This is a genomic window from Chelatococcus caeni, from assembly GCF_014196925.1.
Taxonomy (GTDB): Bacteria; Pseudomonadota; Alphaproteobacteria; order Rhizobiales; family Beijerinckiaceae; genus Chelatococcus_A; species Chelatococcus_A caeni.
Map to the genome: position 1 here is coordinate 1 of NZ_JACIEN010000006.1, position 55,241 is coordinate 55,241.

General features: G+C 69.8%; 55 protein-coding genes (1 of these 55 running past the window's edge). 23 read left to right on the top strand and 32 right to left on the bottom strand.

The window, feature by feature from the left end:
• Window positions 1–82: 82 nt before the first annotated feature.
• Window positions 83–328, bottom strand: a complete 246-nt coding sequence (locus GGR16_RS20130; RefSeq protein WP_425486587.1) for a helix-turn-helix domain-containing protein — start codon at window positions 326–328, stop codon at window positions 83–85.
• A gap of 83 nt (window positions 329–411) precedes the next feature.
• Between GGR16_RS20130 and GGR16_RS20135 the strand changes: the two genes are divergently transcribed.
• Window positions 412–1,875, top strand: coding sequence for an MFS transporter (locus tag GGR16_RS20135; RefSeq protein WP_246373215.1), 1,464 nt, complete (start codon window positions 412–414; stop codon window positions 1,873–1,875).
• A 159-nt stretch (window positions 1,876–2,034) separates the two neighbouring features.
• Here GGR16_RS20135 and GGR16_RS20140 read toward each other — a convergent pair whose 3' ends face one another.
• Window positions 2,035–2,481, bottom strand: coding sequence for a group III truncated hemoglobin (locus GGR16_RS20140; RefSeq protein ID WP_183317793.1), 447 nt, complete (start codon window positions 2,479–2,481; stop codon window positions 2,035–2,037).
• Window positions 2,482–3,191: 710 nt separating this feature from the next.
• On the opposite strand from GGR16_RS20140, the gene GGR16_RS20145 reads away from it, so the two are divergent.
• Window positions 3,192–3,611, top strand: a complete 420-nt coding sequence (locus tag GGR16_RS20145) for a DUF3830 family protein (RefSeq protein ID WP_040404561.1) — start codon at window positions 3,192–3,194, stop codon at window positions 3,609–3,611.
• Between the two features lie 5 nt (window positions 3,612–3,616).
• Here GGR16_RS20145 and GGR16_RS20150 read toward each other — a convergent pair whose 3' ends face one another.
• The 7 genes from GGR16_RS20150 to GGR16_RS20180 all read right to left on the bottom strand — a co-directional run bounded on the left by GGR16_RS20150 (window position 3,617) and on the right by GGR16_RS20180 (window position 10,283).
• Window positions 3,617–4,330: an ABC transporter ATP-binding protein gene (locus tag GGR16_RS20150; RefSeq protein ID WP_019402515.1), complete on the bottom strand. Its 714-nt coding sequence runs from the start codon at window positions 4,328–4,330 to the stop codon at window positions 3,617–3,619.
• The gene (locus tag GGR16_RS20155; protein ID WP_019402514.1) at window positions 4,327–5,085 is read right to left on the bottom strand and encodes an ABC transporter ATP-binding protein; all 759 of its coding nucleotides are present in this window, start codon (window positions 5,083–5,085) and stop codon (window positions 4,327–4,329) included. The genes GGR16_RS20150 and GGR16_RS20155 overlap by 4 nt, the downstream gene beginning before the upstream one ends.
• Window positions 5,082–5,969, bottom strand: a complete 888-nt coding sequence (locus GGR16_RS20160; protein ID WP_019402513.1) for a branched-chain amino acid ABC transporter permease — start codon at window positions 5,967–5,969, stop codon at window positions 5,082–5,084. Before GGR16_RS20160 ends, GGR16_RS20155 begins: the two co-directional genes overlap by 4 nt.
• A complete protein-coding gene (locus GGR16_RS20165) occupies window positions 5,969–6,832 on the bottom strand; it encodes a branched-chain amino acid ABC transporter permease (protein ID WP_019402512.1) in 864 nt (287 codons plus the stop codon). Before GGR16_RS20165 ends, GGR16_RS20160 begins: the two co-directional genes overlap by 1 nt.
• A 203-nt stretch (window positions 6,833–7,035) precedes the next feature.
• Entirely contained in the window at window positions 7,036–8,256 is a 1,221-nt protein-coding gene (locus GGR16_RS20170; RefSeq protein ID WP_019402511.1) for an ABC transporter substrate-binding protein, read from the bottom strand.
• A gap of 46 nt (window positions 8,257–8,302) precedes the next feature.
• Window positions 8,303–9,541 carry a metal-dependent hydrolase family protein gene (locus tag GGR16_RS20175; protein ID WP_019402510.1) on the bottom strand — a complete coding sequence of 413 codons (1,239 nt, stop codon included), beginning with the start codon at window positions 9,539–9,541 and terminating at the stop codon, window positions 8,303–8,305.
• Between the two features lie 58 nt (window positions 9,542–9,599).
• On the bottom strand, window positions 9,600–10,283 hold the full coding sequence (locus tag GGR16_RS20180) for a TetR/AcrR family transcriptional regulator (protein WP_050996624.1): 684 nt from the start codon (window positions 10,281–10,283) through the stop codon (window positions 9,600–9,602).
• A gap of 211 nt (window positions 10,284–10,494) precedes the next feature.
• Between GGR16_RS20180 and GGR16_RS20185 the strand changes: the two genes are divergently transcribed.
• Window positions 10,495–10,995, top strand: coding sequence for a peptide deformylase (locus tag GGR16_RS20185; protein ID WP_183317794.1), 501 nt, complete (start codon window positions 10,495–10,497; stop codon window positions 10,993–10,995).
• Window positions 10,996–11,007: 12 nt separating this feature from the next.
• Here the strand turns inward: GGR16_RS20185 and GGR16_RS20190 are convergent, their stop codons facing one another.
• Entirely contained in the window at window positions 11,008–11,316 is a 309-nt protein-coding gene (locus GGR16_RS20190; RefSeq protein WP_019402507.1) for a hypothetical protein, read from the bottom strand.
• A gap of 246 nt (window positions 11,317–11,562) precedes the next feature.
• On the opposite strand from GGR16_RS20190, the gene GGR16_RS20195 reads away from it, so the two are divergent.
• Genes GGR16_RS20195 through GGR16_RS20205 form a run of 3 tightly spaced genes read left to right on the top strand, consistent with a single transcriptional unit; the run spans window position 11,563 to window position 15,159 of the window.
• Window positions 11,563–12,783, top strand: a complete 1,221-nt coding sequence (locus tag GGR16_RS20195; RefSeq protein WP_183317795.1) for an ABC transporter substrate-binding protein — start codon at window positions 11,563–11,565, stop codon at window positions 12,781–12,783.
• 7 nt (window positions 12,784–12,790) lie between these two features.
• On the top strand, window positions 12,791–14,470 hold the full coding sequence (locus GGR16_RS20200; protein WP_183317796.1) for an ABC transporter permease: 1,680 nt from the start codon (window positions 12,791–12,793) through the stop codon (window positions 14,468–14,470).
• Window positions 14,467–15,159, top strand: coding sequence for an ATP-binding cassette domain-containing protein (locus GGR16_RS20205; RefSeq protein WP_183317797.1), 693 nt, complete (start codon window positions 14,467–14,469; stop codon window positions 15,157–15,159). Before GGR16_RS20200 ends, GGR16_RS20205 begins: the two co-directional genes overlap by 4 nt.
• Here the strand turns inward: GGR16_RS20205 and GGR16_RS20210 are convergent.
• The 3 genes from GGR16_RS20210 to GGR16_RS20220 form a co-directional block, all read right to left on the bottom strand.
• On the bottom strand, window positions 15,140–16,033 hold the full coding sequence (locus GGR16_RS20210; protein ID WP_425486588.1) for a dihydrodipicolinate synthase family protein: 894 nt from the start codon (window positions 16,031–16,033) through the stop codon (window positions 15,140–15,142). The two genes, GGR16_RS20205 and GGR16_RS20210, sit on opposite strands and share 20 nt — an antisense overlap.
• A 143-nt stretch (window positions 16,034–16,176) precedes the next feature.
• Complete coding sequence (locus GGR16_RS20215) at window positions 16,177–16,491, bottom strand: NIPSNAP family protein (RefSeq protein ID WP_183317798.1); 315 nt, start codon at window positions 16,489–16,491, stop codon at window positions 16,177–16,179.
• 41 nt (window positions 16,492–16,532) lie between these two features.
• Entirely contained in the window at window positions 16,533–17,780 is a 1,248-nt protein-coding gene (locus tag GGR16_RS20220; protein WP_183317799.1) for an MFS transporter, read from the bottom strand.
• Window positions 17,781–17,925: 145 nt separating this feature from the next.
• On the opposite strand from GGR16_RS20220, the gene GGR16_RS20225 reads away from it, so the two are divergent.
• Complete coding sequence (locus GGR16_RS20225) at window positions 17,926–18,630, top strand: ArsR/SmtB family transcription factor (protein WP_183317800.1); 705 nt, start codon at window positions 17,926–17,928, stop codon at window positions 18,628–18,630.
• Here GGR16_RS20225 and GGR16_RS20230 read toward each other — a convergent pair.
• Entirely contained in the window at window positions 18,623–18,943 is a 321-nt protein-coding gene (locus GGR16_RS20230) for a DUF1330 domain-containing protein (protein WP_019402499.1), read from the bottom strand. The two genes, GGR16_RS20225 and GGR16_RS20230, sit on opposite strands and share 8 nt — an antisense overlap.
• Window positions 18,944–18,971: 28 nt before the next feature.
• Window positions 18,972–19,376 (bottom strand): hypothetical protein, encoded by a 405-nt coding sequence (locus GGR16_RS20235; RefSeq protein WP_183317801.1) that lies wholly within the window; start codon window positions 19,374–19,376, stop codon window positions 18,972–18,974.
• 116 nt (window positions 19,377–19,492) lie between these two features.
• Between GGR16_RS20235 and GGR16_RS20240 the strand changes: the two genes are divergently transcribed.
• Complete coding sequence (locus GGR16_RS20240) at window positions 19,493–20,311, top strand: helix-turn-helix domain-containing protein (protein WP_183317802.1); 819 nt, start codon at window positions 19,493–19,495, stop codon at window positions 20,309–20,311.
• Here GGR16_RS20240 and modC read toward each other — a convergent pair.
• Genes modC through modA form a run of 3 tightly spaced genes read right to left on the bottom strand, consistent with a single transcriptional unit; the run spans window position 20,274 to window position 22,808 of the window.
• The gene (gene modC / locus GGR16_RS20245) at window positions 20,274–21,371 is read right to left on the bottom strand and encodes a molybdenum ABC transporter ATP-binding protein (RefSeq protein WP_183317803.1); all 1,098 of its coding nucleotides are present in this window, start codon (window positions 21,369–21,371) and stop codon (window positions 20,274–20,276) included. The two genes, GGR16_RS20240 and modC, sit on opposite strands and share 38 nt — an antisense overlap.
• On the bottom strand, window positions 21,368–22,045 hold the full coding sequence (modB, locus tag GGR16_RS20250; RefSeq protein ID WP_183317804.1) for a molybdate ABC transporter permease subunit: 678 nt from the start codon (window positions 22,043–22,045) through the stop codon (window positions 21,368–21,370). The genes modC and modB overlap by 4 nt, the downstream gene beginning before the upstream one ends.
• A gap of 7 nt (window positions 22,046–22,052) precedes the next feature.
• Window positions 22,053–22,808 (bottom strand): molybdate ABC transporter substrate-binding protein, encoded by a 756-nt coding sequence (modA, locus tag GGR16_RS20255; RefSeq protein ID WP_183317805.1) that lies wholly within the window; start codon window positions 22,806–22,808, stop codon window positions 22,053–22,055.
• A gap of 190 nt (window positions 22,809–22,998) precedes the next feature.
• Between modA and GGR16_RS20260 the strand changes: the two genes are divergently transcribed.
• Window positions 22,999–23,805 carry a DUF72 domain-containing protein gene (locus GGR16_RS20260; RefSeq protein ID WP_183317806.1) on the top strand — a complete coding sequence of 269 codons (807 nt, stop codon included), beginning with the start codon at window positions 22,999–23,001 and terminating at the stop codon, window positions 23,803–23,805.
• Here the strand turns inward: GGR16_RS20260 and GGR16_RS20265 are convergent.
• From GGR16_RS20265 to GGR16_RS20275, 3 genes are read right to left on the bottom strand one after another with little or no spacing between them, the layout of a single operon-like run.
• A complete protein-coding gene (locus GGR16_RS20265; RefSeq protein WP_183317807.1) occupies window positions 23,786–24,511 on the bottom strand; it encodes an ABC transporter ATP-binding protein in 726 nt (241 codons plus the stop codon). The genes GGR16_RS20260 and GGR16_RS20265 overlap by 20 nt on opposite strands.
• On the bottom strand, window positions 24,508–25,755 hold the full coding sequence (locus tag GGR16_RS20270; RefSeq protein WP_019402491.1) for an ABC transporter permease: 1,248 nt from the start codon (window positions 25,753–25,755) through the stop codon (window positions 24,508–24,510). Before GGR16_RS20270 ends, GGR16_RS20265 begins: the two co-directional genes overlap by 4 nt.
• Before the next feature lie 11 nt (window positions 25,756–25,766).
• Window positions 25,767–26,765 (bottom strand): efflux RND transporter periplasmic adaptor subunit, encoded by a 999-nt coding sequence (locus GGR16_RS20275; RefSeq protein ID WP_019402490.1) that lies wholly within the window; start codon window positions 26,763–26,765, stop codon window positions 25,767–25,769.
• A 214-nt stretch (window positions 26,766–26,979) separates the two neighbouring features.
• Between GGR16_RS20275 and GGR16_RS20280 the strand changes: the two genes are divergently transcribed.
• The 6 genes from GGR16_RS20280 to GGR16_RS20305 all read left to right on the top strand — a co-directional run bounded on the left by GGR16_RS20280 (window position 26,980) and on the right by GGR16_RS20305 (window position 35,745).
• Window positions 26,980–27,669: a TetR/AcrR family transcriptional regulator gene (locus tag GGR16_RS20280; RefSeq protein WP_183317808.1), complete on the top strand. Its 690-nt coding sequence runs from the start codon at window positions 26,980–26,982 to the stop codon at window positions 27,667–27,669.
• A gap of 540 nt (window positions 27,670–28,209) precedes the next feature.
• Window positions 28,210–31,821: an autotransporter domain-containing protein gene (locus GGR16_RS20285; RefSeq protein WP_183317809.1), complete on the top strand. Its 3,612-nt coding sequence runs from the start codon at window positions 28,210–28,212 to the stop codon at window positions 31,819–31,821.
• A gap of 231 nt (window positions 31,822–32,052) precedes the next feature.
• Window positions 32,053–32,967 (top strand): DMT family transporter, encoded by a 915-nt coding sequence (locus GGR16_RS20290; protein WP_019402487.1) that lies wholly within the window; start codon window positions 32,053–32,055, stop codon window positions 32,965–32,967.
• Window positions 32,968–33,071: 104 nt separating this feature from the next.
• Window positions 33,072–33,854: an LOG family protein gene (locus GGR16_RS20295; protein WP_050996626.1), complete on the top strand. Its 783-nt coding sequence runs from the start codon at window positions 33,072–33,074 to the stop codon at window positions 33,852–33,854.
• A 32-nt stretch (window positions 33,855–33,886) separates the two neighbouring features.
• Complete coding sequence (locus GGR16_RS20300; RefSeq protein ID WP_019402485.1) at window positions 33,887–34,675, top strand: DeoR/GlpR family DNA-binding transcription regulator; 789 nt, start codon at window positions 33,887–33,889, stop codon at window positions 34,673–34,675.
• Window positions 34,676–34,791: 116 nt separating this feature from the next.
• Complete coding sequence (locus GGR16_RS20305; RefSeq protein WP_183317810.1) at window positions 34,792–35,745, top strand: homocysteine S-methyltransferase family protein; 954 nt, start codon at window positions 34,792–34,794, stop codon at window positions 35,743–35,745.
• A 6-nt stretch (window positions 35,746–35,751) separates the two neighbouring features.
• Here the strand turns inward: GGR16_RS20305 and GGR16_RS20310 are convergent, their stop codons facing one another.
• Window positions 35,752–35,955 carry a heavy-metal-associated domain-containing protein gene (locus tag GGR16_RS20310; RefSeq protein WP_183317811.1) on the bottom strand — a complete coding sequence of 68 codons (204 nt, stop codon included), beginning with the start codon at window positions 35,953–35,955 and terminating at the stop codon, window positions 35,752–35,754.
• A 173-nt stretch (window positions 35,956–36,128) separates the two neighbouring features.
• Here GGR16_RS20310 and GGR16_RS20315 point away from each other — a divergent pair, with 173 nt between their 5' ends.
• Together GGR16_RS20315 and cueR are read left to right on the top strand one after the other, a co-directional pair.
• Window positions 36,129–38,645, top strand: coding sequence for a heavy metal translocating P-type ATPase (locus GGR16_RS20315; protein WP_281380645.1), 2,517 nt, complete (start codon window positions 36,129–36,131; stop codon window positions 38,643–38,645).
• A gap of 11 nt (window positions 38,646–38,656) precedes the next feature.
• A complete protein-coding gene (gene cueR, locus GGR16_RS20320) occupies window positions 38,657–39,097 on the top strand; it encodes a Cu(I)-responsive transcriptional regulator (RefSeq protein ID WP_183317812.1) in 441 nt (146 codons plus the stop codon).
• Between the two features lie 11 nt (window positions 39,098–39,108).
• On the opposite strand, the gene GGR16_RS20325 is transcribed toward cueR, so the two are convergent.
• Together GGR16_RS20325 and GGR16_RS20330 are read right to left on the bottom strand one after the other, a co-directional pair.
• On the bottom strand, window positions 39,109–39,825 hold the full coding sequence (locus GGR16_RS20325) for a hypothetical protein (protein ID WP_183317813.1): 717 nt from the start codon (window positions 39,823–39,825) through the stop codon (window positions 39,109–39,111).
• Between the two features lie 31 nt (window positions 39,826–39,856).
• Window positions 39,857–40,594: a P-loop NTPase family protein gene (locus GGR16_RS20330; RefSeq protein WP_019402479.1), complete on the bottom strand. Its 738-nt coding sequence runs from the start codon at window positions 40,592–40,594 to the stop codon at window positions 39,857–39,859.
• 203 nt (window positions 40,595–40,797) lie between these two features.
• Here GGR16_RS20330 and GGR16_RS20335 point away from each other — a divergent pair, with 203 nt between their 5' ends.
• Entirely contained in the window at window positions 40,798–41,562 is a 765-nt protein-coding gene (locus GGR16_RS20335) for a CPBP family glutamic-type intramembrane protease (RefSeq protein ID WP_183317814.1), read from the top strand.
• A 37-nt stretch (window positions 41,563–41,599) separates the two neighbouring features.
• Here GGR16_RS20335 and GGR16_RS20340 read toward each other — a convergent pair whose 3' ends face one another.
• The 6 genes from GGR16_RS20340 to putA all read right to left on the bottom strand — a co-directional run bounded on the left by GGR16_RS20340 (window position 41,600) and on the right by putA (window position 49,075).
• Entirely contained in the window at window positions 41,600–42,202 is a 603-nt protein-coding gene (locus GGR16_RS20340) for a class I SAM-dependent methyltransferase (RefSeq protein WP_183317815.1), read from the bottom strand.
• 80 nt (window positions 42,203–42,282) lie between these two features.
• A complete protein-coding gene (locus tag GGR16_RS20345; protein WP_183317816.1) occupies window positions 42,283–43,650 on the bottom strand; it encodes a sensor histidine kinase in 1,368 nt (455 codons plus the stop codon).
• Entirely contained in the window at window positions 43,647–44,333 is a 687-nt protein-coding gene (locus tag GGR16_RS20350; protein WP_019402475.1) for a response regulator transcription factor, read from the bottom strand. The genes GGR16_RS20345 and GGR16_RS20350 overlap by 4 nt, the downstream gene beginning before the upstream one ends.
• Window positions 44,334–44,473: 140 nt before the next feature.
• Complete coding sequence (gene ahpD, locus GGR16_RS20355) at window positions 44,474–45,010, bottom strand: alkylhydroperoxidase, AhpD family (RefSeq protein WP_183317817.1); 537 nt, start codon at window positions 45,008–45,010, stop codon at window positions 44,474–44,476.
• Between the two features lie 61 nt (window positions 45,011–45,071).
• Window positions 45,072–45,626 carry a peroxiredoxin gene (locus tag GGR16_RS20360; protein ID WP_019402473.1) on the bottom strand — a complete coding sequence of 185 codons (555 nt, stop codon included), beginning with the start codon at window positions 45,624–45,626 and terminating at the stop codon, window positions 45,072–45,074.
• A 332-nt stretch (window positions 45,627–45,958) separates the two neighbouring features.
• Window positions 45,959–49,075: a bifunctional proline dehydrogenase/L-glutamate gamma-semialdehyde dehydrogenase PutA gene (gene putA / locus GGR16_RS20365; RefSeq protein WP_183317818.1), complete on the bottom strand. Its 3,117-nt coding sequence runs from the start codon at window positions 49,073–49,075 to the stop codon at window positions 45,959–45,961.
• Window positions 49,076–49,198: 123 nt separating this feature from the next.
• On the opposite strand from putA, the gene GGR16_RS20370 reads away from it, so the two are divergent.
• From GGR16_RS20370 to GGR16_RS20390, 5 genes are all read left to right on the top strand, one after another.
• A complete protein-coding gene (locus GGR16_RS20370; protein WP_183317819.1) occupies window positions 49,199–49,657 on the top strand; it encodes an Lrp/AsnC ligand binding domain-containing protein in 459 nt (152 codons plus the stop codon).
• Between the two features lie 212 nt (window positions 49,658–49,869).
• Window positions 49,870–50,931, top strand: a complete 1,062-nt coding sequence (locus tag GGR16_RS20375) for an ABC transporter substrate-binding protein (protein WP_246373217.1) — start codon at window positions 49,870–49,872, stop codon at window positions 50,929–50,931.
• Window positions 50,932–51,010: 79 nt separating this feature from the next.
• Window positions 51,011–51,799 (top strand): ABC transporter ATP-binding protein, encoded by a 789-nt coding sequence (locus GGR16_RS20380; protein WP_183317821.1) that lies wholly within the window; start codon window positions 51,011–51,013, stop codon window positions 51,797–51,799.
• A 98-nt stretch (window positions 51,800–51,897) separates the two neighbouring features.
• Window positions 51,898–52,644, top strand: coding sequence for an ABC transporter permease (locus tag GGR16_RS20385; RefSeq protein ID WP_040404703.1), 747 nt, complete (start codon window positions 51,898–51,900; stop codon window positions 52,642–52,644).
• 79 nt (window positions 52,645–52,723) lie between these two features.
• Window positions 52,724–54,340, top strand: coding sequence for an acyl-CoA synthetase (locus tag GGR16_RS20390; RefSeq protein ID WP_183317823.1), 1,617 nt, complete (start codon window positions 52,724–52,726; stop codon window positions 54,338–54,340).
• Between the two features lie 67 nt (window positions 54,341–54,407).
• Here the strand turns inward: GGR16_RS20390 and GGR16_RS20395 are convergent, their stop codons facing one another.
• Complete coding sequence (locus GGR16_RS20395) at window positions 54,408–54,809, bottom strand: F0F1 ATP synthase subunit epsilon (protein WP_019402740.1); 402 nt, start codon at window positions 54,807–54,809, stop codon at window positions 54,408–54,410.
• A gap of 77 nt (window positions 54,810–54,886) precedes the next feature.
• Window positions 54,887–55,241, bottom strand: partial view of a F0F1 ATP synthase subunit beta gene (gene atpD, locus GGR16_RS20400; RefSeq protein ID WP_019402739.1) — the end only. Its footprint extends 1,097 nt past the window's final position; the window shows 355 of its 1,452 coding nt (coding positions 1,098–1,452); the start codon falls outside the window, past its right edge — the gene reads right to left on this strand; its stop codon occupies window positions 54,887–54,889.

Consider the following 55,241-nt stretch of genomic DNA (forward strand, 5'->3'; position numbering starts at 1 on the left):
GATCGCGGCCATCCGGCCTCGCGTCGCTCGTGTCCACATCCATAGTGTGAATCACGAACCGACCCACAGGGGAAGCCCTTTCTCAAACGGTCTCTGAAATGTTGTCGAGGAAAGCGGACGAGACGTTGATGCCGCGTCCCTGCTCCAGCCACGTGTACCAGGTCAGCCCGACGCCCGCGAGCGCCGCGACTTCCTCGCGCCGCAGGCCCGGGGTGCGGCGGCGTTTTCCAAGTGGCAGCCCGACGTCGAGCGGCGACAGGCTCTCCCGGCGCCGGCGCAGGAAATCGGCGAGCCCGGTGCGCGTGCGGTCGAGGCGATGGTCCAGCATGTCGGTCACAGCAACAGCATAACTTCTTCCATAGTAACAGCCTAAGCGCCGTGACATGCAGCTTCAAGAACCATGGAGCTGCCATGTCTGCTGACCCGTTCCTGCCCGCATCCGCCGCTTCGGGCGCGCAAATCTCCCGCCGTCCCTCACGCCTTGCCCTCGCCATCCTGATGCTCGGCGGTTTCATCACGGTCTTCGACCTGTTCGTGGTCAATGTCGCCATACCCTCGATGCAGGCCGACCTCGGCGCAGGCTTCGCGGAAATCGGCTTCGTCATCGCCGGCTATGAACTCGCCTTCGGCGTGCTGCTCGTCGCCGGGGGCCGACTCGGCGACCGGTACGGCCGCCGCCGGCTTTTCGTGCTCGGCATGCTCGGCTTCGCCGTGACCTCCTTCCTGTGTGGCGTGGCGCCGGACAGCACGAGCCTCATCGTCGCGCGCTTCCTGCAAGGGGCGACGGGCGCGATCCTGTTCCCGCAGGTCTATGCGCTGCTGCGCGTCCTCCACGACGACGCCGGCCGTCGCCGCGCCTTCGGCCTGCTCGGCATGACGCTGGGGCTCGCCGCCATCGCGGGGCAGGTGCTCGGCGGGCTGATCGTCGAGGGCGACCTCTTCGGCCTCGGCTGGCGCGTCGTGTTCCTCATCAACCTGCCCATCGGGCTGGCCGCGGCCCATCTGAGCAGGGCAATTCCCGAATCGCGCCTGCCCGAGGCGACCGCCGTCGACTGGGCCGGCATCGGCCTTGCGACGCTCGGCCTCACGCTCCTGCTCGTCCCCCTCCTGGAGGGACCGAACGCGGGCTGGCCGCTCTGGACCTGGGGCTGCCTTGCCGCTTCGGCCCTGACGCTCGCCGCCTTCCTGGTCTGGGAGCGGGACCTCGCCCGGCGCGGCGGCGGACCGGCCATCGATCTGGCGCTGTTCGCGAACCGCGGCTTCGCGGCCGGCGTGATCGTGGTGCTGGCCATCTACTCGACGGCGACATCTCTCTTTCTCTGTTTTGCGCTGCTCGTCCAGTCCGGGCTGGGGCTGTCGCCCTTCGCGGCGGGCTGCCTGTTCGCCCCGGCGAGCGTCGGCTTCGTCGCGGCGTCGCTGACCGCGCCGAAATGGGCGGCACGCTTCGGCGACGGCGCCATCGCCGGCGGCGCGCTGGTCTATGCGGCGGGTATCCTGTGGCTGATCGTGCAGGCCGGCGCGCTCACGGGGCCGGGGGACGCTCTCAGCCTCCTGCCGGCGCTCGTTCTGCTCGGCTTCGGACAGGGCCTCTCCATGACGCCGCTGCTCAACCTTGTCATCGGCTTCGTGGAGGAGCGCCACGCCGGCATGGCCGCGGGCATCGTCTCCACCATGCAGCAGGTCGGCGGCGCCTTCGGTGTCGCCGTCGTCGGCATCTTCTTCGTCGCCCTGCTCACAGACCACCCGGCAGGAGCCGGGCCGGATGCAGAGCGCTACGCGGCGGCGTTCGCGGGCGCCATGGTCTACAACCTCGCGGCTGTCGCCTTCGCGGCCGCGCTGGTCCTGTGGATTGCGCGCAGGAGGAAGCCCGCATGAGCACGGGCGGGGGACCGGCGCGCGAGCGATCCCCCGCAGCCGGTCACCAGACCCTCCCGACCGCCTGCCGTCGCACATCACCGCCCGTGGCTTTCCGCGACCATCTCGCCCAGGATGACGTCGCCGCGCTCGCGGCGGCCCCTTGCCGCAAGTGGCGGCTCAGCCGCCGGTGCCCATCCGGTAGCGCTCGCCGCGCATGAGGAGGCGGCCGTTGTGGGTCGCGATGCCGAGTTCGAGGCTCTCCGCGATCGTCTTCGCATGGGTCGTGAAGCGCGCGGCCGCGGCGGGCGGGCAAAGGTCGCGCGCCGTCTCCTCGAACAGCGCCAGCCAGCGGTCGAAGTGGCGCGCATCGACCGGCAGCGGCAGGTGCTTCGCCATCGGCCGGCCGCTGTAGCGCCCGCTCTTCAGCACCACCGAGGACCAGAAGGCACAGATCTGCGTAAGATGCGGCTCCCAGTCGACGATACGGGCGGCAAAGACGGGCCCGATAAGGTCGTCATTGCGGACCCTGGCATAGAAGGCCCGTACCAGCCGCTCGATCATCGCCTCGTCGATGCCGGTCTCGCCGGTGCTGTCGCCGCGCGTGCTCTGTTCGGGTTCCGTCATGATTGTTCCGCGCCCATGGTCGACGGGCGGCACCATATCAACGGCCGTCCTCCTGCAGAACCCTCGGCCCGCAACGGGTCATGGCGTCTCTTTGCCGCTGGTGTCCTTGCGGGGGCGTAGCTGCCCTTCCGCGTCGGGGCGCGGAAAATAGACGTGCCAGCCCGAAACGCGCGCGTCCGCGACGCCGGCATGAACGGGCCTGAAACACCAGGGGCAGCGCACGGCCGCGCGTGGCACGCTGCGGCTGCACGCATCACAGAACAATATCCGGGCACCAGTCGTCACGGCTCGACCTCCATGCGCGCCGATGCGCGCCACAACACAGCGATGGTTCGGTGTGCGGGGGTCCCGGAGCGGGTGCGGCGCTCGCCTTCTCGTCAGGCGTCAGCGCTCCCGGTCCGGGTGACGACATGCGTCAGCCGGAGGAAGCGAATCGAATGTCTGCGCGCGCCGTAGGTCATGAGCCCTGAGTGGACGACGATTGGGGCCATTTGGAGGATTTTGCCTGGCCCGCCCGGCCATTCGCGTGGCGGCTCAACCGCGCCCCTCCTTGTGCAAATCACGAGGCCCGGCGCCAATGCCGACGGAACGGGCTTGCCCGGGCCGCGGCGCCGGGCGAGAAACGGCGAGCCGTCGAACAGCGCGGCGAGAGATCGACCGGACGGTTGGCTGTGCGCGAGGGCGCCCGGCCGCCGTTTCAGGCAGGGAGCATGGGTGTGGAGAAACTCGTCATCACGCTGGCCGGCATCAGCTTCGACGCGCGGCTCGAAACCGAGAAGGCGCCGGCGACCTGCGCGGCCTTCCTGAAGCATCTGCCCTTCCGCAACAAGGCGATCCACGTGCGCTGGAGCGGCCAGGCGGTCTGGATCCCGCTCGGTGATCTCCAGTTCGGCGTCGGCTATGAGAACGCCACCTGCTATCCGGCGCCGGGCGAGGTCGTGCTCTATCCCGGCGGCGTGAGCGAGACGGAGATCCTGCTCGCCTACGGCCGCGTCGCCTTCGCCAGCATGGCCGGCCCCCTCGCCGGCAACCACTTCCTGACCATCACCAGCAACCTCGACAAGCTGCCCGAGCTCGGCACCAAGGTGCTGTGGGAGGGGGCGCAGGACATCTCCTTCGAGCGCGTCTGAAGGCGTCAGCCTTCCGTGCGGCCGCGGCCGAGGTAGAGCTCGGCCGCCCGCTCGTCGGCGAGCAGCGTCGTCGCCGCTCCTTCGAGCGCCACCTTGCCGCCGTCGAGGATGCAGCCGCGATCCGAGATGGCGAGCGCCTGGCGGGCGCGCTGCTCGACCATGAGCACGGTGACGCCGAGCGACGGCAGCCGCGCGATGAGCGAGAAGACGTCGGCCACGCGCGCCGGCGACAGCGCCGCCGTCGGCTCGTCGAGGATCATCAGCTTGGGCCGCGGCATCAGCGCCCGGGCGAAGGCGAGCTGCTGGCGCTCGCCGCCCGAGAGGCTGCCGGCCCGCGTGCGCCGCCGCTCCCCGAGCAAGGGAAACAGCGCGAACAGCTCCGCGATGCGCGCCTTATGGTCCTTAACGCCCTGCACCACCTGCAGGTTTTCCAGGATGCTGAGCGAGGGGAAGATGTTGGCGACCTGCGGCACGTAGCCGATGCCGAGGCCGATGCGGTCCTCCGCCGGCAGGCCGAGGATGTCGCGCCCGTCGATGCGCACGGCGCCCGAGACGCGCGGCAGGAGGCCGACGATCGCCTTGGCGAGGGTCGACTTGCCGGCGCCGTTGGTGCCGGCCACGGTCAGGATCTCGCCCTCGCTGAGGGAAAGATCGATGCCGTTGAGGATGTCGACCTCGGAATAGCCGCCCCTGAGGTTGTCGATGGCGAGGATGGTCACACTGCGCCTCCGAGATAGGCTTCGCGCACGCGCGCATCGGCGAGCACGGCGTCCGGCGCGCCCATGGTGAGAATGCGGCCCTGGTCCATGACGTAGAGCTGCGGGGCGAGCCGCGTCAGCGCCTCGAGGTCGTGCTCGATGACGAGGAAGCCGATGCCGCGGCCGTTGAGCTCGCGGATGCGTTCCATGATCTCGCCGATGAGCACGGGATTGACGCCGGCGAAGGGCTCGTCGAGGAGGATGAGCCGCGGCTCGACGAGGAGCGCCCGGCCGAGCTCGACGAGCTTCTTCTGCCCGCCCGAGAGCTTGCCCGCCGGCTCGTCGGCGACCCGCTCCAGCCGCAGGAAGCGGATGACCTCGCTGACCGCCTCGGCGAGCCTCTCCTCCTCCTCGCGCACCTTGCCGGGGCGGAAGAAGAGGCCGACGAGACTCTCGCCGGTCTGGCCGGGGGCGGCGGCCATCATGTTCTCGCGCACCGTGAGGTGGGCGAATTCGCGCGGCACCTGGAAGGTGCGCACGAGGCCGGTGCGGGCGCGCCCGGCGGGGTTCAGCCCGTCGAGGCTCCTGCCGTCGAACCCGATCGCGCCCTCATCCGGCGGCATGAAGCCGGAGATGACGGAAAAGAGCGTCGACTTGCCGGCGCCGTTCGGGCCGATGAGGCCGACGAGGGCGCCCATGGGCACCTCGAGCGAGACGCCCGAGAGCGCCTTGAAGCCGCCGAAGGCCTTGGAGATGTTGGTGACTTGGAGGCTCATCGCTTGGTGAAATCCCCCATGAGGCCCTGCGGGCGGTAGATGGTGAAGAGGACGAGGAGCAGCCCGACGACGCCGATGCGCAGCGAGGCCATCTCCACTTCCGAGACGCCCGGCACGATGTCGCGCAGGAAGCGCGAGCCTTCCAGGAAGAGCATCAGGAGGCCCGTGCCGACGATGGCGCCCGAGACGCGCCCGACGCCGCCGATGATGATGGCCATCCACACGTAGAAGGTGACGAGCGGGATGAACTGGTCCGGCACGATGTAGGTGATGTAGTGGGCGTAGAAGGCCCCGGCGATGCCCGCGAGCGCCGAGCCGAGGATCAGCACCTGGATCTTGAAGCCGGCCGGATCCTTGCCGAGCGCCTGAAGCGCCTCCTCGTTGTCGCGGATGGCCTCGATGACGCGGCCGAACGGGCTCGCGACGATGCGGCGCATGGCGTAGATCGCGACGAGCGTGACGGCGAGGATGACGCCCATGACGGCGAGCTGCGCGCCGATGCCCACCGAGATGGTCTCGAACAGGCGCGGAATGCCGGGGATGCCCTGCACGCCATTGGTGAGCCACTTCTCGCTGGTGATGACGAGCCGCACCGTCTCCGAGAAGCCGAGCGTGACGATGGCGAAATAATCGTCGCGCAGCCTGAGCGAGATGAGGCCGATGGGCCAGGCCGCGAGGCCCGCCGTCACCGCCGCGGCGGGGATGGTGAGCGCGAGCGGCAGGCCCTGCAGCGAGAGGAGGGCGGAAGTGTAGGCGCCGATGGCGAAGAAGCCGACATGGCCGAAGTTGATGAGGCCGGTGAGGCCGTACTGCAGGGTCAGCCCCAGCGACAGGAGCATGTAGATGAGGGCGATGATCGCGATCGCCGCGAGATAGGCGTCCATCAGCGCACTCCCTCGATGCGTCCGAAGAGGCCGCGCGGCCGCACCAGGAGCACGGCGAGCAGCACGACGAAGGACAAGGCGATCTTGTAGGTGAAGCCGACGAAGGGCGTCGACACCTCCTGCGCCACGCCGAGCACGAGCCCGGCGACGACCGCCCCCACCGGGCTGCCGATGCCGCCAAGGATGGTGGCGGCAAAGACCGGCAGCAGCATCTCCCAGCCGACCTCCGGCGAGACGATGGTCTTGATGCCGAGCATCATGCCGCCGACCGCCGAGACGCCGCCGGTGATGAGCCACATGGCCGTCATCACCCGCTCGGGGCGGATGCCGGAGACGCGGGCGAGGTCCCGGTTGTCCGCCACGGCGCGCATCTGCCGGCCGATGGGCGTGAGATAGAGGATGGCGAAGACGGCGGCGAGCGCGACCGCGGCGACCGCCGCCAGCTGCAGGTCGAGCGGGTTGATGGCGAGCCCGGCGACGCGGATCGGCCGCGACAGGGGCACGTTGAACACCTGCTGCTGGTGGCCGAAGGCGACGCCGAGCCCGGCCCGGATCATGAAGCCGATGCCGATGGAGGCGACGAGCAGCGACACGACCGAGCGCCCGGCGAGGCGCTTGAAGACGGTGAGATAGGCGAGCAGCGCCAGCACCGCCGCGCCACCGATGGCCGCGATGCTGCCGAGCGCCAGCGAGCCGCTGGCCTTGTGGACCGTGAGCGCCGCATAGGCGCCGAAGGTCATGGTGTCGCCCGTCGCCGCATTGGGAAAGCGCGCGATGCCGAAGACGAGGGTGAGCGCCAGGGCGCCGAGGCCGACCACGAGCCCCTGGACGAGGCCGTTGACGGCGAGTTGAGCGTAGAACAAGGGACCATCCCGCCCGGTTGAACGACGGCCCGGGCCGGCTGGTGCCGGTCCCTGCGCCGATGGCAAATCTCGTGCCCGCCTCCGCCGTCATGCCCGCGTCGCGGGCATCCACGCCTTGACAGTCGGGCAACGTCAAAGGCGTAGATGGCCGGGACAAGCCCGGCCATGACGCCGCTAAGGAGGCAGCGTCGCCGAGAGCCGCCTCAGATCTGGACGACGTAACGGCGGTTGAGCTTGCCGCCCTCGATGAAATAGGCGCCGAAATCGGGCGTGACGTCGCCGTGCTGGTCGAAGTCGAGCACCGAGGAGGCACCTTCGTAGTTGATCTTGCCGGCCTTGAGCGCCTCCTTGCCCTCGGCGAAGGTGGAGACCTGCTTGCCGTCCGGGTTGCCGACCTCGCGCAGCTTGGCGACGACGGCGGCCATGTCGGCCGTGCCGGCGGCCTCGATGGCGAGCGCCAGCACCGTCATCATGTCCCACGTCATCGCGGCATAGACGTTGTTGGTGCCGGCCTGGCTCATCGCCTTCTGGTAGGCCGCGTCGTAGGCCTTGAAGGCTTCGGCGCCCTCGTTGGAGACGGAATCGACCGAGATGATGCCCTCCGTCACCTCGGCGCCGAGCGCCTCGATGAGCTGCGGGTTCGCCGCCCAGCCGGGGATGACCCACTTGACCGGCTGGCCGGTCTGGAACCATTCGCGCAGGATGATGGTGGTGTCGGCGATGTAGGAGCCGGTGACGATGACGTCCGGGTTCGCCGCCAGCACCTTCATCAGCTCGGAGCGATAGCTCGCCTGGTTCGGCTCGTAGACGACGCTCTCGACCACCTCGCCGCCCTTGGCCTTCCACGCCTTGGTGAAGCCCTCGGTGTTGCCGATGCCGGAGGCATTGTTGAAGGCCATGGTGGCCGGGCGCTTGAAGCCTTCCTTCTCGCAGATCTCGGCGAAGGCGCGGCCGAAGCGGTCGTTGGTGGCCTGGAAGCGGAAGCCGAGGCCCTTGGCATTGGCCGGCGGCACGGAGAGGGCCGGCGCGCCCGAGCAGTGCATCAGCGGGATGCCGGCGTCGTTCGTCAGCGGGATGACGGCGAGCGACACGCCCGAGGACCAGGTGCCGAGGACGGCCTGCACCTTGTTGACCTCGATGAGCTTCTTGGCCGCGAGCACGGCGGCCTGCGGATTGGTCTGCGTGTCCTCGGAGACGATCTCGATCTTGCGCCCGCTGGCGCCGCCGGCGGCGTTCACCGCCTCGGCGGCGGCGACGATCATCTTCTGCATGCCGGAGCCGTAGGGCCCGCCGACGCCCGTGACCGGGCAGAGCGCGCCGATGCGGATCACGTCGGCGCCCTGCGCGCGGACGATGGAAGGAGCGGCGACAAGCGCCGCACCGGCGGCGATGGAGCCCAAAAATTCGCGTCTGGTCGTCTTCATGGCATGTCCTCTGGTTCTTCGGTTCTTCAGTTCTTGGCTTCTTGGGTTATGCGTCGAGCGTGTTCTTGACGAAGCGCCCTTCCTTCATGATGGCGGGCATCGACCGTCCCTGGCCCGTCAGCAGGGCAAGGTCGTCGAGCGGGTTGCCGTCGACGACGATGAGATCGGCATAGGCCCCCGGCGCGATGCAGCCGATCTTGCCCTCCATGCCGCAGAGCCGCGCCGCATCCACCGTGGCCGAGCGGATGACGTCCATCGCCGGCAGCACGCGGCCGCGGATGACGAATTCCTCGGACTGGTGGCGATGCATGGCGCCGAGCAGGTCGGAGCCGTAGGCCATGGTCACGCCGGCGGAATGGAGGATCTCGAGCGAGCGCAGGCCCGCGAGGCGCACGTCGTCGATCTTGGCCACCGAGCTCTCCGGCAGTCCGTAGTCGGCGCCCTCGTTCTTCAGCGCCTCGTAGGTGACGAGCGTCGGGCAGGCGACGGCGCCCTTTTCGGCCATCAGCTTCGCCGTCTCGGTCGTGACGAGGTTGGCGTGCTCGACGGAGTGCACGCCGCATTCGATGCCGCGGCGGATGGCCTCGTCCGTGTAGAGATGGGCCGAGACATAGGTCTGGGCGTTGCTCGCCTCCTCGACGATGGCCGTCACCTCCTCGCGCGAGAAGCCCATGAAGGCGATAGGGTCGGTGGGCGAGGCGACGCCGCCGTTGGCCATGATCTTGATGAACTGGGCGCCGGCCTTGATCTCCTCACGGGCGGCGAGGCGCACCTCGCTCACCCCATCGCAGATGCGGCCGAGGGAGCCGAGCTTGCGGTCGAAGGCGTGGCGGTCGCGCACGTCGTAGCGGCCGCGGAAATCGCAGTGGCCGCCGGTCTGCGACAGGGCCTTGCCGCAGATGACGAGGCGCGGCCCCTCGAAGAGCCCTTCCTCCACCGCCTGCTGCAGGCCGAAATCGGCCCCGCCGACGTCGCGCACGGTGGTGAAGCCGCGCATCAGCATGCCGCGCATGATGACGGAGGCATGGGCGGCGACGAGCGAGTCGGGCAGGAGCGCGTTGCGGCCGAGGTTCGCCTCGGAGGCGATGACGTGGACGTGACAGTCGATGAGGCCGGGCATCAGCACCTTGCCGGCGAGGTCGAGGACGCGGGCGTCCTTCGCCCGGAGCGGCGCGTCGGAGACCTCGCGGATGTGCCCGTCCTCCACCAGGACGTTGACGCCCTCGCGCGGCACGTCGCTCGTGCCGTCGACGATGCTGGCGTTCTGGAAGATGGTGATGCTCATGGTGCTCCCTGGGTTTCTTGCGGTTGCGCCCGCCGGACCCGGCGGCGCCATCTGATCCTCAACTCTTTCGGGCGGTCCCCGTGCGCGCTGGCGCGGCCGCGGCGACGCCTTCCGTGGCCTGGGCCGCCTCGTCTCCGGGGCGGAACTCGCGCTTGACCTGCTGCTTCCAGAAGGCGAGCAGTTCCCGGAAATAGGCCGGGTCGTCCTTGACCGGGGTCTGGGCGATCATGCCGCGGATGAGGCACATCGAGGCGTTCATGAGGACGAGCGCATGGTCGACGTCGACGCCCGCCTGGCCGGCGAGCTCGGCCCAGACGGCGTTGAGCCCGGCATGGAACTCCTTGACGACCGGAACGATGGCCTCGCGGAAGTCTCCGTTGTGGCGGGCCTCCGGCAGGTATTCCATCGTCACGTAGAACAGGCGGTCGTTCATCATCTGCCAGAGGAAGTCGACGATCTCGTCCGTCGAGCCGCCGGAGCGGCGGATGTCCGCCGCCATCTCGTGCAGGGAGGCCGTGCTCTGGCGCAGCATGTGCGCCACCGCGGCGACGATGATCTCTTCCTTGGAGCTGAAATGATGCGTCAGCGCCCCGCGCGAGACCCCGGCGCGCTCGGCGATGTCGGTCGTCGACATGCGGTAGAGCCCGCGGTCGTGCAGGAGGTCGATGGTCGCCTCGAGCAGGCGCGCCACCGTGTCGGCGCTGCGCTCCTGCTGGGTCCGTCGCTGTCGGCGCTGGCTCATGGTGCCCCCTTTTGGCCACAAGAATGAATCGCTTAAAAGAAACCGTCAATCCTGTTTGTACAGACACGTCTGTTTTTATTTATGCCGCCGCTGCGGTCTGGACGGGCGGTTCAGCGCTGATGCGGGCGCTGCGGCGCGGCGGATGACTTTCGCGCTTTCGCATGGCAAGCCGGATCCCGGCCTATTGGCGGCGAGCCGCAGGAGATGCGATGTGACGGCAAGACCGATCGTGATGTTTCCGGATCCACGCCTGCGCCAGGCCGCTTCGCCCGTCGCCGCGTTCGACGAGGCGCTGCACCAGCTGGCGCAGGATCTCCTCGATACGATGCGGGCCGCGCCGGGCATCGGCATCACGGCGCCGCACGTCGGGGTTCTCCTGCGCCTCGTCGTCATCGATCTGCCGGGCGGCGAGGGGCCGCGCTTCTATGTCAATCCGCTCGTCGAGTGGGCTTCGGCCGAGACGGCGCGCCACGCCGAGGGCAGCGTCTCGATGCCCGGCGTGAGCGAGGAGGTGGAACGGCCGGCGCGCGTGCGCGTACGCTTCCGGACGCTCGACGGCGGGGAAAAGGTCGAGGAGGCCGACGGCCTTCTCGCCGTGTGCCTGCAGCACGAAATCGACCAGCTCGACGGCCTGTTCTGGATCGGCCGCCTGTCGCGCCTGAAGCGCGAGCGCGCCGTGCGCCGCTACGAGAAGCTGCGGCGGGTGTCCTGAAGCAATAGGACCCTAGGGCGACGAAGGCGTCCGCAGCTGCGCAAGGGCATGGCGGAAGGTCTCGCTGACGGCGAATTGCGGATCCGCATAGCGCGGGTCGGGGACGACCGGCATTTCGAAGATCACGTCCGCGCCCCCCGGGAAGGCGAGTTGCAGCGTCAGGCCATAGTAGCCGCCCGCTTCCGACGTCCGCACCACGATCCGGCAGCTGGCGAGACGGCCGATCGCCTGCTGCAGATGGTCGATCTCCCGCAGGATGGCGGCGAGGATCGCGCGGCTCGACGCGATGCCGTCAAAATCGATCTCGACTTGCGTGTCCACCGGTGATCCATGCGTTGGCTGGCCACCCCCGTCTCGATCACTAGCCGGCTCGGCAGGCCGCTGCCTTGCGGCAAGTCAAAACCGGCCGGCCGGGAGTCGGCACGATGTCAGCGGCTGCTTCAACGCAAATTGAACGACGATTGCCAGCCAAGTGCCCGGCGGTGGGACGACGGGGGGCGGCAAAGCGGTTCGATCTCGTCTAAGAAGGCAGTAGAGGCTGTGACCCGGCGCCGGGGGATTGTCCGCATGAATCGCTTGATCGCTCTTGCCGTGGCGGCGGGTTTTTCCGCCATGGCCGCCCTCCTGTCCCAGCCCGCCGTTGCCGAGGGCGAGCGCGACTGGCAGGAGACCGTGGCGTCCGCACGCGGCGAGACCGTGCACTTCAATGCCTGGGCGGGCGATCCGCAGACCAACGCCTTCATCGCCTGGGTCGGCGATCTCGCCAGGGAGCGCTACGGCATCAGCATCCGGCACGTGAAGCTCGCCGACACTGCCGAGGCCGTGACCCGCGTCGTGACGGAGAAGGCGGCGGGCCGCGATAAGGGTGGCAGCGTCGACCTCATCTGGATCAACGGCCCCAATTTCCTGTCCATGAAGGAGAAGAGCCTGCTCTTCGGCCCCTTCGCGGAGAAGCTGCCCAACTGGCGCCATGTCGACAGGACGAAGCCCTCGAACCTCACGGATTTCACCATCCCTGTCGAAGGCTATGCCGCGCCCTGGCGGCTGGCGCAGGTGGTCTTCCTCTACGATTCGGCCCGCACGCCGCTTGCGACACTGCCGAAGACGGTCCCCGCCTTCCTCGACTGGGCGAAGGCCCACCCCGGCCGGCTGACGCATCCCCATCCGCGCGATTTCCTGGGCGCCACCTTCCTCAAGCAGGCGCTCGTCGAGCTCGCCGCCGATCCCGCCGTGCTGCAGCAGCCGGCGAGCGAAGCGACCTTTGCCACGGTCACGGCGCCGCTCTGGGCCTGGTACGACGCGCTGCGCCCGCACCTGTGGCGCGGCGGCCAGGATTTTCCGGTAACCGGCACGGCGCAGCTCGCGATGCTCACAGACGGCGAGATCGCCCTCGCAATCTCCTTCAACCCGGCCGATGCCGCCGTCGGCATCAGGAAGGGCAGCTTGCCGGAAACGGCGCGCGTCTACGTGCTCGACGGCGGCACCATCGGCAACACGAGCTTCGTCGCCATTCCCTTCAATGCCGCGCACAAGGCGGCGGCGATGGTGGTCGCGGACCTCCTGATGTCGCCCGAGGTGCAGGCGCGGGCGCAGGATCCGGCCGCCATCGGTGCCGTCACCGTCCTCGACCTCGCCGGCCTCTCCGATGGCGAGCGCGCCCGCTTCGCGCCGCCTCCCGATGCGGTCGGCCTGCCGACCAATGCCGAGCTCGGCACCCCGCTTCCCGAGCCGCATCCGAGCTGGATGACGCGCCTCGTCGCGGAGTGGGAGCGGCGCTATACGCGCTGAGCCGGCGATGCTGCTGCGCCTTGCCCCGGCCGCCACGCTCGCCGTTCTCGCCGGGCCGGTCGTGCTGGGGCTCGCCTTCACGCTGCTGCCGGCCTTCGGCTTCCTGCCGGCCCTCGGCGGCACGGACTTCTCACTCGACGGCTGGCGCATGCTCTTCGCCGCCCCCGGCTTCGCCACCGCGCTCGCGCTGACCGTCGGGACGGGGCTCGCGACGACGCTTCTGGCCCTGATCCTCGCCGCCGGCCTCTTTGCCGCCGCGGCGCACCGGCCCGGCATGGCGCGGCTCCGGCGCCTCATCGTGCCGCTCCTTGCCAGCCCGCCGAGCGGCGTGGCGCTCGGCTTCGCCTTCCTCGCCATGCCGAGCGGCTGGTTGGTGCGCCTCCTCTCGCCCTGGGCGACGGGCTGGCAGGTACCGCCGGCCGGTCTCGTGACGGTCGGCGATCCGCTTGGCGCCAGCCTCGTCGCCGCCCTCCTCCTCAAGGAGGTGCCCTATCTCGCCCTGATGCTCTTCGCCGCCTCGGCCACGGTGCCGGTCGAGCGGCTGACCGCGGCCGCGCGCGCGCTCGGCCGCGGCCCGGCGACGGCCTGGGCGATGGTGGTCTTTCCACGGCTCTACAGGCAGGTGCGCCTGCCGGTCTTCGCTGTCCTCGCCTTCTCGATGTCGGTCGTCGACGTCGCCATCATCGTCGGGCCAGGCAACCCGCCGCCGCTCGCCGTCCTCGCCACGCGCTGGTTCCAGGGCTACGACCTCGCCCTCTATTATCCGGCGGCCGCGGCCGCGACGCTGCAGTTCCTCCTCGTCGTCATCGCCATCCTCCTGTGGCTCGCATTCGAGCGACCCATCGCCGCCCTCCACCGCCGGTGGCTCGCCCGCGGCTCACGCTCGCGCGTGCCGGGCACGGCGGCCGAGGTCGCAGGAGCCCTCGCCGGCCTCCTGATCGTGCTCGGGCTCCTGTCGCTCCTTGCGATGCTCATCTGGTCCTTTGCCGGTTCATGGCGCTTTCCCGCCGCCCTGCCGGACCATTGGCAGCTTGCGCTCTGGCGGGACGAGGCCGGCGGGGCCGCCGCGCTCGCCGGCACCAGCGCCGGCATCGGCCTTGCCGCCGTCGCCATCGCCCTCGTCCTGACGCTGGCCTGCCTCGAGAACGAGCAGCGCCACGGGCTGCATCCGGGAGCGGCGGTGCTGTGGCTGATCTATCTGCCGCTCATCGTGCCGCAGATCGCCTTCCTCTTCGGGGTGCAGGTGCTGCTCATCCACGCCGGCCTCGACGGCACGCCCGCCGCCGTGGTCTGGGCGCATCTCGTCTTCGTGCTGCCCTTCGTCTTCCTGTCGCTGGCCGATGCCTACCGTGCGCTCGATCCGCGCTATGCCATGACCGCGGCGGCCATGGGGGCCGGCCGCTGGCGGGTCTTTCTCATGGTGAAGCTGCCGCTGCTCGCCCGGCCCATCCTCGTCGCCGCGGCCGTCGGCTTCGCGGTCTCGATCGCGCAATACCTGCCGACGCTCTTTGCCGGTGCCGGCCGCGTGGCGACCCTGACGACCGAGGCCGTCACGCTCTCCTCCGGCGGCGACCGGCGCATCCTCGGCCTCGTCGCCGTGCTGCAGACGGCCCTGCCGCTCGCGGCCTACGGTCTCGCGCTCGCTGTGCCGTTCCTCGCCTTCCGCCGCTTCAGGGGCATGGCATGAGCGGCGATCCCGCGGCGGCCGGAGCGCTTGTGCTCGCAGGCGTCTCCATCGCCTCGCGCGATGGGCGGCACCTGGTCGATCGCCTCGATCTCACCGTCCCGCCCGGCATCGTCGCGACGGTGATGGGGCCGAGCGGCATCGGCAAGTCGACCCTGCTCGCCTATGTCGCAGGCTTCATCGACAGGCGCGCCTTCGCGGCCGAGGGGAGGGTGATGATCGGGCACGAGCGGATCGACACGCTGCCGGCCGAGGCGCGGCATGTCGGCATCCTGTTCCAGGACCCGGTGCTCTTCCCGCATCTGAGCGTCGCCGGCAACCTCTTGTTCGGCCTGCCGCGCGGGCGTTGGCGCAACAGGGCCGAGCGGCGGGCGAGGGTTTCGGAGGCCCTGGAACAGGCCGGGCTTGCCGGCTTCGAGGATCGGGATCCCGCGACGCTGTCGGGCGGGCAGAAGGCGCGGGTCAGCCTCCTGCGCACCTTGCTGGCCGAGCCGCGCGCCCTGTTGCTCGACGAGCCCTTCGGCAAGCTCGACGCCGCGTTGCGCGCGGATGTCCGCGCCTTCGTCTTCGCCCATGCGCGCGAGCGCGGCCTGCCGGCCCTCCTCGTCACGCATGATGCCGAGGATGGGGAGGCGGCCGGCGGGCCGGTCGTCGCGCTCGCCGGCCCGGGCGTCAGGCCGCCTTCCGGTTGAAGATGGCGTCGTGGCCGGCGCCGATGACGGCCGCATCGCCGGCCGCGATCGGCACGAGCGGCGGGCGCACGTTGAGCCAGGCCGCATCGCCGGTACGGTGGGCGACGAGCGCCTTCACCGCCGGCGTGACCGGATATCGGAGCACCAGTTCGACGAGCTGGTTGATGCCCTCGTTCGGCTCGGCCTTGTCGATCAGCCGGGCGAGCTTGTCCGGGCAGACGTTGGCGAGGCCCGAGATGGCGCCCTGGCCGCCGAGCGCCACGCCCCGGGCGAGGTAGCGCTCGTCGCCGATGAGGATGACGAGGTCCTTGTGCGCGGCGAGGAGCGCCTCGGTATAGGCCCAGTCGCCGGAGGAATCCTTGACGCCCATGACGACGCCCGGAAAGGCCGCCTTCAGCCGGCCGATCAGCGCCACCGACAGGGGCACCGCGGTGACCGAGGGGATGTTGTAGAGGATCACGTCGCGCGCCGCGGCGCCGAGCTTGCCGAAGAAGGAGGCGAACCAGGCGAAGAGCCCGTCGTCGCTCACGCCCTTGAAGTAGAAGGGCGGCGGCACGAGCAGGGCCTTGCAGCCGGCGTCGAGGGCAAGCCGCGCCTGGTCGAGCGCCTCGTGGAGCGAGGTGGCGGCGAGCCCGCCGACGATCCTGTCCCCGGGGACGCCGGCACCGAGCAATGCGCCGATGATCTGCTGCCGGCCGGCGAGCCCGACGGAGGGGCCCTCGCCGGTGGTGCCGAAGGCCGTGACGCTGCTGCAGCCGTTGGCGAGGCACCACTGGGCGTGGGCCGCAAGGCGCGGCAGGTCGATGGCGCCGTCCGCATGGAACGGCAGGGTCATGGCGGCGGACAGGCCGAAACGGTCGCGCGTGGCGGACAAGACGAAGATCCTCGGTCGAGAGAGCGGGCCGGTGGCCCAAGAGGCGAACGAGCTAACATGTTACAGATTCCAGATTGACTGGCAAGTATGTGCGACGCCCTTCGGGCAGGGTTCCCGGCGCAGGGGCTCGGGCGGCGTGGCAATCACGGCCCGGCCGTGACGGGTCGCAGAAAGGTGCGCTCCTCCGCGTGGATGAACCGCCCCTCCTCGGCCATGCGGAAGTTCGCCGCGCCGCCGGCATCGGCCCTGAGCCGTGCCCGATAGACCTCGTAGGCGGCCAGGCTCTCGAAGGAGATGAGGCCCCACGCGATGTTGTTGATGCCCTCGTGCGGCAGAAAATAGCCGACGAGATCGCCGCCGCAGGCGGGAATGATGTCGAGCCAGTTGCGGGCATAGGCCTCGAAGGCATCGCGCTTGTAGGGATCGATCCAGTAGCGGATGGAGACGGTGACGGTCATGGCGGGGCTCCTGTCTGGGGTGGTTACGATTGATGCAGCGGTCAGGGTTTGCTGGCGCGAGCGGCGCCTTCGGGCCGGCGGGCGCCGCGGCCGAGCATGAGGGCCGCCGCCGCGAGAGCCTCGATCGCGGCTGCGGCGAGAAAGACACCCGAAGCGTCGGTGAGTGTGCGCACGAGGCCGAAGGCGAGCGGCGCGAAGGCATAGGTCGCCTGGCTGATGGCGACGATGAGAGCGACGGCCCGCTGCGCGTCGGCGCCGAACTCGACCTGCGCGATGAGCGGGGGCAGGGATGTGGCATTGCCGATCCCGAGGCCGAAGAGCACCACACCCGTCAGGACGGCGGCGGTGCCGCCGCCACCCGCAAGGACGAGGGCCCCTGCGATCTGCACGGCGAGGCTGGCGGAGGCGACGAGCCTGCGGTCGGCGCCGGGCGGCATCAGCCAGCCGACGAGCGTGCGCCCGGCGATCGCCGATGCGGTGGCGAGCGCCATCATGAGCCCGGCCGCATCGGCGCTCATGCGCATCACCATGAGCGAGACGAGATGGGCGATCAGCCCCGCCTGGGCGAAGAGCGACAGGGCCATCGCCGCCGTCAGGCTCGCAAAGCGCCGGTCGTTCCGCAGCCGGACAAGGTGTATGGCGGGTGCGGCTCGCCGGTCCGTCCGAGTGGCCGTCTGCTCGACGCCATCCGGCGCCTGCCCCATTGCCTCCGGCGTGCGGGAGAACACGCGGTCGGCGAGCAGCCAGACGACGGCCACCATGGTCACGGCGATGAGGAGGGCGGCCGGTGCGAAGCCGATCCGCGCGATGGCGGCGGTCAGGAGGGGTGAGAACACGACGCCGCCGATGCTCGCGCCATTGTAGGCCATAGAGAGCGCAGCCGGGCGCTTGGCCACGAACCACGGCGCGATGATGGCGTTGACGGCTGCCGCGCCCATCGCCACCCAGCCGGCGCCGCTGACGAGCGCCGCTGCAACGAGCTGGAGCGGTGTCTGCGCCAGCGCCCATCCGAGGATGCCGAGCGCCAGCGCCGCCGCGCCGGCCTTGGTGACGGTGGGAACACCGAAGCGGTCGTAGAGGCGCGGCAGGTTGGCGACGACGACGGCGCCGAAGAGGAAGTGCACCGTCACGGCCCCCGAGACGAGGGCGATCGACCAGCCGCGCGTCTCGCGAACCGCGTGAAGCAGCGCCGAGGGCCCGTAGAAGCCGATGCCCCAGCCGAACATGGCGAGGACAAAGGCGGCGGCGACGACACGCCGGCCGAAGAAGGGCGCGGATCGAGGGGGCAAGCGGCGTCTCCCGGCTCACGGCACGATGGTGCAAGGGCGATGGAGCGGCACCATGGGCAGCGCGGGGGCACCGATGTTACGGTCGTCTCCGAAGCATGATGCGGCCGGACGTGGCAGGCTGGTGCGGCAGGAAGGGAGACCGCAGATGGTTTCGACGGCGGCCTTTGCCGAGATTGCGACGCTTGCGGGCGAACCCGCGCGGGCGGCGATGCTCCATGCGCTGATGGACGGGCGGGCGCTGACGGCTGGGGAACTGGCACGGGCCGGCGGTGTGACGCCGCAGACGGCGAGCGGCCATCTCGCCCGCATGGCCGAGGCCGGCCTCGTCGCCGTCGAAAAGCAGGGCCGCCACCGCTATCATCGCCTCGCCTCGCGCGCTGTCGCGCAGATGATGGAGGGCATCATGCAGGTCGCCGCATCGCGGGCCGTCCCGGTCCACAGGCTGACCGTCGGGCCACGTGACGCGGCGCTGCGCCGCGCCCGCACCTGTTACGATCATCTCGCCGGCCGGCTCGGCGTCGCCCTTGCCGACGCGCTGGTCGAGGCCGGGCACGCCGAGATCGAGCCCGAGGCCGCCACCCTGATGCCGAGCGGCGTCGACCTGCTCGCGAGCCTCGGCATCGATCTCGCGGGCCAGACCGCCGCGCGACGCCGCGCCCGCATCCTCTGCCGCCCCTGCCTCGACTGGAGCGAGCGCCGCCCGCATCTGGCCGGTGCCGTCGGTGCGGCGCTGTGCAGCCATTGCCTCGCCGAGGGCTGGATCCGCCGCATCGAGGGCAGCCGCGCCGTCGCCGTCACGCGCAAGGGCGAGGAGGCGCTGCGCCGGCATTTCGGGATCGTCGTCATCTGAGGATGTCGGTGGCGCGATGCTCGTCGCCGACCGTGTCGACGAGGAAGGCGACGCTGTCCGCATTCTCCGTGCGCAGCGGCAGGATGGCCTGGTAGGCCGGCGAGCGGTACCACGCGCGGGCGCTCTCCCGGTCTGGAAAGGCGATGATGACGAGGTCACCCTCGAGCACGCCTTCGAGCGGCTCCACTGGCTCGCCATGCAGGACGAAGCGGCCGCCGAAGGGGGCGAGCGTCGCATCGATCCTTTCGAGATATTCGACGATGGCGGGGCCCATGGTGACGGAGCGCAGGTGGGCGACGGCAAAGGTCGTCATGTTCTTCTCCTCGGATGGGGCGTGATGTTCAGGCGGGCGACAGGCGGGCGTCGCGGCGCAGGCCGAGCCATTGCGCCACTGCGAAGCCGCCGACGACCGCGGCCTGGAAGAGCACGAAGGCGGTGCCCAGCGCCGTTGGCGCCACCCAGCCGCCGACGAGGATGGCAAGGCTCTCGATGACCCACAGGGCGTTGATCGCGACGATGGCGAGCACGGCGCCGCGGGTGATGCGCTCACGCGTGCCGACGAAGGCGACGCAGAGCCCGTAGGGCACGAGGAACAGCCCGGCATAGCGCAGGAGCGGCTCCGGCAGGCCGAGGAGCCCGTCGAGGAGGCCGGCCCCGCCGGCCATCGCGAGGCCGGTCGCGGCGCTCGCCGCCGCATCGCCGAGAAGCGCAAGGCGCAGGAAGGACAGGGGGCGCTTGGTGGTCATGGGGTTTCTCCGTGGCGTCGTGTTGTCGAACGCTGCGGAGGATTTCGCTTATTCGGCGGCGCGCCAATTAAGCGGCAGGTAATTGGCAAGCGGCGCCGGGGCGTTATCGTCGGGCCATGGCCAAGCCCTTCACCACCACCGCCCGCACGGTCGGCGACCACATCCGCGAGTGGCGGCAGCACCGCCGGCTCAGCCAGCTCGCCTTCGCGCTCGACGTCGAGATCTCGCAGAAGCACCTGAGCTTCATCGAGAGCGGCCGCTCGGTGCCGAGCCGGACGATGATCCTGCGGCTCGCCGAGCGCCTCGACGTGCCCCTGCGCGAGCGCAACCTGATGCTCCTGTCCGCCGGCTATGCGCCCGTCTATCCCGAGCGGCGCCTCGACGATCCGGCGCTCGCGCCGGCCCGCCGGGCCATCGACCTGGTGCTCGAAGGCCATGCGCCCTTTCCGGCCCTCGCGCTCGACCGGCACTGGACCATCGTGGCCGCCAATGCGGCGGTGCCGCCGCTCATGGCGCTCGTCGCCGACGAGGCGCTGAAGGAGCCGCCCGTCAACGTGCTGCGCCTCAGCCTGCATCCGGCGGGGCTCGCGCCGCACATCCTCAATCTCGCCGAATGGCGGGCCCATCTCCTCGACCGGCTGCGCCACCAGATCGAGGTGACGGCCGATCCCGCCCTCATGACGCTGATGGAGGAGCTGAAGGCTTTTCCGGCGCCTGAGGGAGGCGCGGACGGCAGCGATTTCGGCGGCGTCCTCGTGCCGCTGCGCCTTGCGACGCCTGGCGGCCCGTTGTCCTTCTTCTCGACCACGACGGTCTTCGGCACGCCCGTCGACATCACCCTCGCGGAGCTCGCGATCGAGGCCTTCTTCCCCGCCGACGAGGCGACCGCCGCCGCGCTCAGCGCCGCACCCCGGGTGCCAGCGCCACGCTCTTGATCTGGGCGTGCACGGCCATGCCCTCGCTCAGTTCGAGCCGCTCGAAGGAGCGGCGCGTGATGCGGGCGAGGATGCGCGCCCCGGCGCCGTCGTGCCCCAGGCCGAGCACGGCCGTAACCTCGTTGTCGCCGGCCTCCACGGCCCGGATGCGCGCCTCGAGCACGTTGAGGATGGTGCTCGGGCCGGGCGGCTCGCGGGCGAGGCTGACGTCGCCCGCCGCGATGCGCAGCCGCCGGCGCTCGCCGACCATCGTGCCGGCCCCGGCCGGCACGATGAAGACGCCGCCGTCGACGGCGAGCGTCGCAAGGCCATAGGCAGGGTCGAGGTGGGTCACGACCGCATCGAGACCGACAGCGGCATCGCGCGCCGTGACGAGCGGCAGGGCAGGGTCGCTCTGCAGGGCGGCGAGCGGCCCGGCGGCGATGACGCGCCCGGCGCGCATCAGCACGAGATGATCGGCGAGCCGCTCGACCTCGCGCATGTCGTGGGTGACGTAGAGGACGGGCAGGGAGAGGGACAGGTGCAGCCGCTCCAGAAAGGGCAGGATCTCGTCCTTGGTGGCCCGGTCGAGGGCCGACAGCGGCTCGTCCATGAGGAGGAGCCGGGGCTGCGACAGGAGCGCCCGTCCGATGGCGACGCGCTGGCGCTCACCCCCGGACAGGTTGTGCGGCGCCCGCATGAGGAGCGGCGACAGGCCGAGCAGCTCGACGACGTCGTCGAAGCGGACGGCCGCATCGGCCGGCACGCGTCCGCGCACGCCGTAGAGCAGGTTCCCCTCCACTGACAGATGCGCGAAGAGGCTCGCTTCCTGGAACACGTAGCCGACGGGCCGCCGGTGCGGCGGGCGGAAGGTGGTTTCGTCCTGCCAGGTCTCGCCCGTGACGCGGCAGGTGCCCTCGAGGCGCTCCAGCCCGGCGATGCAGCGCAGCACCGTCGTCTTGCCGCAGCCGGACGGGCCGAAGACGGCGGTCACGCCCTGCCCCGGAGCCGTGAAGGAAGCTTCGAGCGCAAAGCCGCCGCGGCGCCCGGCGAGCGCGACCTCGATCGTCGGCGCCGTCATTCGCGCATCCGCCCCACCCGCCGGTCGATCAGCGTCACCGCAAGGATGACCAGGAAGGCGAAGGCGACCATGCCGGCGGCGAGCATGTTGGCCTCGCGCCACTGCAGCGCCTCGACATAGTCGTAGATGGCGACCGAGAGCACCTTGGTCTCGCCCGGAATATTGCCGCCGATCATCAGCACGACGCCGAACTCCCCCACCGTATGGGCAAAGCCGAGCACCGCGCCCGTGAGGAAGCCGGGGCGCGCGAGCGGCACGGCCACGGTCCAGAAGGCGCGGGCGGGCGAGGCGCGCAGCGTCGCCGCGACCTCGAGCGGCCGCTCGCCCATCGCCGCGAAGGCGTTGCGGATGGGCTGCACCACGAAGGGCATGGAATAGACGACCGAGCCGATGACGAGCCCCTCGAAGGTGAAGGCGAGCGTGCGCGCGCCCCACAGGCCGGCGACGAGGCCGCCCGGCCCGGAGGGGCCGAGCGCCACGAGCAGGTAGAAGCCGAGCACCGTCGGCGGCAGCACGATGGGCAAGGCGACGATAGCCGCGACCACCTCGGCCCACCAGCGCCGCGACCGCGCCAGCCACCAGGCGAGCGGCGTGCCGATGACGAGGAGCACGAGGGTGGTGACGGCCGCCAGCTGGAGCGTGAGGCGGACGGCCGTCCAGATCTCCTCGGACATGGCCCGTTCAGCTCGCGCCGCCGCCGGTGCCGTAGCCGTAGCGTTCGATGATGCGGCGCGCCTCGGGCCCCTTGAGGAAGGTGATGAAGGCCTCGGCGGCCTCGTTGCCGGCGGCCTTTTTCAGCAGCACGGCATCCTGCCGGATCGGCTGGTGCATGTGCTCGGGCACCAGCCAGCGCGAGCCGCTCTCCCGGCCGACGAGCTGTGCGGCGGCGACGAAGCCGAACTCGGCATTGCCGGTGTCGACGAACTGGAACGTCTGGGCAATGTTGTTGCCCTGCACCAGCTTGGGCTCGACCGCCGCAAGGACGCCGAGCGCCGTCAGGGTCTCGACGGCGGCCGCGCCGTAGGGGGCGGTCTTCGGATTGGCGATGGCGAGCCTGGAGAAATCGCCCGCGCGCAGGGCCTCCTCGTCCGGCGTCCGGCCGGCGTCCTTGCTCCACAGCACGAGGCGACCGACGGCATAGGTGAAGCGGCTGTCCTTCTCCGCCAGGCCCTCGGCGACCGCCTGCTGCGGCCGCTCGGCATCGGCGGAGAGGAAGACGCCAAAGGGCGCGTCCTGGGCGATCTGCGTATAGAGCTGGCCCGTCGCGCCGAAGCTCAAGACGGCGTCGTGCCCGGTCTTCTCCTTGAAGGCGGCGGCGATCTCCTTCGCGGGCTCCGTGAAATTGGCGGCGACGGCGACATGGACCTCGCCGGCAAGCGCCGGGCCGCCGAGCACGGCCGCGAGAAAAAGGGCAAGGACCGCTGGCTTCGTCTTCATCGGCGGAGGGCTCCGTGCGGACGGCGACTGCCGATCCGGGTCCTGGGGCAGGCGTTATATTCCGACGTATATAACGTGCCCGCCGGCTGCAGGGAAGCGCCGGCGGTGTTATCGTCGCGCGAAACGGGTGGCCGCGGGCCTGCGGCCGTGGCAGGAGCCGCCCCGTCTGCAACGAACAGGGAGACGAGACGTGCCGCAAGACGCAGCGCCCGGCATTCGCATCGGCATCGGCGGCTGGACCTACGAGCCCTGGCGCGGGACCTTCTATCCCGAGGGCCTCGCCCAGAAGCGCGAGCTCGAATATGCGAGCCGCAAGCTCACCTCCATCGAGATCAACGGCACGTTCTACGGCTCGCAGAAGCCCGAGAGCTTCGCCAGATGGCGCGAGGAGACGCCGGAGGGCTTCGTCTTCGCCCTCAAGGGGCCACGCTTCGCCACCAACCGGCGCGTGCTGGCCGAGGCGGGCGAATCGATCGAGCGCTTCGTCACGGGCGGCCTTGCCGAACTCAGGGAGAAGCTCGGCCCCATCAACTGGCAGTTCGCCCCGACGAAGAAGTTCGACCCGGACGACTTCGCCGCTTTCCTGGCGCTGTTGCCGAAATCCGTCGACGGGCTCGCCCTGCGCCATGTGGTGGAGGTGCGCCACGACAGCTTCCGCTCGCCGGATTTCATGGCCCTCCTGCGCGAGCACGAGGTTGCGCTCGTCGTTGCGGGGGACAGCAAATATCCGCAGATCGCCGACGTGACGGCGCCCTTCGTCTACGCCCGCATCATGGGCACCAGCGAGGGCGAGGACCTCGGCTACGCGCCCGCCGCGCTCGATGCCTGGGCGGAGCGCGCCCGCGCCTGGGCGGCGGGCGGGGCGCCGGACGACCTCGAGACCGTCACCCGCCATGTCGCGGCGCCGCAGGGGCGGGACGTGTACCTTTATGTCATCAGCGGCCACAAGGTGGCCAATCCGGCGGCCGCGATGGCGCTCATCGAGCGTCTGGCGTAGCGGGTTCCGCCTCTTTCGCGTCGTTGCGCTCGTCGCTCACCACCTTGCCGTCGACGAGATGGATGCGCCGGTCGACGCGACCCGCGATGTCCAGGTCGTGGGTGACGGCGACGACGGTCTTGCCGCGCTGGCGCACGAGGTCGTCGAGGATGAGGAAGACCTGCTCGGAGCTCTTCGAATCGAGGCTGCCGGTCGGCTCGTCGGCGAGCACGAGCGGCGGGTCGTTGGCGAGCGCCCGCGCCACCGCAACGCGCTGGCGCTGGCCGCCGGAGAGCTGGTCCGGCCGCTTGTCGAGATGATCGGCAAGGCCGATCGCCGCGAGGAGCTCGGCCGCGCGCTTTCGCATCTCGCCGGGCGAGAGCCGGCCGAGCTTGCGCATGGGGATCTCGACATTCTCGCGCGCCGTGAATTCCGGCAGCAGGAAGTGGAACTGAAAGACGAAGCCGATGGTGGCGAGCCGCAGCTTCGCCCGTGCCTCGTCGTCGAGGCCGGACGTGTCGTGCCCGGCGAGGCTGAGCGTGCCCTCCGTCGGCTCGTCGAGCAGCCCGAGCAGGTAGAGCAGGGAGGACTTGCCGGAGCCCGAGGGGCCGGTGATGGCGATGAACTCGCGCTCGCCGATGGTCAGCGACACGTCGCGCACGAGGGTGACCGGCACGGTGGCGGGCAGGATGCGGGTCAGCCCGCGGGCTTCGATGAGCGGGCTCATGACGCCCCCCGGATGATGTCGACCGGGTTGAGCCGCGCCGCCTGGCGCGCCGGCAGGTAGCCTGCGACGGCCGCCGAGGCGAGGGCGAAGCCCGCGGCGATGACGTAGTGCCAGATGCTCCAGGCGAGCGGCAGGCGGGTCATCTCGCGCCCCACCGCCGCGCCCGACAATTCGAAGTGGACGAGCGACATGGCGTAGCACAGGGAAAAGCCCATGACCCAGCCGAGGGCGGAGCCGCCGAGCCCGAGCGCGAGACCCTCGACGAGGAACAGGCGGCGCATGTCCCCTTGCGTGAAGCCGAGCGACTTCAGGATGGCGATGTCGCGTGCCTTCTCGTGGGTGATGGTCGAGATGATGTTGAAGATGCCGAAGCCGGCGACGAGCATGATGGCGCCGACCACCGTGTACATGATGACGTTGCGGATCACGAGCGCCTCGAGCAGGGATTCGTTCGCCTCCTGCCAAGGCACGGTCTTGTAGCCGGTCTGCGCCTCCGCGCGCCGGGCGACGGCCGGTGCGGCGGCCGGGTCGTCGAGCTTGATGCGGATGTCGTTGATGGCGTTGGGCCGCTCGCTCAGGATCTGCGCATTCTTGAGCAGCACGTAGCCCTCGCCCTCGTCGCGGGCGGTCGTGCCGGTATGGAACAGGCCGACGATCTTGAAGCCCCGCGACTGGCCCGTCGACGAGACGACCGTGACGGTGGTGCCGAGCCGGGCGCCGAGCCGCTCTGCCAGCCGGTCGCCGACGATGATGTTGTTGCCGCCGCCGGCGAGCGAGGCGAAGCTGCCTTCGAGGAAGTCACCCGCGACGGAGGAGACGGCCGCCTCCTCCTCGGGGTCGATGCCGATGATGCTGATGCCGACGTCGCGCCCGGCATAGCGCACGACGCCCTGCGTCCTGAGGCTCATCGAGATGCGGCCGGGCACGAAGGCGCGCAGCATGGCGCCGACCTCGGCCGGGTTGAGGATGCCGCGCCGGTCTTCCTTCGGCCTCAGGCCGGCGATGGCGGCGAGCGCGAAGACGTCCTCAGCCGGCTGGCGGCGCGCGGTGCGGCGCTCGTCGGTGATCTGCACGTGCGGCATGGTGTCGACCAGCTGCGCCATGAAGTCGTCCTCGCCGCCCTGCATCAGCGAGGCCATGGCGATGGAGAAGCCGACGCCGAGCGCGACACCCGCGATGGCGACGACCGTCTGCCGCCCGCGCCCGAGGATATGCGTGATGGCGAGTTCGAGGAGGAGGCGCATGGTTCACCTCTTCACCGCTCCGCCGGCCTGACCTTCGCGCCGTCGGCGAGCGTCTCGGGCACCGGCGAGATGATGCGCTGATCGTCGTCGAGGCCGGACAGGATCTCCACCTCGCGCGGGCCGCGAATGCCGGTCTCGACGGGATGGCGGCGCGCCACGCCATCCGCGACGGTGAAGACCGCATTCTCGCGGATCGCCTCGGCGGGCACCAGCAGGGCGTTGTCCGCCACGCGGATGACGATGTTGATCTCGACCGTCATGCCGATCATCAGCGGCGTGTCGTCCGGCAGGGCGAGGTAGACGCGATAGGTTTTGGCGACCGGGTCGCCCTTGGGCGTGATCCGGTCGACGCTCGCCTCGAGCTGTCGGCCGGGGAAGGCGTCGGCCTGGAGAAGGACGCGCTGGCCCGCCGCGATGCGCGGGATATCCTCCTCGTTCACGTCCGCGACGACCTGCAGGGGCTTGGGCTTGCCGACCCAGAACAGCACGGTGCCGGGCTCGGCGATCTCGCCGACCTCGCCGTCCTGCCGCAGCACCACGCCGGACATCGGCGCGCGCAGCACGTAATTCTCGAGCCGCGCCTTGTGGCCGGAGATGAGCGCTTCCGCCTGGTTGACCTCGCTGCGCGCCCGGTCGAGCGCCTGCTGGCTCGCCGCATTGCGCTCGATGAGCACCGACAGGCGCTCGTGTTCCGCTGCGGCCAGACGCTCGCGGGCCCGCAATTCGGCCAGGGTCGCATCGGCCTGGCGGCTGTCGAGGCGGGCGAGCACGGTGCCTTCCTCCACATCCTGACCCTCGCAGTTGCACAGCTCGACGATGTGCTCGCGGATGAGCGGCGTGACCTTGGCCCAGGTGCGCGGCTCGACGACGCCGGTCGCATAGACGATCTCGGCAGCGTCTCCCCGCCGCGGGGCCACGAGCTCGACGCTTGTCGGGCGCATGAAGGACCAGACGCCGGCCCCGCCGGCGGCGACGAGCCCGATGAGGACGAGGATGCGCGAAGTCTTCACGACGTCTCTCCGGAACGCCTCCAGCGCGGGAGGGCCTGTACCCTAGCCGAGCCTGACCATGACCTGCCGGGGCATGTTCCACATTGCGCTGCGTCAGCCGGCGAAAATGCCGGTTGCGGCAGAGCCGCCGCCGGCGTTATTCTTCCGACCGACGGTCGGTCATATTACAGACCGGCGGTCGGTCGTCAAGAAGCAAGGCGCGAAGGCAAGAGGCATGCCCCGCATCGTCAAGCATCCGCAGGAGCGCCGCAGCGAGCTTCTCGAGGCCGCCCGGGGGCTGTTCTTCGAGCGCGGCTACGAAGCGACGACGATCAACGACATCATCGCGCGGGCCGGCATCTCCAAAGGCGGCTTCTATCATCACTTCGCGTCGAAGGAGGATGTGCTAGAGGCGCTCGCCGAGGCCATGGCGCGCGAAAGCCTCGCCCAGCTGCAGGCGATCCTCGACGAGCCGGGGCTCGATGCGCTCGGACGGCTCAACGCCTTCCTCGGTCGCGCCCGCCGCCTCAAGGTGGAGCAGGCGCCGGCCATCCGGGCCATGTTCTACGTCATCTTCCGGCCCGGCAACCTCGTGCTCTACCACCGGCTGAACGCCGCCGTCGGTGCCGTGACGCTGCCGGCGCTCGCCCGGATCATCGCTCAGGGGCGGGAGGAGGGCGTCTTCGACGTGCCGGACGTACAGGCCGTCGCCGAGATCATCCTGGCCCTGGGCACGAGCACGCACGATGCCGTCGCCCGCGCCGTCAACGCCGCCGACACGCCCGAGGGCGAGGCGGCGGCCGCCGCGCTGGACGAGCGACTGCGCATGCACGGCATCGCCCTCGACCGCATCCTCGGCCTGCCCGACGGGAGCGTCCGCTTCGTCGAGCCAGGCTTCGCGAAGGCGCTCATGGCGCCCGCATAGGCGCTGGACGGGACCGGCAGCGCCTCCTCCAGGGTCGGGCTCACCTCTTCCTTCTCCTCGTCCATCTCCGCCGGCCGGGCCGCGGTCGCACCGGCGCGGCGTGCGCTGCGATGCGCGTGCGCCGATTGCAAAGGCAGGCGCGGGGTGAACTTACCGTCGGACGCTTTTCATAATAAGATCTGATGATATCGAAATGAATATAGCATAAGCAGCCATATATTACAGTTATTCATAAATAAGAGAAATTTTCATTTCTTATCAATGTATACGCAGGCCGGCCGAATGAGGCTGTGGATATACTGGTAATCGTGCTCCTGTGCGCGGATTGCTTTGCGCAAGCCGCAAGCTGCCTTGAGTCGCGGGCGTGATGGCGGCTTTGCTAAGGGCCAGCGTTTTTGGGGGGCGCTCCTCGCTACAGAACCTTGCCGCCATCGGCATCGCGTCCGGCGCAGATCCGTCGGATCGCGCACGGCCGCTTGGCATCCTGAAAGCTCACCCCCGCCTCGACCCAATCCGTGCTCAGAACGAGTAGAGGATAATATGAAGCCGGCTAAAAATATAGAACTGGGCAGCTCATTGTTGGCGCTCGTGGTGGCGACGTCGTCCTCGGCCCTGGCGCAGACCAACTCCTGGACGGGAGGAAGCTCGTTTTACTACACGTGCGGGACCAGCACTTGCGCGGCGGCTGGTGACAACCAATGGGGCAACGCAGCCAACTGGGCTGCCGGCCTTCCGACGGCGACGCAGGACGTCAACATCGGCCTTTCGACCTATCAAAGCGGCACGAGCTTCCGTCCTGTCCAGCACGATACCGTCCAGATCTCCGCTGCCACGAGCGCGGCGGCCGGCAACCTCTTCATCGGCTTTTCCGGCGGCAGAACGAACAGCGGCAGCTTCGGTGCGGGCAACCTCACCAATCTCGGCACGCTGACGGTCACCAACACGATGGTCGTCGGCTCGACCGGCGTCGGAAGCTTCAGCAATTCGGGCACCGCCACCGTGGGCGGCAGTCTGATCGTCGGCAGTGCCTTCCAGGGCTCCGTCAGCAACAGCGGCACGATCGCGGTCAGTGGCAGCACCGTCATCGGCCAGCTCGGCGGGGTCGCGGGCGCCGTCACCCTGACCGGGACGGGCAGCCTTCTCACCGGCGGCAATCTCACCGTCGGCGAAGCGGGGTCCGGCTCGCTTTTCATCGCATCCGGCAGCTCCGCCGTCACCAACGGCCGGGTGACGCTCGGCACGAATTCGTCGGGCGCGGGCCTGATCGTCAATGAGGGCCAGATGACCACCGGCGACCGGCTCATCGTCGGCGAGGCGGGCTACGGCCATATCCGGACCATCGGGGCGACGGCGACGACGGCCACGGCGGGAGACATCGCACTCGGAGCCACCGCGACCGGCGTCGGCATCGCGATCACGAGCCAGGGCACCATGAGCGGCGGCGGACGCCTCGACGTCGGCGTGCGCGGCGAGGGATACCTGATCGTCGACCAGGGCGGCGAGGTCAACAATGGGGTCGGCGTCATCGCCAAGGAGCCGGGGGCGCGCGGCTATGCGCTCGTGACCGGCGCCGACAGCCTGTGGGACAATCGCCAGTCCCTCACCCTCGCCTCGGAGAGCAACACCGCCGGCGTCCTCGTCATCAACGACGGCGGCACGGTGCGCATCGCCGACGGCGAGGGCACGCTGGTCATCGGCGAGAAAGCCGGCTCCACCGGCATCCTCAACATCGGTGCCATGTCGCCGCAGGGCGTCGACTACGGCTTGCACGCGGATGTGAAGACCTATCTCGGCGGCACCGACACGGATGCGAATGCGCGTGCGCCGGGCACGCTCGACGCCGCCTTCGTCCGCTTCGGAGAGGGCGCCGGCACGGTCAATTTCAAGCATACGGGCGACGAGGCCCTCGACTACCGCTTCAAGGCCGGCTTCGTCGGCCTCGGCACCGTCAACCATTTCGAGGGCTTTACGGTGCTGGACGGGGATTCGTCCGGCTTCACCGGCCCGGCCCACGTCCACGGCGGCACCATGGTCGTCAACAACGTGCTCGCCGGCAACGTCACGGTGCATTCGGGCGGCACGCTGCGCATCGGCCACGAGGGGCCGAACGACACCGGCGAGACCGGCCACGTCGTCAACGACATCGTCAATGACGGCGTCGTGCAGTTCAACCGGTCCAACGCCTATACCTACGGCCAGGTCATCAGCGGGACGGGCGCCGTCGAGCAGATCGGCACCGGGACGACGATTCTGACCGGCGCCAATACCTATACCGGCCCCACCACCATCTTCCGCGGCACGCTGCAGCTGGGCGACGGCGGCACCACCGGCTCCATCGACGCCACCTCCGGTGTCGACATCCGCGCCGACGGCACCCTCGCCTTCAACCGCTCCGACGTGAAGGTCTTCGACCGTCAGATCACCGGTACCGGCACGATCAGGCAGATCGGCTCCGGCGTGACGCGCCTCACCGCCGACAGCTCGGGCTTCACGGGCAGTACTTTCATCGATGCCGGCACGCTCTCCGTCAACGGCATCCTCGGCGGCACGGTCGACGTCAACACCGGCGGCACGCTCGAAGGCCTCGGGCAGGTAGGTACCACCGTCGTGCATGCCGGCGGCACCATCGCCCCGGGCAACGCGACCGATCCGGGCAGGACACCCATCGGCACGCTCACGATCGCCGGCAACTTCACGCAGGAGGCCGGCTCCTTCTACCAGACCGAGGTGCGCTCGACCGGCGAGAGCGACCTGATCCACGTCACTGGCACGGCGACGATCGATCCGGGCGCCGTCCTCAACGTGACCAAGATCGATCCGGCCCGCTACGAGCTCGAGCACCGCTACACGGTGCTGACGGCGGACGGGGGCCGCACCGGCACCTACACGCTGACCGGCGATACGTGGGTGTCGACCTTCTACCGGGTGGAGGACCATTACGACGCCAACAACGTCTATCTCGACGTGGCGCAATATCGTCTGTTCCAGGAGGCCGGGCGCACGGTCAACCAGATCAACGCGGCGACGGCGGCGCAGGAGCTCAAGTGGCAGCGCGATCCCGCCACCAACTACCCGACCAACGCACTCTTCCGCGCCATCGCCTATCTGCAGACGGACGAGGAGGCGCGCTACGCCTTCGACCAGATCTCGGGTGAGATCTACGCCTCGACCAAGGCCGGGCTCCTGGAGGAGAGCCGCTTCATCCGCGAGGCGACGGGCAACCGCCTGCGCAGCGCCCTCGGCGGCCTCGGCCGCAAGATGCCCACGCACGAGCCGAGCCGCAACATCAAGGACCCGATGCCGCGGCAGGTCCCGCCCAGGATCGAGGACGGTCTCGTCCTGTGGGGGCAGGGCTTCGGCACATGGAGCAGCACCAACGGCGATGGCAATGCCGCCTCGCTCGATCACAGCACGGGCGGCTTCCTCATCGGCGCGGATGTGCCGGTCGCGGAGAGGTTCCGCGTCGGCCTCGTCGGCGGCTACAGCAAGTCCCGGTTCAGCGTCGACGAGCGCCATTCGCGGGCATCAAGCGACAATTATCACATCGGCCTCTATGGCGGGGCGGAATGGAACCGGCTCGGCCTGCAGCTCGGCGCCAGCTACACCTGGCACGACATCTCGACCACGCGCGACGTGCGCTTCCCCGGCTTCTCGGAGAGCCTGGCCTCGAGCTATGACGCCAGCACGCTGCAGGCCTACGGCGATCTCGGCTACGCGATTCGCTGGAACGCGCTGAAGCTGGAGCCTTTCGGCGGCCTCGCCTATGTCAGGCTCGAGGAGGACGGCTATCGCGAAAAGGTTGGTGTCGCCGCCCTGACCGGCACCGGCCATTCCTCGGACAAGCTCTATGGCACCCTGGGCCTGCGCCTCGAGCGCCAGTTCGACCTCGGCGACATGGCGCTGACCGCCCGCGGCATGCTCGGCTGGCGCCATGCCTTCGGCAAGTCGACGCTCAGCGCCGTCCATGCCTTTGCCGGCAGCAGCCCCTTCACGGTCTACGGCGTGCCGATCGCGAAGAACGTGGGTGTCGTGGAGGCGGGCCTCGACGCCGCCTTCACGAAGGACCTGACCGTGGGTGTCGCCTATTCGGGGCAGTTCAGCAAGTCGACCGAGATGCACGGCGTCCACGGCAATGTGAACTGGAAATTCTGAAGGTGGCCTGTCGAGCCGGCTCCGGTTCACGCCGGAGCCGGCCGATTGCCTCCCCGGTGCCGGTCACGCTTCCCGCGGCCGTCGACGATCAACGCGCGCCTCGCGCTGACGATGCCTCCCCACAATGCCGCCGGCGAGCCATGCAATCGGCGCGCTTGCCTTTCCCGTTGCGCCGGGCGATGCACGGATATTGAGCAGGTCGGCACATGTCCTGCCACGGGGAGACGCACCATGTCGGCAACACCGGCACGCGAGGATGACGCGGCCGCCTCCAAGGCGTCGCCGCCCGGCAACGCCCTCCTGGGCATCAGCCTGATGATGCTCGGCATCTTCATGTTTTCCGTCAACGACGTGCTCGGCAAATGGCTGGTCGCCACCTTCACGGTGGCGCAGGTGCTGCTGATCCGCAGCTTCGCGGCGCTTCTCGTCCTTGCACCCTTCGTGTGGCGCGAGGGCCTCGGCAATATCCTCACGCTGCCGAAGCCGGGGCTGCAGCTCGCCCGCGTCGTCTTCGCCACCTTGGAAGTCGTGTTCTTCTACTGGGCGGTCATCGGCCTGCCGCTCGCCGACGTCGTCACCTATTATCTCGCCGGCCCCATCTACGTGACGGCGCTGTCGGCGCTCTTCCTGCGCGAGAAGGTCGGCTGGCGGCGCTGGACGGCGGTGCTCGTCGGCTTTGCCGGCGTTCTCATCGCGCTGCGCCCGTCGGCGGCGACGCTCGACGTCTATGCGCTCGTGGCGCTGCTCGGCAGCATCTTCTTCGCGCTCTTGATGATCACGACGCGCCACCTGCGCGGCACGAGCGACACGTCCCTCGTCTTCTGGCAGACGCTCGGCGCGCTCGTCTTCGGCATCGCGCTCGCGCCCTTCGGCTGGGTGCCGCCGGAGGCGGGCGATTTCGCGCTGCTGTCTCTCCTCGGCGTCGTGGCGCTCGCGGCCCACATCAGCGTGACGCGGGCGCTCAAGCACGCCAGCGCTTCGGTGCTCGCGCCCTACCAGTACATGCTGATCGTCTGGGCGGTCATCCTCGGCTATCTCGTCTTCGGCGACATCCCGGATGCGGCCATGCTCGCGGGCGCGGCCATCATCATCGCGGCGGGCCTCTTCATCTTCCTGCGCGAGCAGACGCTGCTGCGCCGGCGCTGACCCCGCGGGCTCGACAAAGCCGCCGGGCCTGCTAATCGGGAAGGGTTCGAAACGACGCTGAACGAGCGAGGCAGGCGGTGACGACCGAGGACAACCGGCAGCAGATGCAATCCCCCTCCTACCGCCTGCCGGCGCTGGACCAGGACTTCCTGCTCGGGGATTCCATGCGCGGCGTGCGCTTCCTGCTCGAATATGCCAAGGCCGAGGAGGCGCTGCGCGACTGGGGCGTGCGCTCCACCATCGTCGTCTTCGGCACCGCGCGCGCCCGGCCGCTCGACGCTGCGGCCGAGGACGAGGCGATCGGCGACCGCGAGCGCAAGCAGCTCGCCCGCCGCGCCCGCTGGTACGAGGAGGCGCGCCGCTTCGGCCGCATCGCCTCCGAGCGTGGCGGGGCCATGGAGCACGGCGACGGCCAGCGCGACAACGTCATCGCCACGGGCGGCGGGCCCGGCATCATGGAGGCGGCGAACCGCGGCGCCTTCGAGGCCGGCGCGCCCTCCATCGGCTTCAACATCACCCTGCAGCACGAGCAGGAGCCGAACGCCTATTCGACGCCCGAGCTCACCTTCCGCTTCCATTATTTCGCGATGCGCAAGATGCATCTCGCCATGCGCGCCAATGCCCTCGTCGTCTTCCCCGGCGGTTTCGGCACGCTCGACGAATTGTTCGAGCTGCTCACCCTGCAGCAGACGCAGAAGGCGCCGCGCCTGCCCGTCGTGCTCTACGACGAGAGCTACTGGCGCTCGATCATCAATTTCAACGCCCTGGCCGAGGAGGGGACGATCTCCCCGCACGATCTCGAGCTGATCGATTTCGCCGAGAGCGCCGAGGAAATCTGGGATAAGCTCGTTGCCTCCGGCCTCAGGCTGCCCTCACAATCGCCCTGATCCGAATCGGCCCGAGCGGCAAGGGCGGCCCCATGAGCGACAGCATCACCCCGCGCCAGCAGGACATCCTGGCCATCGCGCGCGTCCAGGGCCGTGTCAATGTCGAGGATCTCGCCGGGCGCTTCGAGGTGACGCCGCAGACCATCCGCAAGGATCTCAACGAGCTCTGCGACCGGCGGCTGATGACGCGGGTGCACGGCGGCGCCATCGTCGTCTCGGGCGTCGAGAACCTGTCCTACGAGGCCCGCCGCCTCATCGCCCACACCAGCAAGCGGGCGATCGGCGAGGCGGCGGCGCGGCTGGTGCCCAACAACGCCTCGCTCTTCATCAACATCGGCACGACGACGGAGGAGGTGGCGCGCGCGCTCGTCGACCACGAGGGCCTGCTCGTCATCACCAACAACCTCAACGTGGCGACGCTGCTTTACCGCCACCCGGCCATCGAAGTCATCCTCGCGGGCGGGCCGGTGCGCCGCGCCGACGGGGCCATCATCGGCTCGGCCGCGGTCGAGTTCGTGCGCCAGTTCAAGGTGGACTATGCGGTCATCGGCGCCTCGGCCATCGACGAGGACGGTGCGCTGCTCGATTTCGACTACCGGGAGGTGCGAGTGGCGCGCGCCATCATCGAGAATGCGCGCCGCGTCGTCCTCGTCGCCGATGCGCACAAGCTCGACCGCACGGCGCCGGTCCGCATCGCCGACCTGCGCGAGGTCGATGTCTTCGTGACCGACCGGCTGACCTCCGCCCCCTTGCGCGAGTTGTGCGCCGAGCACGGCGTGGAGATCGTCGAGGTGGGCGAGACGCAGGTCGAGGAGGCGTAGCCGCGCGCGCTGCGCTAGGATAGCCGCTCCCGGCCGGGCGCCATGTGCGCCCCGGCACGGACGGTGCGCGCCGCGAGCGCGCCTCATGGGCCGTTGCACGCTGAAAGGAGCGGACGATGGCACTCTACCGACAGCGACTGCCGCAGCTCGACGGTCAGCCCTTCCTGGCGGATGGCGGGCTGGAGACCACCCTCGTCTTTCACGACAATCTCGACCTGCCCTGCTTTGCCGCCTTTCCTCTCGTGCTCGACGAGGAGGGCCGCGAGCGCCTGAGCCGTTATTTCGTGCCCTATCTCGAGCTCGCCCGCGCCCGCGGCGTCGGCTTCGTGCTCGACACGGCGACGTGGCGGGCCAGCCCTGAGTGGGGTGCGCGCCTCGGCTATACCATGGCCGACCTCGCCCGGGTGCAGCGGGCCTCCGTCACGCTTGCGGAGGAGCTGCGCCGGCGTTTCGAGGCCGCCGGCACCCCCATCGTCATCAACGGGGCCATCGGCCCGCGCGGCGACGGCTATGTCGCCGACACCAGCATGTCGCCCGCGGAGGCGGAGAGCTACCACGGCCATCAGGTCGACGCGCTCGCGGCGACGGAGGCCGACATGGTGAGCGCCATCACCATGACCTATGCGCGCGAGGCCGCCGGCATCGCCCGCGCTGCGCGGGCGAACGCCATGCCGGTCGCCATCTCCTTCACGGTGGAGACAGACGGGCGGCTGCCGTCCGGCGAGAGCCTTGCCGAAGCCATCGCGATGGTGGATGACGAGACCGGCGGCTATCCCGCCTATTACATGATCAACTGCGCGCACCCGACGCATTTCGCCGGGATGCTCGACGAGGCGGCCGCGGATGCCCCCTGGCGCCGCCGCATCGGCGGCATCCGCGCCAATGCCTCGGCCATGAGCCATGCCGAGCTCGACGCGGCGACCGAGCTCGATCCCGGCGATCCGGCCGACCTCGGCCGGCGCTACAGGACGTTGCGCCAGGGGCTCATGCAGCACGTGTGCGTGCTCGGCGGCTGCTGCGGCACCGACATCCGCCACCTGCGCGCGATCTGCGAGGAGTGCCTCGACTGACACCGCTCAGGCGGCGATCCGCTCCGCCTGATAGCCGGCTTCATCGATCGCGCGGCGGATCTCGGCCTCGTCGCGCCTCGTCTTGACCGTCACCTTGCGGGCGGGAAGGTCGACGGCAACCTCGGCGTGGGCATCGAGCGCCTTGACGGCGCGCTCGATGGCCGCGACGCAATGGCCGCAGCTCATCTCGGGAACCTGGAACGTGAGCATGGATGATCTCCGGAATGAATGATTCCGGCCCTGTCTAATCCTTCCCATCATGGTAAGGTCAAGCGGCGTCAGCCGATGGAGGGCCCTTGCAACGGCCCTTGCAACGGCCCTTGACCTTCCCATCATGGGAAGCCTCATGTGAGGGGCAACTTCGAGACATGTGGGAGTTGCCGATGAAGAGATCACCCGACGAGGCCGGTTCGGCCGGCGCCGTCGCCGCGCAGGGCCCGACGGTCTTCCTGCCCATCGAGGGCATGACCTGCGCCTCCTGCGTGCGGCGCGTCGAGAGGGCCATCGCCGGCGCCTCCGGTGTCGCGGCGGCCGACGTCAATCTCGCGACCGAGCGGGCGCGGATCGCCTTCGCCGGCCGCGACGCCGACATCGCGCCCGTCGTCGCCGCCGTCGCCGAGGCCGGCTATTCGGTCGCCGTCGAGACCAGCCGCTTCGCCGTCGACGGCATGACCTGCGCCTCCTGCGTCGCGCGCATCGAGAAGGCGCTCCGCGCGGTGCCCGGCGTTATCGCGGCGAGCGTCAACCTCGCCACCGGCGAGGCCCTCGTGCGGCATGCCGCAGGTACGGTCGACGCGGCTGCGCTCGTCGCGGCGGTGGAGCGGGCCGGCTACGGCATGCGCCCGCTCGACGGGGTCGCGGCCGGCGAGGCCGAGGCGACGGACCGGCGCGACGAGGAGGCGCGCATCCTGCGCCGCGACGTCGTCCTGGCCGCCGTCATGACGCTGCCGATCGTCGTCGTGGAGATGGGGGCTCATCTCTTCTCCGATTTCCACCACTGGGTGATGGCGACGCTCGGCGATCTCAACTGGCCGCTGCAGTTCGCGCTGACGGCCGCCGTGCTCGCCCTGCCCGGCCGCCGCTTCTTCGCGAAGGGCGTGCCCGCCCTGCTGCGCGGCGCGCCGGACATGAACGCCCTCGTCGTGCTCGGCGCGGGCGCGGCCTTCCTCTATTCGAGCGTGGCGACCTTTGCCTCCGCCCTGCTGCCGGCCGAGACGACCCACGTCTATTTCGAGGCGGCGGCGGTCATCGTCACCCTCATCCTCGTCGGCCGCTATCTGGAGGCGCGGGCGAAGGGCCGCACCGGCGAGGCCGTGCGCCGCCTCGTCGGCCTGCAGCCGCGCACGGCGCGCGTCCTGCGCGACGGCATCGAGCGCGAGATCGCCATCGGCGATGTCGCGGCGGGCGATGTCGTCGTGGTGCGCCCGGGCGAGCGCATCGCCGTCGACGGCGAGGTCGTGGACGGCCGTTCCTTCGTCGACGAATCGATGATCACGGGCGAGCCGGTGCCCGTCGCCAAGGAGGCGGGGGCGGAGGTGGTGGCTGGCACCGTCAACGGCACCGGCTCCTTCACCTTCCGCGCCACCAAGGTGGGCGCCGAGACGCTGCTCGCCCAGATCATCCGCATGGTCGAGGCGGCCCAGGGCGCGAAGCTGCCCATCCAGGGCCTCGTCGACAAGGTCACGGCCTGGTTCGTGCCGGCGGTCGTCGCCGTCGCGAGCGCGACCTTCCTCGCCTGGCTGGCCCTCGGCCCCGATCCGGCCCTGTCCTTTGCGCTCGTCAATGCGGTCGCGGTGCTCATCATCGCCTGCCCCTGCGCCATGGGGCTCGCGACACCCACCTCGATCATGGTCGCCACGGGCCGGGCGGCGGAGCTCGGCGTCCTCTTCCGCAAGGGGGACGCGCTGCAGAGCCTGCGCGGCGTGCGCACCGTCGCCCTCGACAAGACGGGCACCCTGACCGAGGGCCGGCCGTCGCTGACCGACCTCGTCACCGCGGAGGGCTTCGACGAGGCCGAGGTGCTCAGCCTCCTCGCCTCGGCCGAGGCGCGCTCCGAGCACCCGATCGCCCAGGCGGTGGTGCGCGCCGCCGAGGAGCGGGGCCTTGGCCTCGCCCCCGCCGAGGCCTTCTCGGCGGATCCCGGCTTCGGCGTCAGCGCCGTCATTGCGGGCCGCCGGGTCGAGGTCGGCGCGGACCGCCTGATGCAACGGCTCGGCGTGGCCGTCGCGCCCTTCGCCGAAGAGGCGGCGCGGCTCGCGGACGAGGGGCGCACGCCGCTCTATGTCGCCGTCGACGGGCGTCTCGCCGCCATCGTCGCCGTCGCGGACACGGTCAAGCCCTCGACGCCGGCCGCCCTGGCGGCCCTGCATGCGCTCGGCCTCTCCGTCGTGATGATCACGGGCGACAACCGGCGCACGGCCGAGGCGGTCGCCCGGCGTCTCGGCATCGACGCCGTGGAGGCGGAGGTCTTGCCCGGCGGCAAGGTCGAGGTCGTCGAGCGGCTGAAGCGCGCCGGCCCCGTCGCCTTCGTCGGCGACGGCATCAACGATGCGCCGGCGCTCGCCGCCGCCGATGTCGGCATCGCCATCGGCACCGGGACGGATGTCGCCATCGAGAGCGCCGACGTGGTGCTGATGTCGGGCGCTCTCACCGGGGTCGCGACGGCGCTCGCCCTGTCGCGGGCGACCATGCGCAACATCACCGAAAACCTCTTCTGGGCCTTCGCCTACAACGTCGCGCTCATCCCCGTGGCGGCGGGCGTGCTCTATCCGGCTGCCGGCATCCTGCTGTCGCCGATGCTGGCCGCCGGTGCCATGGCCCTGTCGAGCGTCTTCGTCGTCACCAACGCCCTGCGGCTGCGGCGGTTTTCGCCGCCGCAGCCGGCAGGCGCCGGAAGCTGAGGAGCAAACCCATGAATATCGGCGAAGCCGCGGCCGCCTCCGGCGTCTCGGCCAAGATGATCCGCTACTACGAACAGATCGGCCTCGTCGCCGGCGTCGCGCGCACCGAGGCGGGCTACCGCGTCTATTCGACGAGCGATATCCACCGGCTGCGCTTCATCCGCCGTGCGCGCGACCTCGGCTTCTCCGTCAAGGAGATCGGCGAGCTGCTCGCCCTCTGGGCCGACCGCGGTCGCGCCAGCGCCGACGTCAAGCGCATCGCCACCACCCATATCGCCGATCTCGAGGAGAAGATGCGGCAGATCCGCGAGATGGTGAGCACGCTCAGGCATCTCGCCGACCATTGCCAGGGCGACGACCGGCCCCACTGCCCCATCATCGACAACCTCGCCCGAGGCGACCTCGACGAGGAGCCGCAGAAGCGGGCGGCGAGGCACCCTGCGCGGGTGTGACGGCGGGATGCTCAGCCCGGGTTGAAGGTGGTCGCGCCGAGACGGTGGCGCAGCTCGATGCAGTGGAACTGCGCGAAGACCTGCGTCAGCCAGTCCCGCAGGCAGCTGCGGGCCACCATGGAGGGCAGGCCGTGTTCGGCGTCGGTCCCCTCGACGAGCCCGAGCCGCATGCGTTCCAGCCGGCGCAGGATGGAGGGTGCGAGCGGGGGGATCGCTAGGCAATGCTCGAAACGCGCGAAGGCCGAGCCGGCCGCCTCGCAGATGTGCTCGTTGAGCACGACGATGGTCTCCGCCGGATTGATGCGGGCGCGCAGCTGCGCGGCATGGACGTCGAGCTCCTCGAGCGAACTTCCGTGCAGCAGCAGCACCAGCCTGAAGTCGCGCAGGGCGGCTTCCGAGGCGAAGTCCATCTGCTCCATGAGGTCGAGGAACGGCTCGTAGGAGCCGTGCCACAGGTCGACGATACGCGCTTCCGGCCCCGCCTGCAGCATGCCCTCGAACAGCCGCATCTGTCCGGCGGTGGTGGAGAGGTTGACGATCTCGGCCGCGCCGTTGGTTGTCGCAGTCAGCTCCGCATCGTGCGGGTTGAGGTCGAAGGCCAGGGGCGGTGGCCCGTTCGCCCGGCAGAACTCCAGGAAGAGTCGCGCGGAGAGGGTCTTGCCGGCGTGCGCCAGAGGCCCGCAGGCGATGAAGATGGGCGTCCAGCCACTCATGAGGACGTGCCGCATTGGGGCTTCCAACTGGTTGCGCCGGTCCCGCTCAGGCTTTCGCCGAGCGGGCCGTCATGATGTCGTGGAAATGCACGCGGTCGAATTCCGCGCAGACGGCCCGCAGCCAGGTGCGGACATAGCCGCGCAGCACGAAGGAATAGCCGGCCTCCTCGCCGTCGCGCGTCCTGTCGGCGACGAAGGTGGAAAAGCTGGTTCCCGCGAGCTCCACCTGCTCGTAGGCCATCTCGTTGAGCTTCGGGATGGTGATCTCGCCCGCGCATTTGACCTTGCCGAAATAGGCCTTCGACGTCGTCGGGCTCCAGTCGAAGAAGGTCGTGTCGTTCATCTTGTTCTTCACCAGGAAATAATGGGCGTCATCCGTGAAGGGAGCGGTCTCGGCGATCTCGTCCAGCGAGGCGATGGACGGCCCGAGGACATGCAGGATGATGAAATTGAAGCGCTTTTCGGCCACCGCCTCGAGAAAGCCCATGTCACGCAGGGCGGCGAGGGTGCGGACCATCTGTCCGGCGCACACGTCGATGACGCTTGCCTTGACGTCGGTGCGCGAGAGCGTGTCGACGATGCGCATCTGGCCGGTCGTCTGGGTCAGGTCGACGATCTCGCTGATATCAGGGTGAAAACGCTGCAGCGTGCCGCGTGGGGCCTCGGTGTCGAAGGCGCGTGGCAGGACACTGCGCTCGTTGAGATAGTCGAGAAGGCTGCGGCACGTCGTGGTCTTGCCGACGCCGCCCTTGTCGGCGCCGACCAGGATAACCGTGTGTTTCATGAAAAACCCCACTGAAAAGAAAGGCTTGTGAAAAAGGACCGTGTGAAAGCAAAGGCATTATTCACGCAATGGTTGTGACACGTCAAGAATGCAATTTCAGTGGCAGGGTGCTGCTGCGGCGCCGGTTCATCATGTACCGGTAATCTCGCCGCTCTAGCAGGGCCTGCAGCGCCGCCATGGCGCATCATCGCAGCAGGCTGAACATGCGGATAACCGTTCATTATCGGCTCGTCCTGGTGTTGTCGGGGCTCGGCGTCGTGGCTTCGCTCGCCACCCTGCCGGTGACCTTCGTCCTCCATGGCGAGATTGCCGACCTGCCGCCCCGGCCGGTGCTGGTCGCCGGGATGATGCTGCAGGCATCGGTCGTCTTCGCGCTCGCCGCTCACCTCGGCCTGAGGGCCGCCGCACGCGTCGGGCTTCCCGGAGCGCCGCTGCTGGTGGCGCTGGCCGGCGGGCGGCCCGCGCCTCTTGCGGACGCGCGTCTTGGCCGGGCGGTGGCGGCCGGGCTCTGTACCGGCCTTCTGGTGGTGGCTGCGGATGTGCTCCTCTTCCGCGGCATTCTGCCGCCGTCGGCGGCCGCCTTCGGCGAGGTCGTCCTGTGCAAGCGTCTCCTCGCCGGTCTTCTCTATGGCGGCCTCGCCGAGGAGATCCTGCTGCGCCTCTTCCTCTTGTCCGCGCTCGTCTATCTTCTTGCGCGGGGCTGGCGCGCAGGCGCGCGGGCAGGGGCCGCGCCGATCGTCCTCGCCATCGTGATAGCGGCCCTGGTCTTCGGCCTCGGCCATCTGCCGGCGACGGCGGCCCTCGTCCCGCTGACGCCGGCGATCATCCTGCGTGCCTTGCTGCTCAACGGCCTCGTGGGTGTCGTCTGCGGGCTCATCTACGTCCGGCGGGGGCTGGAGGCCGCGATGGCCGCCCATGCGGCCGCGCATCTTCCCCTGCAGATCGCGCCGATGCTGCTCATGTCCTGAGGGCGGGCGCCTCATCGTGCAGGAGATGTTCAGCCCTTCACGCGTGCTGCACGCCGCGCCTCTGCGGGCGGGCGGTGATGCGATAGACCGCCGCCGGTGGCACGTTGCGCACGGTACGGCCGAGGAGCGTCGCCTTGAGGCCGAGCCGGTCGAGGATGGTCCGCGGCACGGGGCAGCGCATGCCGTAGGTGAACTGGTAGAAGGCGCCCTGCGGCCTGAGGTGACGAAAGGCGCCGTCGAGAACGGCCATGACCTTGCGCGGCGACAGGTTGAGCAGCGGCAGGCCGCTGACGACGGCCCCGGCCGGACGTCCGTCGAACAGCTCGACCTGGGCAAGGCGGGCCGCGTCCATCCACAGCACCCGGGCCCTGCCGAAGCGCGCCTGCAGCAGGCGGGCGAAATCGGAGCCGTATTCGACGAGAACGAGGTCGCGGGCGTCGACGCCGCGGGCGAGGATCGCCTCGGTGAAGGCGCCGGTGCCGGGGCCGAGCTCGATGATGGGGGCCGAGCCCGGCCCGATCTCGCGCGTGATGAGCTCGGCGAGTGCGGGGCCGGATGGCGCAACGGCACCGACATGGACCGGGTCGGCGCACCAGGCGCGCAGGAACTGGACGAGATCGGACGGACGGGCGACGGACATGGCTTGCGACGATCCTTCCTATGGCGGGCCCCATGCGCTTGTCGCCGGCCCGGATTGTGGAAGCATGACGCCCGCCCGGATCAGTCCTCCGGCTGCGGCAGGGTGATGCGGAAGCAGGCGCCGCCGCCGGGCGCATCGACGACGGCGATGGTGCCGTCGTGCAGACGCACGATCTCGACGACGAGATGCAGCCCGAGGCCGGTGCCGTGCGAGCGCGTGTCGAGGCGCTGGAAAGGCTCGAAGATCTGCTCGCGCTGGGCCGCAGGGATGCCGTTGCCGTCGTCCGCGATCTCGACGATGCCGCCTTCGGCAACTGTTATGGTGATGAGGCCGGGCCGGCCGGCATGGTCGATGGCGTTCTGCACGAGATTGGTCAACGCCCGCGCCAGCCCGAGCGGGTCGCCACGCACCTTCATCGTCTTCACACGCGCCTCGAACGACAGCTCGAAGCCCGCGGCGATGGCGAGCGGGGCAAGGTCGGCGGCGACCTCGCGCGCCAGGGCGACGAGGTCGAGGGTCGTCATGGCACAGGGCGCCGCATCGATGCGCTGCAGGTCCAATAGCTGGCCCGCGAGGTTGGAGAGGCGGGCAGCGTCGGCGAGCAGGCGCTGCCGCTGCGGGCTGTCGTCGAGCGCCTCGAGCCGCGTCGTCAGGATGGCGATGGGCGTGCGCAGCTCGTGCGCGGCATCGACGAGGAACCGCTGGCGCCGCTCGTAGCCGTCGTCGAGACGGGCGAGGGCGTCGTTGACGGCCGTGACGAGCGGCACGACCTCGGCCGGCACGCCGTCGAGCGGCAGGCGCCCGCCGCGCCGGCCGGCGTCGATCTGGCGCGCCTTCTCGGCGACGGTCCTCAGGCCGGACAGCGCCCGGCCGACGACGAGCGGCGTTGCGGTCAGCGTCGCCAGTGCCATGACGAGGACGATGGGCAGGACGATCCCGGCGACGCTGATCGCGACCGCCCAGACGACGCGTCGCAGGGGGATGTAGCTGCCGGGTCCGGTCAGCACCTGCACGCGTCCGGCGGCCGTGTCCATCTGCTTCAGGCGGGCGATCTGCCGTGGCGGATCGCCGAGGTTCCAGCCGAAGCGGGCCTGGCCGACCCCCATGGCGACGGCGCCGATGCGCGCATATTCCTCCGGCACCCGTCCTTCGGAGAGGATGATGCCATCCTTGTCGCGCACGACGAACCACAGATCGGGCGAGCGCCGTCGCAAGTCGGCGAGCTGCCGCGTCGGACGAAGGACGAGGCCGCCGCCGCTGTCGCGCCCGAGGGCATGGGCCACCGCCTCGAGGATCGCGTCCTCGGGCTCGAGCTTGCTGGCGAAGTGGCCGCCCAGCCAGAGCGCGAGGAAGGCCGCGACGACGACGAGCGCGATGACGGCGGCCTGCACCGCGATGAGCCGCGTCACCAGGCGCCGCTTGAGCGAATGGCGCGTTCCGCCCCTCATGTGGCGGGCCGCAGCAGGTAGCCGACGCCGCGGACATTGTGGATCTCGAGCCCCGCCCCGGCTTCGGTCAGCTTGCGGCGCAGGCGCGAGACATGGGCATCGAGCGCGTTGGACTGGATCTCGTCGCTGTAGCCGTAGACCGCTTCCTCGAGCACGGCGCGCATCACGGTGCGGCCGGCACGGCGCAGCAGCGTCTCGAGCACCAGGAGCTCACGGCGCGGCAGGTCGAGGCGCGCGCCCCCGACGTTCGCCTCGCGATGCTCGGTGTCGAAGGTCAGATGGCCGATGCGCAGCGAGCGCTGCGAGACGGCGCCCGGCCGGCGCAGGATGGCACGCAGGCGCGCCAGCAGTTCCTCGACGGCGAAGGGCTTGGGCACATAATCGTCGGCGCCGGCGTCGAGGCCGGCAATCCGGTCCTCGATGTCGCCGCGGGCTGTCAGCACGATGACCGGCAGATGGCGCAACGCCTCGCGTTCGCCGCTCCTGAGCCCGCGGACGAGGTCGAGGCCTTCGCCGTCCGGCAGGCGACGGTCGACGAGAACGGCGTGGTGCACGTCGCCCGCCAGCGCCTCGCGCGCCTCGGCGAGGCTCGTCACGTGATCGAGCACGATGTCGTGGCGCTGCAGGGCCGACGCCAGGGCGCCGGCCATCTCGACCTCATCTTCGACGAGCAGGATCCGCAATGGTCGCTCCGCTGTGCCGGACCATCATCTGTGAGCGGCGATCATTGCGGAAGCGTTGCGCCGCGCGGGTCCTGCCGTGCCCGGAATGAAAAAGGGCCGCGCGTGGCGGCCCTTCGCTCGTCCCGGCCGGCAGGCGCGGCTCACGCGGCCGTCGCGAGCGCGGCGGCCTCCAGCGCCACGGCGGCGGATTGGATGATGGCGGCGAAGCGCACCGCCGTCTGCACGGTGGCCGTCGGCAGGCCGGCATCCTTGAGCACCTTCTCGTGCGCGTCGATGCACATGCCGCAGCCGTTGATGGCCGAGACGGCCAGGGACCACAGCTCGAAATCGACCTTGTCGACGCCCGGGTTGCCGATGACGTTCATGCGCAGCTTCGCCGGCAGGGTGCCGTATTCCTTGTTCGAGGCAAGGTGCACGAAGCGGTAGTAGACGTTGTTCATCGCCATGATCGAGGCGGCGGCGCGGGCGGCGTCGAGTGCCACCGGCGACAGCTTGGCCTTGGCCTCGGCCTCGCAGGCGGCGGCCACCGCGGCGTTGCGGGTGGCGATGCCGCAGGCGAGGATGAGGCCGTATTTCTGCTGCTCGCTCAGGGTTTCGTCCTGCGCCAGCGACGAGAGGTTGAGCCGCACGTCCTTGGCGAAGTCGGGGATCTTGCTCTTCAGCGTGTCGAACGACATCGATTGCGTCCTTGGCTTCAAGGGCGGGTGAGGGCCGGGCATGCTCGCCCGGCCCCGCGGCTCACGCGGCCTTCAGCGTGGCGCCACCGACCTCGCGGTTGCAGGGGCAGAGCTCGTCCGTCTGCAGGGCGTCGAGAACGCGCAGCGTGTCCTTGGGGTTGCGGCCGACGTTGAGGTTGGTCGCATAGACGTGCTGGATGGTGTTCTCGTTGTCGACGATGAAGGTGTAGCGGTAGGCGACACCGTCCGGCGAGCGCACGCCGAGCCCGTCGACCAGCGAGCCATTGGTGTCGGCGAAGGACCAGATCGGCAGCTTGTCGAGGTCGGGATGGGCGCGGCGCCAGGCGAGCTTCACGAACTCGTTGTCCGTCGAGCCGCCGAGGACGACGCAGTCACGGTCCGCGAACTCGCCGGCGAGGCGGGCGAACTCGGCGATCTCGGTCGGGCACACGAAGGTGAAGTCCTTCGGATAGAAGAAGATCACCTTCCACTTGCCGGCAAAGCTCTCGTCCGTGATCGTCTCGAAGGCGCTCTGGCCGTTCTCTTCGTGGTTGTTGAAGCCGGGCTTGACGCCGGTGACGCTGAACGAGGGGAGCTTGTCGCCGATTCCGAGCATGTCGCTTCTCCGCAAAGCAGTGGCCGCGCTGCGCCTGCCGCGCCCGCGCCGCCGAGGGAAAATTGGCTGGAAGGAGCCGTGGATACGGCTCCTGTGCATCGCACAAATCATGCACTGCGCCGCGACAATAGCCGCCCGGCGGCGAATGTAAATTGCGCAGGCCGCATGGCGGGCCCGGTGCGACGAATGGCTCGGGATTGGCCGTTTCCCTCCCCCCTTGCGGGGGAGGGTAGGGAGGGGGGTGGTGCAGCCCGGATGATCGCTGTGCTCTTGCGTCGCGGACCCCCACCCCCACCCCTCCCCACAAGGGGGAGGGGGGCGGCCCCGTCCCTCTATTCCCCCATCGCGATCAGGCTGGCATTGCCGCCGGCCGCCGCGGTGTTGATCGTGACCGTCTGCTCGGTGGCGAAGCGCAGCAGGTAGTGCGGCCCGCCGGCCTTCGGCCCGGTTCCGGAGAGGCCGTGGCCGCCGAAGGGCTGGGTGCCGACCACCGCGCCGATCATGTTGCGGTTGACGTAGACGTTGCCCGTCTCGAGCCGTGCGACGATCTGCGCGACCGTGTCCTCGATGCGCGAGTGGATGCCGAGCGTCAGGCCGTAGCCCGTCGCATCGATGGCGGCGATCACGTCGCCGAGCTTGTTCGCCCTGTAGCGCACGACGTGCAGGATGGGGCCGAAGACCTCCTCCTTGAGGTCGCGCGCGCTGGCGAGCTCGAAGACGTGCGGGCCGACGTAGGTGCCGGGCGCCGGGCCGGGTATGGCAAGATGCGTGCGGGCGCTCGCCTTCATCGCCTTGGCATGGGCCTCGAGCTTCTCCTTGGCCTCGGCGTCGATCACGGGCCCCACATGGACGGATGGATCGCGCGGATCGCCCACCTTGAGCTCGCGCGCGGCGCCCACCACCATCTCGATCATCCGGTCGGCGACATCCTCCTGCACGCACATGAGCCGGAGCGCCGAGCAGCGCTGGCCGGCGGAGCGGAAGGCGGACATGACGACGTCGTCGGCCACCTGCTCGGGCAGAGCGGTCGCGTCGACGATCATGGCATTGATGCCGCCCGTCTCGGCGATGAGCGGCACGATCGGCCCGTCCTTGGCGGCAAGCGTGCGGTTGATGATGCGCGCGACCTCGGTCGAGCCGGTGAAGACGACGCCGGCGACGGCCGGGTGGGCGACGAGCCGGGCGCCGATGCGTCCGTCGCCGGGCACGAAGTGGAGGGCGCTCTTCGGCACGCCGGCCTCGTGCAGCAGCTTCACCGCCTCGCAGGCGATGACGGGCGTCTGCTCGGCCGGCTTGGCGACGACCGAATTGCCGGCGACGAGCGCCGCCGTCACCTGCCCGAGGAAGATGGCGAGCGGGAAGTTCCAAGGCGAGATGGCGACGAAGGGGCCGCGCCCGCGCAGCACGAGGCGGTTCTCTTCGCCCGTCGGGCCCGGCATCACCGTGCCCTCGCCGAAGAGCCGCTCGGCCTGGCGCGCGTAATAGCGGCAGAAGTCGACCGCCTCGCGCAGGTCCGCCACTGCGTCGTCGAGCGTCTTGCCGGCTTCGACCTGCAGCAGGTTGAGGAACAGCCCGCGCCGCGCCTCCAGCAGGTCGGAGGCCTTGCGGATGGCTTCGGCGCGCGTCGCGGCGGGCGTTGCCGCCCAGGCACTAAACCCGGCCTTCGCTGCCGCCATCGCCGCATCGGCGGCAGCCTCGTCCGCATCCTCCACGACACCGGCGACGGTCCTGCCGTCGATGGGGCTGACGATTTCGCGCCGCGTGCCGGGCCGGGCTTCGCCATCGACGAGGGCGCGTGCGGGGGCCGACGGCAGCCCCGCCTTCTTCAGATCGTCCATGAGACGGGCGAACTCCTCCGCGTGGCCGAATTCGACGCCGGCGGAATTGACGCGGGAGCCATAGAGCGCCGCCGGCAAGGGCAGGCGCGGGTGGGCGGCGGCCTCGGGCGTGCCGATGATCGCGGCCGGCCGCCTGAGGATCTCGGCGATCGGCACGTTCGGGTCCGCGGCAACGGAGACGAAGGAGGAATTGGCGCCGTTCTCGAGCAGGCGGCGCACCAGATAGGCGAGGAGGTCGCGGTGCCCGCCGACCGGCGCATAGGTGCGGCAGGCGGTGCCGGGCACGGCCTCGAACAGCTTGCCGTAGAGCGCCTCGCCCATGCCGTGCAGGCGCTGGAACTCGAAGCCCTCCGTGTTGCCGGCAAGCTCGACGATGCTGGCGACGGTAAGCGCGTTGTGGGTGGCGAACTGCGGGAAGATGCGCGGGCGCAAGGCGAGCAGCTTCTCGGCGCAGGCCATGTAGTTGAGGTCCGTCATCGCCTTGCGGGTGAAGACGGGATAGCCGGCGAGGCCGCGCTCCTGCGCGCGCTTGACCTCGGTGTCCCAGTAGGCGCCCTTGACGAGGCGCACCATGAAGCGGCGGTCATGGCGCTCGGCGAGTTCGGCGATCCAGTCGATCACGGCTGCGGCGCGCTTCTGGTAGGCCTGGATGGCGAGGCCGAAGCCGTCCCAGCCGGCGAGGGAGGGAGCGGCGGCGACGGCGGCGATGACGTCGAGCGACAGCTCCAGCCGGTCCGCCTCCTCGGCGTCGATGGTGAAGTTGAGGTCGTAGCCCTTGGCCTTCTCGGCGAGCGCGATCACCTGCGGCACGAGCTCGGCCATCACCCGCGCGTGGCTCACCGCCTCGTAGCGGGGGTGCAGCGCCGAGAGCTTGACGGAGATGCCCGGACGGTTCGGCAGCGGCTCGTTGCCCGCGGCCCGGCCGATGGCGTCGATGGCATCGGCATAGGAGCGCCAGTAGCGGTCGGCATCCTCCTGCGTGCGTGCGCCCTCGCCCAGCATGTCGAAGGAGTAGCGGTAGATGCGGCCGGCGCCCGACTGGGCGCGCTTCAGCGCCTCCTCGATGGTCTGGCCGAGCACGAAGTGGTTGCCGAGCACCCGCATGGCCTGGCGCGTCGCCGTGCGAACCGCCGGCAGGCCGATGCGCTTGGCGAGCTGGCCGAGGATGCCCTCGGGCGTCTCGCCGGGCTGGATGATGCGTGCCGTGACGCCGAGCGCCCAGGCCGAGGCCGAGACGAGGAAGGCGTCGGACTTCGCCTCGTGGCGGGCGAAGTCGCCCTGGCCGAGCTTGTCCTCGATCAGCCGGTCGGCGGTGACGCTGTCGGGCACGCGCAGCAACGCTTCCGCCAGAACCATCAGCGCGAGGCCCTCGCGCGTCGACAACGAATATTCGCGCAGCAGCTCCTCGACGCCGCCGAGGCCGCCGCTCTTGGAGCGGATGGCCTCGATGAGGCTTCCCGCCAGCGTGTCGATGCGACGCTCGCGTTCCGGCGCCAGCGCGGCCCCGGCCATGAGGTCGCGGGCGATCGCCGCATCCTCGGGCGCGAAGGGGGCCCGGAAGGGCGGCAGGGCGGGGTCTGGCTGGCTGCTGGCGGAAGAGGCGGAACGCATCGACGATCAACTCCTTGAGAGATCGTCAGGATAACGCGGATATCGCCGTGGTTCGATTTGACGAAAGCGGGAATCGGCAGCAGGAATCACTATGAGAAGAGATTTAGATAGTGAGAGTGATAAGTGCTCGACCGGACTGACAAGCGCATCCTCGCCGTCCTGCAGGCGGACGGGCGCATCGCCACCGTGGAGCTCGCCGAGCGAATCGGCCTGTCGCCGACCGCGACGAGCGAGCGGCTGAAGCGCCTGACGCGCGAGGGCTACATCACCGGCTACGGCGCGCGGCTCGACCCGCGCAAGCTCGGCCTCGAGCTGATGGTCTTCGTCGAGGTGTCTCTCGACAAGACGACACCCGACATCTTCGAGCGTTTCGCCGAGGCCGTGCGCCGTGCGCCGGAGGTGCTGGAATGCCACATGGTTGCCGGCGGCTTCGACTATCTCGTCAAGACGCGCGTCGCCGACATGGCGGCCTACCGCCGCTTCCTCGGCGACGTGCTGCTGTCGCTGCCCGGCGTCACCGAGACGCGCACCTATGCCGTCATGGAGGAGGTGAAGAGCGACGGCGCGCTGCCGGTGGCATAGCCGGCCGGGCGGAGGGCGCCACCCGTCGCGAAACGTTAGGAAAAGATACGCTTTGTGACCGGCTGGCCGGCCATCGTCCTTGACAGGCGCGGCGGTGCCGTCACGATCAGCAGGAAGGAGCTCTTTCGCCGGTTTCGTTCCGGTACGAATATTGCTTCGACAACGATGACGCGCCTTACGCGTCCGCACGCTTCCAGTCTGGAGTCCGTCCGATGTCCCTTCCGTCCGTGTTGAGCCCCCTCGGTCAGTGCCGGCGTACCGCCTTGAGGACCTTCGCCGGCGTCTTCGCCGGTGCCGCCGCGCTCTGGGCGGGCGCCGCGGCGGCGCAGACGCCCCTGCGTTTCACGCTCGACTGGCGGTTCGAGGGGCCGGCGGCGCCGTTCCTGGTCGCCATCGACAAGGGCTATTTCAAGGACGAGGGGCTGGACGTCACCATCGACACCGGCAACGGCTCGCGCGAGGCCATCCCGCGTGTCGCCTCGGGCACCTATGACATGGGCTTCGGCGACATCAACTCGCTGGTGCGCTTCCGCGACGAGAACCCCAATGTCGACGTGAAGGCGGTGATGATGGTCTACGACCGGCCGCCCTTCTCCATCATCGGCCGCAAGAGCCGCGGCATCTCCACCGATCCCAGGAGCCTCGAGGGCAAGACCTTCGGCGCCCCGGTCGCCGACGGCGCCTTCGCCCAGTGGCCGATCTTCAAGCAGGTCAACGGGCTCGACGATTCCAAGATGAAGTTCGAGAACGTCGGCTTCCCGGTGCGCGAGCCCATGCTCGCCTCGGGCGAGGTCGACGCCATCTTCGGCTTCGCCATGTCGTCGCTCATCAACCTGAAGTCGCGCGGCGTCGCCGTGGACGATATCGTCGTCATGCTGATGGGCGACTACGGCGTCGAGCTCTACGGCAACGCCATCATGGTCTCGGCCAAGTTCGCCGAGGAGAAGCCGGAGGCGGTGAAGGGCTTCCTGCGCGCCTTCGTGCGCGGCCTCAAGGACACCGTCGCCAATCCCTCCGCCGCGGTCGACAGCGTCATCAAGCGCAACGACGTCGCCAAGAAGGAGGTGGAGCTCGAGCGCCTGCAGATGAACCTGGCCCAGAACGTCATCACGCCCTGGGTCAAGGAGAACGGCTTCGGCGGCATCGACGCGACGCGGTTCGAGAAGGCGCTGGAGCAGATCGGCCTCACCTTCACCTTCAAGAACAAGCCGGTTGCCGGCGACATCTTCGTCGACACCTACCTGCCCCCGCACGCCGAGCGGATGATCGACTGACCGTTCCGTCGCGTCGTCCGCCTCGCCCGGCCGCCGTCTCCCGGCGGCCGGCTCCGGGGCCAAGGGAAAGGTGACCCGCTTGAATGCTTTCGTCGCCCTGAAGGACGTCACCCACGCCTATGGCAGCGGTGACGGCTTTCCTGCCGTCGAGCACCTGTCGCTCTCCATCGCCGAGGGCGAGTTCGCCGCCGTCGTCGGCCCCTCCGGTTGCGGCAAGTCCACGCTGATGAAGCTCGCCACGGGCCTGCAGTTCCCGCGCGCCGGCACCATCCTCGTCGGCGGCGCGCCAGTGACGCAGCCGGTGCGGATCGCCGGCATGGCCTTCCAGAACCCGACGCTGCTGCCCTGGCGCACCACGCTCGAGAACCTGCTCCTGCCGCTCGAGATCGTCGAGCCGCACCGCAGCCGGCTCAAGCGCGAGCGCGGCAGCTATGTCGCCAAGGCCGAGCGCCTGCTCGCCCAGGTCGGGCTCAAGGGCCAGGGCGGGAAATATCCGTGGGAGCTTTCGGGCGGCATGCAGCAGCGCGCCTCCCTGTGCCGGGCGCTCATCCACGAGCCGCGGCTCCTCCTCCTCGACGAGCCCTTCGGCGCGCTCGACGCCTTCACGCGCGAGGAGCTGTGGTGCGTCATCCGCGACCTGCACGCCGAGCGCCGGATGACGGTGGTGCTCGTCACCCACGACCTGCGCGAGGCCACCTTCCTCGCCGACCGCATCTTCTGCATGAGCGCCCGCCCCGGCCGCATCGTCGCCGAGCGCGTGGTCGACTTTCCCCGTCCGCGCGACCTCGAGGTCACCTACACCAAGGCGTTCATCGACATCGTGCACGAGCTGCGCGGTCACATCGCCGATGCGAGGAAGACAGCATGAGCGCCGAGGCCGACACCGTCTCCGCTGCCGCCGAGGCCGATGCACGTGCCGTGCGTGACGCCGCCGCGCGCGCCCGGGCGTCGCAGGCGCGCCGGCTCATGCTGGCGCCCTGGCTCTGCACAATCGGCTTCTTCCTGCTGTGGGAGGTGTTCTGCCGCGTCTTCCGCGTCTCCTCCTACGTGCTGCCGGCGCCGAGCGACATCCTCGACGCGACCATCGCCTATTGGTGGCCGCTCCTGTTCCATTCCTTCCACACGCTGTGGATGACCACGGCCGGATTCATCCTCGCCATCGTCTTCGGCCTCGTGCTCGGGCTGGCGCTCGGTGCCTCGCGCTTCGTCCACGCCGGGCTCTATCCGCTCCTCGTCGGCTTCAACGCCATTCCCAAGGTGGCGGTGGTGCCGATCCTCGTCATCTGGTTCGGCGTCGGCTGGCTGCCGGCGGTGCTCACCGCCTTCATGATCTCCTTCTTCCCCATCGTCGTGAATGTCGCCACCGGCCTCGCCACCATCGAGCCGGAGGTGGAGGACGTGCTCAGGGCGCTCGGCGCGAGGAAGCTCGACATCATGCTGAAGGTGGGCGTGCCGCGCTCGCTGCCCTACTTCTTCGGCTCGCTGAAGGTGGCGATTACGCTCGCCTATGTCGGCTCGGTGATCGCGGAGTACAACGCCTCGCGCAACGGCATCGGCAACCTGATGGCGCGCGCCAGCGCGGACTTCAACGTACCGCTGCTCTTCGCCGCCCTCATCGCGCTCGCGGTCCTCGGCATCATGATCTACGCCGTGATGGCCTGGCTGGAGCGGCGCATGACCGGCTGGGCCCAGCGCTCGCAGTTCGCCGCCTGATCGTCCGGCGCCCCCGGCCGGCATGGTGATTTTGCGGCGCTTTGCCTATAAACACGGCACGTCCCACATGAGGGTGCCGATGCTGCCCGATATTCGCGACTATGATGCGCTCGTTGCCGGCTTCCGCTGGCGTATTCCCGAGCGCTACAACATCGGCGTCGATTGCTGTGACCGCTGGGCGGCGGCGGATCCCGAGCGGCCGGCCATCCTCGACGTCGCCCGCGACGGCACGGTCGAAGCCCTGACCTATGGCACCCTGCGGCGCCACTCGAATCGTCTCGCCCATGCGCTCGGCCGCCGCGGCATCGCGGCCGGTGACCGGGTGGCGATCCTCCTGCCGCAGTCGCAGCAGGTGGCGATCGCCCACATCGCCATCTACAAGCTCGGCGCCATTGCCCTGCCGCTCGCCATGCTCTTCGGCGTCGACGCGCTGAGCTACCGCCTCGCGGATGCGGGCGCCCGCGCCGTCATCACCAATGCCGCCGGCCTTGCGACGCTCAAGGCCATCGACGTGCCGCTGCCCGACCTCGCCGTGATCGTCAGCACCGACGGACCGGACGGCGCCGCGATCGGCTTCGACAAGATGCTCGCGGAGGCGGGCGAGGATTTCGCGCCGCGCGACACGGGGCCGGACGACCCGGCCATGATGATCTATACCTCGGGCACCACCGGCAATCCCAAGGGCGCCCTGCACGGCCATCGCGTGCTGCTCGGGCACCTGCCGGGCGTGGAGATGCCGCACGAGTTCCTGCCCCGGCCGGGCGACAGGCTGTGGACGCCGGCCGACTGGGCCTGGGCGGGCGGCCTGCTCAACGTGCTGCTGCCGGGCCTGCACCACGGCGTGCCGGTGGTGGCGCGCAAGTTCGAGAAGTTCGACCCGGAAGAAGCCTTCGACCTCATGGCGCGCCTTGAGGTGCGCAACACCTTCATCCCGCCGACGGCGCTCCGGATGCTGCGCAGCGTGCCGCGGCCCGGCGCGCGCTTCGACCTCAGCCTGCGCACCCTCGCCTCGGGCGGGGAGGCGCTGGGGGAGGCGACCTTCGTCTGGGGGCGGGAGGAGCTCGGGCTCACCATCAACGAGTTCTACGGCCAGACGGAGTGCAACCTGGTGCTTGCCTCCTGCGCCGCGATCGGCGTCTCGCGTGCGGGGGCCATCGGCAAGCCGGTGCCCGGCCACGCCGTGGCGGTCATCCGGCCGGACGGTACGCGCTGCGAGCCGGGGGAACTCGGGCAGATCGCCGTGCTGCGGCCCGATCCGGTGATGTTCCTCGAATACTGGCGCCGGCCCGAGGCGACGCGCGACAAGTTCGTCGGCGACTGGATGACGACGGGCGACCAGGGCAGCGTGGACGACGACGGCTATGTCCACTTCGTCGGCCGCGACGACGACGTCATCACCTCGGCCGGCTATCGCATCGGCCCGGGCGAGATCGAGGATTGCCTCATCAAGCACGAGGCTGTCTCCCTCGCGGCCGTGGTCGGCAAGCCGGATCCGGTGCGCACGGAGATCGTCAAGGCCTTCATCGTGCTGCGCGACGGCTACGCACCGTCCGAGGCGCTCGTCGCCGACATCAAGGCCTTCGTGCGCGAGCGCCTGTCGGCCCACGAATACCCGCGCGAGATCGCCTTTCGCGACGAGCTGCCGCTGACGACGACGGGCAAGGTGATCCGCCGGCTGCTGCGGTCCGAGGCCTGACGCAAGACGTCTCAACACAAAAGGCCGCCCCTCGGGGCGGCCTTTCAAAAGCGCGTGGAGAGAGTGCTCAGTGCACCAGCGCGTCGCGCAGCTCGGTGAGCTGGGAGAGGCGCTCGGCAGCCGCCTGGCGGGCCTGGTCGGTCTTGGCGTCGGCCACGTCTTCCTCGGCATCACGGACGTGCTGGGCGAGCGTCTCGGCATCCAGCTCCTCCATCGGCAGCGCCACCTCGGCGAGGATGGTGAGGCCATCCGGGCCGACATCGGCGAAGCCGCCGCGCACGAAGAGGCGGCGCACGGCGCCCTTGCCCTCGCTGACGGCGACGACGCCGGGCTTGAGCACGGCCATCACCGGCGCGTGGCCGGCCATCACCGTCATCTCACCCTCGCTCGAGGGCACGACGACGCTCTCGACCTCGCCGGAGAAGAGAAGCCGCTCGGGCGAGACGAGCTCGAACGTAAAGGTCGCCATGTCGATCTGTCTCCGAAACCGGAACTTGGGGCCGCCAGGCCCGGCCGGGGCAGGATGCCGCGGCCGGGGCTTGAAGCTTACGCGGCTTCGGCGGCGAGGCGCTTGGCCTTCTCGACCGCCTGCTCGATCGTGCCGACCATGTAGAAGGCGGCCTCCGGCAGGTGGTCATAGGCGCCTTCGCACAGGCCCTTGAAGCCCTTGATGGTGTCCTCGATGGCGACGAGCTGGCCCGGCGCACCGGTGAACACCTCGGCGACGAAGAACGGCTGCGACAGGAAGCGCTCGATCTTGCGGGCGCGCGCCACCGTGAGCTTGTCCTCTTCCGAGAGCTCGTCCATGCCGAGAATGGCGATGATGTCCTGCAGCGACTTGTAGCGCTGCAGAATCTGCTGCACCTGGCGGGCCACCTGGTAGTGCTCGTCGCCGACAATG

Coding starts and splice junctions, on each gene's coding strand:
- GGR16_RS20280 (WP_183317808.1), top strand. CDS start 26,980: ATGCCCCGCATCGTCAAGCATCCGCAGGAGCGCCGCAGCGAGCTTCTC.
- GGR16_RS20330 (WP_019402479.1), bottom strand. CDS start 40,594: ATGAAACACACGGTTATCCTGGTCGGCGCCGACAAGGGCGGCGTCGGC.
- modB (WP_183317804.1), bottom strand. CDS start 22,045: ATGTCCGAGGAGATCTGGACGGCCGTCCGCCTCACGCTCCAGCTGGCG.
- GGR16_RS20135 (WP_246373215.1), top strand. CDS start 412: ATGTCTGCTGACCCGTTCCTGCCCGCATCCGCCGCTTCGGGCGCGCAA.
- GGR16_RS20375 (WP_246373217.1), top strand. CDS start 49,870: ATGTCCCTTCCGTCCGTGTTGAGCCCCCTCGGTCAGTGCCGGCGTACC.
- GGR16_RS20360 (WP_019402473.1), bottom strand. CDS start 45,626: ATGCTCGGAATCGGCGACAAGCTCCCCTCGTTCAGCGTCACCGGCGTC.
- GGR16_RS20160 (WP_019402513.1), bottom strand. CDS start 5,969: ATGGACGCCTATCTCGCGGCGATCGCGATCATCGCCCTCATCTACATG.
- GGR16_RS20200 (WP_183317796.1), top strand. CDS start 12,791: ATGCTGCTGCGCCTTGCCCCGGCCGCCACGCTCGCCGTTCTCGCCGGG.
- GGR16_RS20225 (WP_183317800.1), top strand. CDS start 17,926: ATGGTTTCGACGGCGGCCTTTGCCGAGATTGCGACGCTTGCGGGCGAA.
- GGR16_RS20130 (WP_425486587.1), bottom strand. CDS start 328: ATGCTGGACCATCGCCTCGACCGCACGCGCACCGGGCTCGCCGATTTC.
- GGR16_RS20270 (WP_019402491.1), bottom strand. CDS start 25,755: ATGCGCCTCCTCCTCGAACTCGCCATCACGCATATCCTCGGGCGCGGG.
- GGR16_RS20305 (WP_183317810.1), top strand. CDS start 34,792: ATGGCACTCTACCGACAGCGACTGCCGCAGCTCGACGGTCAGCCCTTC.
- GGR16_RS20205 (WP_183317797.1), top strand. CDS start 14,467: ATGAGCGGCGATCCCGCGGCGGCCGGAGCGCTTGTGCTCGCAGGCGTC.
- GGR16_RS20155 (WP_019402514.1), bottom strand. CDS start 5,085: ATGAGCCTCCAAGTCACCAACATCTCCAAGGCCTTCGGCGGCTTCAAG.
- GGR16_RS20145 (WP_040404561.1), top strand. CDS start 3,192: ATGGGTGTGGAGAAACTCGTCATCACGCTGGCCGGCATCAGCTTCGAC.
- GGR16_RS20335 (WP_183317814.1), top strand. CDS start 40,798: ATGCGGATAACCGTTCATTATCGGCTCGTCCTGGTGTTGTCGGGGCTC.
- GGR16_RS20315 (WP_281380645.1), top strand. CDS start 36,129: ATGAAGAGATCACCCGACGAGGCCGGTTCGGCCGGCGCCGTCGCCGCG.
- GGR16_RS20340 (WP_183317815.1), bottom strand. CDS start 42,202: ATGTCCGTCGCCCGTCCGTCCGATCTCGTCCAGTTCCTGCGCGCCTGG.
- GGR16_RS20230 (WP_019402499.1), bottom strand. CDS start 18,943: ATGACGACCTTTGCCGTCGCCCACCTGCGCTCCGTCACCATGGGCCCC.
- GGR16_RS20385 (WP_040404703.1), top strand. CDS start 51,898: ATGCTGGCGCCCTGGCTCTGCACAATCGGCTTCTTCCTGCTGTGGGAG.
- GGR16_RS20170 (WP_019402511.1), bottom strand. CDS start 8,256: ATGAAGACGACCAGACGCGAATTTTTGGGCTCCATCGCCGCCGGTGCG.
- GGR16_RS20310 (WP_183317811.1), bottom strand. CDS start 35,955: ATGCTCACGTTCCAGGTTCCCGAGATGAGCTGCGGCCATTGCGTCGCG.
- GGR16_RS20295 (WP_050996626.1), top strand. CDS start 33,072: ATGCAATCCCCCTCCTACCGCCTGCCGGCGCTGGACCAGGACTTCCTG.
- GGR16_RS20175 (WP_019402510.1), bottom strand. CDS start 9,541: ATGAGCATCACCATCTTCCAGAACGCCAGCATCGTCGACGGCACGAGC.
- modC (WP_183317803.1), bottom strand. CDS start 21,371: ATGACGGCGCCGACGATCGAGGTCGCGCTCGCCGGGCGCCGCGGCGGC.
- GGR16_RS20240 (WP_183317802.1), top strand. CDS start 19,493: ATGGCCAAGCCCTTCACCACCACCGCCCGCACGGTCGGCGACCACATC.
- GGR16_RS20395 (WP_019402740.1), bottom strand. CDS start 54,809: ATGGCGACCTTTACGTTCGAGCTCGTCTCGCCCGAGCGGCTTCTCTTC.
- GGR16_RS20195 (WP_183317795.1), top strand. CDS start 11,563: ATGAATCGCTTGATCGCTCTTGCCGTGGCGGCGGGTTTTTCCGCCATG.
- GGR16_RS20290 (WP_019402487.1), top strand. CDS start 32,053: ATGTCGGCAACACCGGCACGCGAGGATGACGCGGCCGCCTCCAAGGCG.
- GGR16_RS20345 (WP_183317816.1), bottom strand. CDS start 43,650: ATGAGGGGCGGAACGCGCCATTCGCTCAAGCGGCGCCTGGTGACGCGG.
- GGR16_RS20265 (WP_183317807.1), bottom strand. CDS start 24,511: ATGAGCCCGCTCATCGAAGCCCGCGGGCTGACCCGCATCCTGCCCGCC.
- cueR (WP_183317812.1), top strand. CDS start 38,657: ATGAATATCGGCGAAGCCGCGGCCGCCTCCGGCGTCTCGGCCAAGATG.
- modA (WP_183317805.1), bottom strand. CDS start 22,808: ATGAAGACGAAGCCAGCGGTCCTTGCCCTTTTTCTCGCGGCCGTGCTC.
- GGR16_RS20215 (WP_183317798.1), bottom strand. CDS start 16,491: ATGACCGTCACCGTCTCCATCCGCTACTGGATCGATCCCTACAAGCGC.
- GGR16_RS20180 (WP_050996624.1), bottom strand. CDS start 10,283: ATGAGCCAGCGCCGACAGCGACGGACCCAGCAGGAGCGCAGCGCCGAC.
- ahpD (WP_183317817.1), bottom strand. CDS start 45,010: ATGTCGTTCGACACGCTGAAGAGCAAGATCCCCGACTTCGCCAAGGAC.
- GGR16_RS20140 (WP_183317793.1), bottom strand. CDS start 2,481: ATGACGGAACCCGAACAGAGCACGCGCGGCGACAGCACCGGCGAGACC.
- GGR16_RS20300 (WP_019402485.1), top strand. CDS start 33,887: ATGAGCGACAGCATCACCCCGCGCCAGCAGGACATCCTGGCCATCGCG.
- GGR16_RS20325 (WP_183317813.1), bottom strand. CDS start 39,825: ATGCGGCACGTCCTCATGAGTGGCTGGACGCCCATCTTCATCGCCTGC.
- GGR16_RS20390 (WP_183317823.1), top strand. CDS start 52,724: ATGCTGCCCGATATTCGCGACTATGATGCGCTCGTTGCCGGCTTCCGC.
- GGR16_RS20235 (WP_183317801.1), bottom strand. CDS start 19,376: ATGACCACCAAGCGCCCCCTGTCCTTCCTGCGCCTTGCGCTTCTCGGC.
- putA (WP_183317818.1), bottom strand. CDS start 49,075: ATGCGTTCCGCCTCTTCCGCCAGCAGCCAGCCAGACCCCGCCCTGCCG.
- GGR16_RS20285 (WP_183317809.1), top strand. CDS start 28,210: ATGAAGCCGGCTAAAAATATAGAACTGGGCAGCTCATTGTTGGCGCTC.